We start from the raw sequence: 57,432 nt of genomic DNA, 5'->3' as shown, positions 1-57,432 counted from the left end.
AGATGAACAATTACGTTTTTTCCAAGGATAGGTAGTTCGCTAATCTCTCTTGGATAATAATCATGGATGTTTGTCTGTCTGCATTTACACTGCTGACACATTCCAGGAGAAATTGCTTCTAAATATAGATGAAGGTCTGAACCGACTTCCTCAAGCTGAGAAATTTTGAAGCCAAAGAAAAATCTTTTTTCTAAATATTCTTGTATACTATCTATCATGAGCGGAGCTTATATTTTGTTTCTGGACAAAACAATTTTATAAAACTCCGCTCTTTTTATTTGCGCTCTACTTTATGTATTTAGAACATGACCCCGAAATTTTATTTAGAGCCAAATTTATTGGATATGCACTGTGATATATCCCAAATAAAATTCACAAAAAGTTGTTTTAAGTGAAGGAAGATCGTAACCGATTATTAATGAGAATAAGATCCTGAAAGAAAAGAGCCATCTAAATGGCTCTATGGTGGCTGCTACTTTCTACTTGTAGAAATCTGAATGGCTTTTATATTTCTTTTTTACGAAGATGGAAAGAAACAGCAGCAGGGCAACCAGAGTTGATGCACCGAATATTATCAGGATCCAGAATGGCATACTCTGTCCTAAAAATTCCCAGTCAAGCTTATCTGAGCAGATGCCTACAGCTTTAAACATGAATGGAGCAATTTCATCTAATGGAAGGAAATCAGGAAATTCAGTCTTAAGCTTGCAGGTTGAACCGAAAATAGATGTCGAGTTATATGCCTGATAGTGTTCAAAGGTAACTAGAAGTCCGCCTATGGATGATGCTAAAAATCCAAGTGAACATAAGAATCTGACAACAAGGAAATTAGAGGCAATAGCACCCACAAAACCAGCAACTACGAAACCAAGAATGTAAGCTCTTTCATATACACAGTTTACACATGGACCTAGATGAAGATTATATTGAAAATATAGCCCACAACCCTCAAAAGCAATTCCGGCCACTAAAAGGAGAAACCAAAAAAATCTAGAGGCGCAGATCAGCTTAATTATCTGGAACACATAAACTCCTAAATTGTGTGGAAATTACCCAGTCACAAAATAATATCACTTTCTTCTACTTATAGATTAGAAGATCATTTTTTTATTACAAATTAAAGAGTTGTATATTTCAACAAAAACTTGATACAGATTACAAATTTTTGACAAAAAAAATCCCGCATTTACTATTTATATGCGGGATTTAAGGAAATTACTTGCCTAGAATCAGTTCTACTGTAGGCATATGTAACAATCCGTTTGAAACGAACCACTCTGATGCTATTGGCATTAAGAACCAGGTGGTTAGCAGACCTACTACAGTTAGTACGATAGTATATGGTAAAGCCATGTACATCATCTTAAAGTATGGCAGCTTGATTAAAGCAGCAATAGGTGAGGTCAGCAGGAACAGGAATGCAGCCTGACCGTTTGGAGTTGCAACTGAAGGCAGGTTGGTTCCTGCGTTGATGGCAATTGCTAATTCGTCAAAGTGCTCAGGGGTAATAACTCCGTCAACCAGAGCGTCTCTAACCTGCTCGATATAAATGGTTGCAACGAATACGTTATCTGAAACTGAAGAGATAATTCCGTTTGCAAGATAGAAGATTGGAATATGGAACTCTCTTGGAGCTGAGAATACCCGGTCGATGATTGGAGTGAATAATCCCTGCTCTGCAATAACTGTTACAACGGTGAAGAATACACATAATAGTGAACAGAATGGCATTGACTCTGTAAATGCCTTACCGATAGGACCTTCAGAGGTTACACCGCACAGTGAGGTTGCAAGTACGATAACACTTAAACCGATTAGACCTACAGATGCAAGGTGGAAGCCTAAAGCAAAGATCAGCCATACAACACATAAGCCCTGAATAATGAGGTTCAGCTTGTCACGCTTGGTCAGTTCTTTAGTCTGGTCTGTATCCTTCTTAACCATGATATCGTAAATCTGCTGTGGCATTACATGTCCATAGCCGAACAGTTTGAATTTCTCAAGCATTACACAAGTGGTAAGACCACAGGCTAGCACTGGTAGAGAAATTGAGCACATACGGAAGGCATAATCCATGAAGCTCCATTTGCAGACGCTACCGATAATCAGGTTCTGAGGCTCACCGACTAGGGTACATACACCACCCAGGGTGGTACCAACAGCAGCGTGCATTAAAAGACTTCTTAGGAATGCTCTGAATTCAGTCAGGTTCTGTTTGTGTTCCTCAGGAACAATATCATCATTGGTGCTTACAATTGAAAGAGCATTGTTGCTGGTAATGATCAGCATATATAACTGATATAGACCAACACAGGTTGAGATGATAATTGCAAGAACTGTTAGAGCATCAGCAAAAGCTGATAAAAAGGCACTCATGAAACAGAACATGAATGCCAGCTTGATATTTGATCTTACTTTTACCAGAAGTTTTGTGAAGAAGAATAAAAGGAAGTCACGGACGAAGTGAATACCTGCGACCATGAACATCAGAAGCATAATAACTTCAAGATTTGCTTCAATTTCATGAGTAACATTATGAACATCGCACATGCCGATAAAGCATGCCTCAATAACCAGAAGACCACCAGCTTCAAGAGGATAGCAGTCAAGGGCCATTGCAAGAGTGAAAATGAATTCCAGTACTAGGAGCCAACCTGCAACAAACATTGAATAATGAGCAACGATTGGATTTATTACCAGAAACGCTATAATCGCGTTCTTATACCAGGCAGGAGCGTTACCTAAAAAGTTAAGTATGCCGGCCTTAGCATAGCTTATTGAAGTGTTCATACAGCCTCATGTTTTTTCTAAATGTGTATTTTGATTGAACGTGAAAGCCTTTTATACCGAAAAAAATTAACATTTTTCTCTGATTTCTCTAAAAGTTAGCTTTTAAAGAATGAATATAAAAGATTATCAACAAGATTATATTACGAAATCATCGATTTTTTAATAGTTTAAAAAAGCATTTATAGTGCTTTTTGAAAATTTTTTTATTATTTGCAAACTGCAATTGTGTCTGTTCTGTTTTTGTGTTTCAGATTCCAATAGTTGAATGCTTTTGTGAATTATTGAGACGTTTTTATTCTTTTTTTTGATGTTATCTGATTGCACTCAAAAATGGCAGTAGAAGAGTTTTATTCTTGATGGATGCATCGTAGAAAATACGATGCATTAAATACTAGTCTTTGGTGTTATGGATACTTATGCTGTCATCGAAGCTAACTGATTTTAAACTCAGTAAGTTCAGTACGTAGTAAAGAATGTACAGAACGTAGATTCTGACAAATAAAAACACATATACAGGATTAAATGCATCATCCTTTTTCAGGATAACTGACTCAAGATACATAAGCTTGTAATGAGCAAAGCTGTTTTCAATAATCATTGCCAGTACATACAGAAGAACAAAAATCAGTATGTATACATGTAAATTTTTCAGAATTGCAAATAATGTTAACTTTATTGAACAGTGATTATTTGGAATTTCATTACAGTTCAATGCATTAATATGAGATACAGTTGCCATTACAATGACAAGAACAAAGAATATTGCTGCACTTATACCGAAAAGATAGGACATGTGTCTTGCATATTCAATCTGTTCAGGGGTTGCAATCTGCAGTACCTGATTATTTAAAGCCTTAGCTGTGTATTCATTCATATACTGCTCCGCTTTAAATGAGACCAGCCTGTAAAGGGCATATATCACTGCACTGTATAGAATCTGTATATACAGAAAGTTCTTTAAACTGAAGATTTCGCCTAGACTCTTTCTTTGCTCTGACTTCTGTTTAGAAAACTCCAGATAGTAAAGATTAGATGCAAGGTTAGGCAAAAGTATCGCTATAGGCAGTAGAGCAATTCCCAAAATAGGCTGCTTAACTGCTTTTAGTACCGCGGAAAAAATGCCGCCCACAGCGACTGCATGTGGGCGGATAGATTTGATATTCTCTGTCATACTAGATGAATGCAGATGAAATGATAATCAGCATTACCTGAGGAGATAAAATTCTCAGGAACATTACAAATGGATATACGGTTGCGTAACCAATTGATGATGCTTCTGCATCCTTGTACATACCATTTGCGTAAGCAAGTGCTGGAGGATCAGTGTAAGAACCTGCTAATACACCGCATAGAACAAGGTAGTTAACCTTGAATACCTTGGCACCGATGAATCCAACAATCAGTAGAGGAATGATTGAAATCAGGGTTGCCCATGCCATCCAGTGAAGACCTAAACCATTTGTTAGAGTCTCCCAGAAACCATTTGCACCAGCTCTGATACCAACGATTGTCAGGAACAGGGTAATACCGATTTCCTTGAAAGCAGACAATGCAGGAACAGGAAGTCTCCAGTGCATTACGTTCTTAGTCCAGACATCACCGAATCTTGCAAGCATAATTGCGCAAACAAGAGTACCACCGATAACACCCAGCTTCATAGGAGCAGGAACACCAGGAATTGGAATAGGTACAGAACCTAACAGCATACCTAGGAACAGACCGATGAAGATTGGCATCATTGGAACGTGGTTCATGGTTGTTGATGAATTACCTACAACCTTACCAGCCTTACGGATGTTCTCCATGGTACCAACAACGTTGATTTCGTCGCCAAGAGCAAGACGTAAATCAGGAGTTGGCATAAACTGAATACCAGATCTGAACACACGAGAAATAACTAAGCCGAACTGATTCTCAAGATCAAGCTCTGCAAGAGTTCTTCCCATTACATGGTTGTTAGTGATGATCAGATGACGTACAGAAATTGTTGAACCGTGAGTGGTCAGAACGTCCTTGGTCTCAGTACCGATTGCCTGAGAAGCCTTCTGAACATACTTAGCTCCACCTACTAAGTGAACGATATCACCCTGCTTTAGAATCAGATCTTTTGTAGGAACAGACAGTTCACCGTCTCTCTTGATACGAGAGCAGATTACAGTGCCGTCAGCAACACATGGAATGTCGTTGATGGTCTTACCGAAGTAATCTGAGTTTTCGATAGAAACGTTTGAAACGATTGGAGTATCAACACCACGACCTTTGCTCTCTGCATAAGCGCTTCCCTCACCCTCAATGCTGATGTGGAAAACTGCTCTTAGAAGAATCATGGTGATAAGAATTGAGCAAACACCAAAAGGATAAGCCACTGCATAAGCCTGTGGAACAGTCTTGGTGTCAAAGCCTAGAGCAATTGCATCTTGTCCTGAAGCCTGAATCTGTGCTGACAGATCATTAACCATCGCAATAGCTGCAGACAGAGCAGGAGTATTGGTAATACCACCTGAATACATACCTACCATTGCATCTGGAGTTACGATGCCGCAGTAGAACATGGTTAAAGAAATTACGCAACCTAAAACAATGATTGAAACAGCTAGAGAGATAAGCTTTAAACCACTTCCTCTTAAGGCTGCAAAGAAGCTTGGACCAACCTGAATACCGATTGCGTATACGAATAACATCAATCCGAATTCCTGAAGGAAGTGAAGAATGGTTTCTTCAGAGGTTGCTGCACCAGCAGCTGAAACTAGATCAAAACCGAAATAAGCATGTGCCATGTGTCCGACAAAAATACCAGAGAACAGCACACCGCCAATTCCGACACCGACACCTTTATATTTAAGCTGGCCAAGGCCAATACCTAAAACAGCGCCGACTGAAACGTAAATAATTAACAGGGCAAGAGATGACATTTATAAATCCTAATTGGATAAACTGACATACTATCACTTTGCTAGAAAGTGAAGCTTCTTGTTTAACGGATCTTTCGATCCTGTTCTATACAAGCTAACCCCGTGTGTCCCACGGTTTTAGTTTGCCTTAAACTAAGATAACCCGTCGAAATCTGACCTCTAATACATGTAATAAATCAGTAAGATAGCTTAAATTTCGAGAGTAAAAATAAAATTGACAATTATATTAGCCAATTTTATTCCGCGTGTATTGTATCACAGTCGATTTGAGAATTTTTAACTGATTCACATTTTTTCTAAAATGTATTTTTTTTGAGCTTTTCTGTGATCATTCAGCCTATATGAGATCGGTTGAGATATAGATGCAGTTTTCCTCTGGAGCGTAGTCAAGTAAAGGCTCGTCAAAGTTTTCGTAGCTCCAGTCATTGATTTCTTCAATAGCGGCATCAGAGGACATAAACTTAAGGCTTAGACATAGACCTTTAAACTCGTTTATATCTATAACCTCAGCTTCCATACTCTTTATTGCCTCAATTAGTTTTCTGGCATTTTCAGATGAGTATCTGATATCGCTATTCGGTGTATCAGAAATTTCAGTTTTTATTTCTTCTGGCTGCTCAGGTGCTTCCTTTTCAAGAGTTCCCTCATCTATGCGGATCTGGGTAATAACGTCCTGAATCTGTGCACTTTCTTTAAGCTTTGAATCAATCAGAGAAGAATCAAGATTCTTGGTATCAAAACTGTTGGCCTTAAAGAAACTGTGCTCTGAACTTCTGTACAGAGATGATGGCATTCCTTTTTGTACGCTTACGCTATTCTGATCTTCAGCTGCTCTCTCATTCTCTTGCTTAACTGCTTTAACTGATGATTTAACATTCATCAGGGCAAAAATCTGACTGAATTTCTCGGTCAGATAGTTCTTAAGAGGAGAAGTTCTGATTTCATCAAGAACGATTTTTTTCAGATAGCTTATGCACAGCTTGAAGTTTGGATTATTTTTCTGTTCAGCATAAAGATTACTGTAGTAGTTCTTCTCAAATGGTTTGGTACCATGCATCAGTAGTCTTAGGGTATTGAAGAACTTGATTGCATATACGTTCTGCTTTGGTGAAAGCTCCATATATCTGGACAGTCTGATTTCTACAGTATTAACTGGTACAACATAATTGAAGATGATAAACGCCATCTGTGCAGCACAGAGCTTATCCATAAAATCGTCTGTCATTTCGTCAGCAGGCAGAGAAGTGGTTATAATCTTATGCTGCTTGAGCTTTGCTCGTGCCTCCTTAGGCAGAGACATATCAATAGGAACTACCATAAGCCCTAGCTTTGGCAGATGATCCTCAATACATTCTGTTGCCAGGAAGGAGTATTCAATTTTGAAAATGTCACAGAGCTGAGAGTTCTTGGTAAAGATAATCTCATTGAGATTTCTCTTGATATTCTGTGCCTCTAGTCTTCCAAGTTCACCCAGTATAAGTTTTGCAAGAGTATGATCTGTCTGAGGTTTTACTGTTGAAAGGTATTTGATTAGATTATCTGCAACAGACAGTTCTTCCTCTATTTTTAAAAGCTCAGGGAGGTTCTCCTGACTCTTAAGGCCGGTAAGGTTATTTACTGTATTCTCTCCGGTTACAGGCGCTATAAGGTTTGCAAAAACAGGATGATGAATCAGAGTCTGAAGATTCTTATGAGCGTGAGTACTCATCTGTCTTAGTGATTCATCAAAGATAACATAGTTATTGAAATCTTCATCGTGCTTACTGTTGTATTCAACAGCTGTGCTGAATTTTTCCAGATTTAATCCTCTGAAAACACTATTTAAAAGGGAAGTGTTGATAAGCGGTCTTATCTTTCGGATTATTGCCTTTACAAAATAATCAGTGGTTCCCTTAAGGTCGCGTACCCACTTGAATCTGCTCTGATCGTTGCAGGTTACCAGATGATAGATGTAAAGCTCAAAAACTTCTTTATTTTTCTGATAGTAAGCATCAATACTTTTTTCTTTGTCTGAAGCTAAAAGAGAGAATAAGGCCAGTCTTGTAAGCTCAGGATAATAATACATTCCAAGCAGAAGCAGATTTTTATCGCTGATGCTCTCAAAGGTGTTATCAAATGACTCAAAGAATGCAAAATAAAGAGTCCTTATATACAGAAGCTCTATGAGCTGAATGTTATCAAACTCATCTTTCAGAGCTTCAAGTCCCTTCTGAGAATCCTCTTTATCAAAGGACAGGTACAGATTCTTTAAAATAAGACGTATAAAAAAGTTAAACAGAAGAATCTGAATATTTGTTTTATCTGAAGATAAGGTCTTATTACTCTTATCCTTAAATTCCACGGTGTTTTTTATAAATGCGGTGAATTCTTCAAAATTCTCACACTTTTCCGGTTCTCTAACCTTGTCCTGAGTGTAGTAAATGTTAGGGAAGACAATGGAGATCTGCTTGTCATCTGTTGTATATATAAAGTTAGCTGCTCTGTGATCAGGAATATCGATTTCCTGCAGACTTAGAGAACTCTCCAGAGGAATCAGCTTTTCAATATGTGGAGTAACATGACTGCTGATATATCTGTAGATATTTCTTACCAGCTCGTTTTTCAATACCGGAGAGCTTTTGCTGATAATCCCGCATAAATCGATGTGGGCTTTTTCATGTGCACTAAGTGAGTTTATATAGTTGTAGCAGTTGTTCTTTAAATCAAGGAACATTCTTTCTACGAAGCTTGTAGAAATTTCCTCTTTGACAAACTCTGCGTTGATTCTTTTTAACTGCTTAATCTGTAAGTCATTTTTCTCTGGCTTAGATGCAACAAGCTGTCTGTATGCATTCTCAAGATCATTAATATAAGGATAATCAAGATTGAATGGCTCCTTATAGCTTGATGATGCTGAGATTGCTGCTAGATACTGACTTACCTTAAGCTGATTGTCCTTATCAAGTGGTTTAAAGCAGAATGCTGGATTCTTATAATCACAGTGACGGTTTCTGTATTCACTTGAGTAGGTATAGCAGGTTCTTATGTAGGCAAGACCTTCCTTTGGAAGCTCCATCTTGCTTATGATGTTGTTCAAAGCGACTCTCTGATGAGGATCAAGCTTTGCAGAGCTAACCACAAAAAGACCTTCAAATACTCTCAGCATGATGTTGTAGTTTGATAGTTTTACATTCATCATGTTGATGTGCTTTAAGTCTTTTACAGTAGGAGTTTTCTTTGCTGCAACCAGTGCTTTTACGGCAGCGCAGTCCTCGTCATTGTTCAGATCTGGTCTGGTGGTAACAAAAATCTTGTCATAAAAGGATAGATCCACAGGTACTGAACATGGAACCAGTTTGAGGTTGATCTTTTCAAGATAGGAATTGATATCTATATAGATCTGCTGAGAGTTCTTGTCGAATTCTGTATGAGTATAATCAAGTTTGAGTGTACTGCACAGTTCTGAAAGTGACATGCAGATAAAGCGGTGAGATGATGCTTCTGTGTATAAATCTCGAATTGTCTCCAAGAGCTCGGAGGAAAGATCTCCGATTCTCTGTTTATAGTATGAAGCATCCTTTTTCATGAGCAGATTGTAAGAATTCCTGTTTTCGTGAAATCTCAGAGGTTAACCTTGTCTAGTTTACCACTTAATTTAGGATGTGAGGCAGGCAGGGTCAAATTTATATACACCTTTTAGAAAATCTATTACTTCCCTTGCTGCTGCATTCTTAAGTTTCTGACAGATTCCTAAAAGCTCATTCTTCTGTTTTTCGTTAAGAGCGTCTATACCCTCATCATTTAACAGATTCAGATACTCAATAAGCTTTGAATTATCTGATTTAAAAAGATTTTTTATCTGTTTCAGCCTGAAATCCCTTATCTCTTCAGCGTCTTTTTCCTGGTAGCATAAAGGCAGTGTCGAGAGGGCAATTCTTGTAAGATTTGCTTCCAGCATTGGATTAACTGCATGTGACAGGACGGTTCCATCAAGATTCTCTCTAGAGGAAAATTCTCTGGTGTAGATTTTCTTGCTGATGAACTTTCCATCGTTGACAGGATAGTTATCCCAGATGGTTACCTTTCTTTTGAATTTATCGTTGATGCTTTGAATATCACTCTTTGTGATTGATTTTGATAGAACCTTGTTGCCGGTCCAGAAGATTTCAATCTCCTCTGGAAGTCCCTTTATTATCTGTTCAAAATAATCTGAAGGTCGTTCTCCAAACACCTTGTCTAAAATAGGATCAAAACTGTAGTAGGTCGGGCAGAAAATAAGTCTGATTCCTGTTCCTTTAAGTCTTTTGTAGATGTCTAGAACAATCTGCTTCTGCTTTATCCCTTCATCAGGGGTATAAAGCTTTATATCATCAAACAGAATTGCAATGATATCTGTTTTCAGTTTACTGATTGCGGTATCAATTTTCTTATAAAGATAAGGAAGCTTTTTCTTTGGATCTTCTGTTATTGCAAGAGGTGAAATACCGATGCCGAATCTCATGTTTCGCTGATGACAGAATGCTGAGAAATCCTTTAGTTTTTCAATTTCGTATGCAGAAAAGTCTCTCATCCATTCACGTCTTAAGGAGCGATCATTTTTTGGAGCATAAATGTAATAGGAATAACTGTTTTTTGAGGCAAATGAACACAGAGATTCACGCTGTCTTTTTGTATAAAGTTTTCCATAAAAACCTTCAATTATTCCCAATGTGGTTTCCATAATAACTCCTTAACCTGTATTCTTTGATCTTACTAGCTTTTCCTTCAAAAATAATCCTTCTTGTTATTTTTGTGTATAACCTTTTGACCGTTGACACATTTGTACATTGATTAGATGGCTTTTCGCTAGTATAATAACGTGGTTTGTATAGACGCACGGCACAGTTATATACTCCGATGCGTCAATTTTGTATGTTAATTACTGCAACCCAAATAGAGGAAAAAAATGCAGGTTTCAACCGAGAAAAAAGAAGGTGTTCAGCATCTTCTAACTGTTACTGTGCCAGCAGAAGACGTAAAAAAGGCATATGACGCAAGTTTCCGCAAGTACGCTAAGAACGCAAAGGTAGATGGTTTCCGTAAGGGCCACATTCCAGCTAAGGTTCTAGAGTCACAGTTCGGCGGACAGATTTTTTCAGATGCTTATGATTCACTGATCAACAAGACCTTAGGCAAGGCTGTTGAAGAGTCAAAGCTAGAAGTAGTTGGCTATCCACGTGTTGAAGTAAAGAAAGCTTCATTCAAGAATGATGAAGAGTTCGTTTACGAGGCAACCGTTGAAGTTAACCCAGAGTTAGAACTAAAGCCTTTTGAAGAGTTAAAGCTAAAGAACATCAAGGCTGAAGTTACCGATGCTGACGTAGAGAAGATGATCGAGAACCTACGTAAGCAGCAGGGCAAGTGGCAGGTTAAAGATGGTGCTGTAGTTGCTAAGGGCACTCGTGCATCAATCGACTTCCTAGGCCGTTCAGAGGGTGTTGAGTTCGAAGGCGGTAAGGCTGAGAACTTCGCTCTAACTGTTGGTGAGACCCAGATGATTCCTGGTTTCACTGAGCAGATCGAAGGCCACAAGGCTGGTGACAAGTTCACCATCCAGGTTAAGTTCCCAGAGGAGTATCACGCTGAGAACCTAAAGGGCAAGGATGCTGAGTTCGACATCACTGTTAATTCAGTTTCAGAGCTAGTTCTACCTGAGCTTAACGAGGACTTCGTTAAGGTATTCGGTGTTAAGGATGGCTCAATCGATACCTTCAAGGCTGACCTACGTAAGAACATGGACCGCGAGTTAACTCGTTCTGTTTATGTAAAGACCCGTCAGAACCTATTCGATGCACTGATTGCTCAGTACGGTGAGTTCGCAGTTCCACAGGCTTACATCGACGCAGAGATCGAGCGTTTAGCTAAGAACTTCGAGAACCAGATGAGAGCTTACGGCATGACCAAGCTACCTGCAAGCTTCAAGAAGGAAGAGATGTTCAAGGATGAGTCAGTTAAAGCTGCTCGTTTAGGCATCATCGTTCGCAAGATCATTCTTGACTTAGGCTGCACCAAGCCATCAGACTCATATGTTGACGCTCAGTTAAACCAGATCGCTGGTGCATATGAGGATCCTGCAGAGGTTATCGCTCAGCTACGTAAGGATAAGGCTCAGTTCGAGAACATCCAGAATGCAGCTATTGAGGCTGAAGTTGTAGCTAAGGTAATGGAAAAGGCTGCAGACGGCGATGAGACTATGTCATTTGACGAACTAGTTCGTGCTCGTTAATAGACTATTATTATAATTATAAGGAGCTGTGCTACTAATGTTAAATTTTGAGAATCAGACAACAATGGCATCTTCACTGGTGCCTATGGTTATTGAACAGACTGCCAGAGGTGAAAGATCCTTTGATATATATTCACGTCTGTTAAAAGACCGAGTGATCTTTCTTACTGGTGAAGTAGAAGATCACATGGCTGATCTGATCGTGGCACAGCTTCTGTTTTTAGAATCAGAAGATCCTGACAAGGATATCTATCTGTACATCAATTCTCCTGGTGGCGTAGTTACAGCTGGTTTAGCTATATACGACACCATGCAGTACATCAAGCCTGATGTCTGCACTTTATGCATGGGACAGGCCTGTTCCATGGGATCATTTTTACTGGCCGGCGGAGCTCCTGGTAAAAGATTTGCTCTGCCTAATTCACGCATCATGATCCACCAGCCTTTAGGTGGATTCAAGGGTCAGGCAACTGATATCATGATTCATGCTCAGGAGACCCAGCGTATTAAGAATACCTTAAACGGAATTCTTGCAAAGCACACAGGCAAGAGCTTAGAGGAAGTTGTTCAGAATACTGAAAGAGACAACTTCATGACTTCTCAGGAAGCCCTGGATTTTGGTTTAATCGATAGAGTTATTACCAATCGTTCTGAAATTACTGCTTCAGATAAGGAAGATTAGTCATGTCTGATACCCCAAAAAGTACTTGTTTATTCTGTGGTCAGGGTTCATCAGAAACCAGAACTCTGATTAAAGCTCACGGAACCTGCATCTGTTCAGATTGTATTACTAAATGTTACAAGATGCTTGAACAGCGTGGCATGTCCAAGGGTTCTAAGGGAAGTTCAGGAATCGATCTTGATAACATCCCTACACCACGTGACATTGCTAAGCACCTTGATGAGTACGTTATTGGTCAGGAAGATGCTAAGAAGGTTCTGTCTGTTGCTGTTTACAATCATTACCAGAGATTACGTCACACCAATAATGATTCAGGTGTAGAGCTGGGTAAATCAAATATTCTTCTGGTTGGCCCAACCGGATCTGGTAAGACTCTTTTAGTTCAGACTTTAGCTAAGTTTCTGAACGTTCCATTTGCTATTTCTGATGCAACAACCTTAACCGAAGCCGGTTATGTTGGTGAAGACGTTGAGAATGTTATTGTTCGTCTTCTTCAGAACTGTGATTTTGATGTTGAAAAGGCTCAGAAGGGTATTATCTACATTGACGAGATCGATAAGATTGCCCGTAAGAGTGAGAATCCTTCAATTACCCGTGATGTTTCAGGTGAAGGTGTTCAGCAGGCACTTTTAAAGCTAGTTGAAGGTACTGTTGCTTCTGTTCCACCTAATGGCGGCAGAAAGCATCCTCAGGAAAAGAACATTGAGGTTGATACCTCACAGATTCTGTTTATCTGCGGTGGTGCCTTTGACGGTCTCGAGAAGGTTGTCGAGAAGAGAGTTTCCAAGAAATCAGGTATCGGTTTCGGTGCCGAGGTTTTAGGTGAGAACGAGAAGATGTCTCTTTCTGACAAATACAAGAAAGTAGAGCCTGATGATCTTGTTAAATTCGGTATTATTCCTGAGTTTGTAGGTAGAATGCCTGTTATTACCGCTTTATCGGAATTAAGCCGTGAAGAACTGATTCGTGTTCTAAGAGAACCTAAGAACGCTATCATCAGACAGTTCGAGGAAATGTTCAAGTTTGAGAATGTAAAACTTGAGTTTACCGAAGAAGCATTAAATGCAATTGCTGATACCGCTATCAAGCGTCATACAGGTGCTCGTGGTCTGCGTTCAGTTGTTGAAGGTCTTCTGTTGAATACCATGTTCGATATTCCTTCTGTAAAGGATGTTGAGAGAGTTGTGGTTGACAAGGATACTGTTGAAAAACAGGAAGAACCTATCGTTATCAAAAAGAATGATTTTGAAATCGCTTCTAATTCTTAATTCTAATTTGTAATGATAAAAGACCTCCTGTTGGAGGTCTTTTTCTATGTGCTATCTGAGCAATCTCTTGGAATTTTCAAATATCTCGTTAACTGTTGAGTCCTAATAATCTCGTCTTAATCTTTTGGATTAGCTGTGCTTTATTCTTCTCGGTGCTCTGTCGAATTTCTATAATTTCATCCATAGTTAATTTTGCAATCTTATTGATGGTTTCGTCATCCATTCCGTATTCCATCATGTTTTTAATTATAATGTATTTTTCCTCTACATAAGATTCGGCATACGTTTTGATATAACCATCAGCATAACCCTTGGCATAACAACGGGCATAGTATTCTCCATATGCCTCAGCATGAGCTTCAGAACTAGCTTTGGCATAAGCTTTAGCTTGAATTTTTTTATAAGCTTTTGCATAAGCTTCAGTATATTCTTGAGCAAATATATCTTTTTTGAAAAAGCCTTTGGGAATATATTTTGAGTCTTTGTCATCCATATTATATTTAATATTTTCCAGATGTTCTGAAATATCATTCATGGTGCTATCGGTCTCTTCTATGAGGTCTTTAATGCAGGAATTTTGCATATCTAACTCCTTTAACTATCAAATATATTTTTTGAGTATTGATAACTTATCTGAAATTTCTGTAATCAGTACTCGTTATTTTATTTTCTGGCGTATTTCTTTGATTTCTTCAAGTGATACGTTGGTTAATTTGTTAATGGTTTCGTCATCAGCTCCATTTAATATCATTGTTTTTAGCATCTCGAAATGTTCTTCAGCTTTACCATCCGCAAATCCATCTCTGTAATGCCCCTCGGTATCTGATTTGTAGTCCATCAGAGCCATTTCACGGTTCACGTAAGCTAAACGTTCAGATATATCATCCATGAATTTGTCTGAGGCATCTAATGCGTCTTTAATTTTTGAATCCAGCATGCCAAGCTCCTGTAATTCGCCTGCATTCAGTTTGTTTGAGAAGTATGCCATCCATCTTTCGATACGAGATAGCTCTGAAATAGATTATATACCGAGAACTTTTGTGAGGTATTGTCTAATCTTCAGCTTTTTTTTGAACAGATTAACTTGAAAATCTCTTTATTCGTTCACATATATAGGGGGTATCTCTCGGATTATTAGTTTTGTTTTTCTCTTTTTTTGAGCATTTTGAGCTGTTGTTTTCAATATATTATGCAATTTCATCTCAAAATGTGGACTGAGCCTACAAGCTTGTGTACAAAGATTTTTGCTCAAAGAAAAAATGATATAATTCTTCTAGTTTGAAGATATGTTAATCAATATTAAGATAATTTTCCGAGATTGACGCTTTTAGCTTAAGACAATAAGTATAAGGCGTTAACGTTAATAATCAGATTTGATATCTGGTAGTCAGAATCCTTCTATTGAACGGATGATGACTCTTATGCGAAGTAGTTAGCTATATAATGACTGAAACCAAAACTATAAAAAAATCCTCTACCAGAAAGAAGAAAGTAGAGAACAAAGAAATGATCCTGCCTCTTATCACCTTAAGAGCTCTGATCATTACACCTAATTCTAAGCTTCAGATTACAGCTGCTCGTGAGAGTTCAATTGCGGCTTTTGAATATGCAAAAGCTCAGGATGATGCGAATATTGCAGTCTTCTGTCAGTTGAATGAAGTTGATGAGAAACCTGATTTCAAGGAGCTGCATAAGACCGGTGTTCTATGTACTCTCCTGAACATGAAGAAAAAGGATTCTAATACCTATCAGTGTCTGATTTCCGGTTATACCAGAATCAAGCTTCTTGAGGTTATTGATGAGCCAGGTTCTTCATTTAGAAAGGCTCGTGTACTGGTTTTAGAAGAGCCTGAGCTTTCTCCTAAAGAGGTTAATGACACTCTAAGTGTTCTTAAATCATGTCTTGAGTATTCAATTGAAAGCTCAGACAAGACTTCACGTGCTCTAATTGAGGACAGTGTTCCTAAACACCTGGTTACAGCAATCTTAGAAGAGTCATCTCTTTCAAGACTTACAGATATGCTGACCCAGATTCTAAAGCTGGACAGTCAGACCAAGTTCATGCTGCTTTCAACTTTAAATCCTGTTGAGAGAGGCCGTATTATCATCAGTCTGTTAAATGGCTACTCATACAAGTCAGAGCTTGAGAACCATATTATTGATCTTGCTAAGCGTTCAATGGAAAAGAACCAGAAGGAATACTTCCTGTCAGAACAGCTTAAGGCAATCAAAAAGGAACTTGGTATTACTCTGTCAGAAGAGGATGATATTCAGAATCTGGTTACCCGTAATGAGAATCTGAATGCTCCAGAGTATGTTCACAAGAGAATTGAGCGAGAGATTAAGAAGCTTAATTCCATGAGCGTAAACTCATCTGAGTACTCAATTGTAAGAAACTATGTTGAGACTCTGTTAACTCTGCCTTGGAATTACGGTACTCCAATCAACGTTGATTTAAAGAAGGCTAAAGAGATTCTTGATAAGGAACACTATGGCCTGACCAAGGTTAAAGACAGAATTTTAGAGTATCTGGCAGTTCAGTCTCGTGCTGACAAGCTGCATGGACCAATCATCTGTCTGATGGGTCCTCCAGGTATCGGTAAAACCTCATTAGGTAAGTCAATTGCCAATGCAACCGGAAGAAAATACGTTCGTGTGGCTTTAGGCGGTGTGAATGATGAGGCTGAGATCCGTGGTCACAGAAGAACCTATATTGGTGCTCTTCCTGGTCGAATTATCTCCAACATGGTTAAGGTTGGTGTAAACAACCCATTATTCCTGTTAGATGAGATTGATAAGGTTTCAGCATCTGCTCACGGTGATCCTTCATCAGCTCTGCTTGAGGTTTTAGATCCTGAGCAGAACTCAACCTTTGAGGATAACTACATTGAGATTGACTATGATCTGTCCAATGTAATGTTTGTTACAACCGCTAACTCCTACAATATTCCAGGACCTCTTCTGGATAGAATGGAGATTATTGATCTTTCATCATACACAGAGGATGAGAAGTTCAATATTGCTAAAGAGCATCTTCTGCCAAAACAGTTAAGACTGGCTCATGTAACAGACAAGGAAATATCTATTGATGATAAGACTCTGCTACACCTGATCCGTTACTATACTCATGAGGCAGGTGTGCGTGAGCTTGAGAGAATTCTGACTGAGCTTATTCGTAAGACCATCAAGGATCTGATGATTTCACATCCTAAGGCAAAGAAGTTCAAGCATACCGCTATTAATGTGGATGATGTTCACCGTATGCTTGGTCCTGAGAGATATGACTTTACCTCCAAGCTCAATGACAACAAGGTCGGTATCGTAAACGGTCTGTCCTGGTCATCATTAGGCGGTGATATTCTTCAGCTTGAAGCTGTTGCCAACGAAGGTAAGGGCAAGCACCAGCTTACCGGTAAGCTTGGTGAGGTTATGAAGGAGTCTATTTCTACAGCTATTACTGTAGTAAGAACACTATCTAAGGATCTTCACCTGAATTCAGATTTCTTTGAGACCTGTGATCTTCATGTTCACGTTCCAGAGGGTGCTGTTCCTAAGGATGGTCCATCTGCTGGTGTCGGTATGGTTACCGCTGTTGTTTCAGCACTAACCGGCAATGCTGTAAGAGCAGATGTTGCCATGACCGGTGAGATTACTCTTCGTGGTGATGTTCTTCCAATCGGCGGTCTTAAGGAGAAGCTGCTGGCTGCAATGCGTGGCGGAATCAAGACTGTAATGATCCCTAAGGAAAATGAGAAGGATCTCTGGGATATTCCTCATGTGGTACAGGAAAAGATGACTATCAAACCTGTATCCCGTATTGAAGAGGTTTTAAAGACAGCGCTTGTATCTGATCCTTACAAGTTCAAGCCAACCACCATGTGGAAGCTTAAGGATAAGAAAGCTGCGACAACTTCAAAGAAGACCACCGCAGCTGCCAAGAAAAACGTTTAACTTTTAAATCTCCTCACAACGAGGAGATTTTCAGTATCAGGCAGGTGTGTTTTGTCTGATTACAGATTTATTTAGTATTAGTGGGGCTATTCGCTGAGTTATGAGTGATAATCAGTTAAATAACAAAGACGATTTTGTAAAGTTTGACGATGAAGTTGCAGACGACAAAAAGAAAAGCGGTATTGAGGATGAGATTACCAAGATCTTCAAGTCTGCAGATTCTCTGATTGAAATTCTTGAGAAGATTGCACCTCAGATCAATTCAGACAAGGTTGTTAATCCAGAGGCTTTCCTTAAGATTATCAAGCCATTATGCATCAGTGTAGAGAATACGCTGCCAATGCTGATGGAGTGCCAGGATAATCTTGAGTATCTGAAGGATGATAACTCTTTTGTTCTAAGACAGAAGATTGCTCACATTGAGGATGATCTTCTGCCTCCAATTATTGAGTACATCAGAGCACACGACAAGAAAGACTAGTTTTTCAGTCTGATTTCTTCGGTTCTGTTTATCTGTATATTGTTTTGAACAGAACAGTGCATAGCATCAGAAGAAATACTTCAGTATTGTGGCTGACCTCATCTAATTACCTGAATAAACTTGCTTTAACAGAGTAAGAGTGTCAAAATCAGGTGTTAATTTGTTCCAAAAGGGAAGCATAAGGTTGCGGAGATAATAAAAAAATGTTGACCGATAAACTGCGTGACGGTGCGCATGGAAAAGTTTTTAAGATAATTTTCTGGATTATTATTTTATCCTTCATTTTCGCTGGTGTTGGTAATTACCTGATTCCAAGACTGAATACCGATCCTGTTGAGATTGGTGATATCAAGATTTCTGCTAATCAGTGGAATTCAAGCTATCAGGATCAGGTTAGAGCAATGCAGAACCAGTATGGTCCATCAATTCACGATATGCTTGAGAATCCTGAGACCGTTAAGGTTCTAAGAATGCAGGTTCTAGAGCGTCTTGTTGACAATGCAGCTTTAGCTTCAGAAACCTATAAGCAGGGCATTCGTATCGGTGATGATCAGGTTAAGGATGCTATCCGCAGGGAAAAGGCTTTCTTCAAGGATGGCAAGTTCAATAACGATCTGTTCCTAGCAACTGTTAAGAACATGGGCTCATCTCCAGATTACTTTGCTCAGCAGATGAGAGCTTCTTTAGCTCAGGAAACCATTGCTGAGCCAATTCTAAGATCAGCTTCAACTGTTTATCCTTACGAAGTTGAGCTTCTGGCAAAGCTTTTTGCTCAGACCAGAGTTGTTGATTTATACAGCATCAATCTGAAGAATATCAGAGATACCATTACTCTGTCAGATGATGAAATCAAGAAGTTCTATGATGAGCACCATGACAGATTCATGGCTCCTGCAACTGTTAAGTTCAACTATGTTGTTCTTTCTGTAAATGATTTAAAGAAGCAGGTTAAGGTTGATGATGCAAAGCTTGAAGAGTACTTCAATCTGAACCAGACTGACTTTACCATTCCTCAGAAGCGTGAGTGCTCACAGATTCTGATTAAGGCTTCAACACCTGATTTTGAGAAGAAGGCTAATGAGGCTCTTGCAATGCTGAATGAGGGCAAGTCTTTCGAGGAAGTTGGTGCTAAATTCTCAGATGACGCTGACTTTAAGAAGACTCACGGTTCTCTTGGCAATCTTGAAAAGGGCAATCTGTCATCTCAGCTTGATATCGCTCTGTTCTCAATTGAGAAGGTTGGCGGATATTCAAAGGTTGTTGTTGATAATGCCGGTGCTCATATCATCCGTCTTGATGGAATCACCAAGGAGAGAATTCCTGCTTTAGCTGATGTTAAGGAGCAGGTAAAAGAGAAGTTTGTTGATGCTCAGGCTCTGGATTTATTCACTCAGAAGAGCTCAACCTTTACCGATCTTGCTTACGAGAATCCTGATTCACTTGACTTAGCTGCAGAGAAGGCTGAGGTTAAGGTTCAGCAGTCTGGTGCAGTAGCATTTGGTGACGAGTCACTTCCATGGCCTTTAAATACCCGTGAGGTTCAGAAGGTTGCATTTGATGAGAATGTTCGTACCTCAAATCAGAACAGTAACATCATCCAGCTAGGTAATGATGCATGTGCATTTATCAATGTTACCGACTACAAGGATGCAAGCTTAAAGAAGTTTGAGGATGTTGCAGCAGAGGTTAAGACTGTTGCTGCTGAGGCAATCGCTTTTGACAAGGCTCAGGAAAAGCTTGAGGCAATCAAGGCTGCTGTAGCCAAGAATGAGAAGGCTGCAACTGACGGTGTTGTTAAGTTAAATGCTAATCAGACCATCGCAAGAGGCGATAATGCATATGATCCTAAGTTTATCTACGACGTATTCTCTGTAGTAAACAAGGAAAACAGCGGTGTGATTTCATCAAACAAGGGCAATCCAACTCTGATTGTTCTGAAGTCTGTTAAGACTGAAAGTGATGCTGATATTGAGAAGTACTCACAGTTCATCCGTGCTCAGCTTGTTCAGTTCAAGGTTGACAAGGCTAACTCAATGATTCACATGGGCGCAAGAGAGCTTAGCGATATCAAGTATAACGAGGATGCAATCAAGCTGGTTAACAGCCAGAACGCTTCAGCTGAATAACAGCATTCTGTTTTAAAGTTATAAGATGACCTCTGGATTGTATAATTCAGAGGTCTTTTTTTTAATCTGCTTATATTTTTATTATTTTTTTATAAAAAATATTTACTATTTGTTTTAGAATGGGATTAACTCTTGGATTTATGTCTAATTTTTTTATATCAGTAATCTAATTGTAGGAAGATATATTAGGTAAGTAGATCTTACTGTTAGAGAATGTCTGTTATAAGGACATCGGTTATTCAGGAATTTTAATGTAGGGAGCATGGCTTGTTTATGAAGAAAGGCTTATTGGCAGGATTACTAGGATTATTTGTTTGTTCAGCTGTTAGTGCTGATGTGATGATTGAAGTTAGAAACGATACTTCAGATGACTGTTCACTGGCAATCAATGCAAGAGCTGACAAGACCAAATGGATCACTCAGGGATGGTATGTTTTCGCATCAGGAGAGGAAGCACCTATCATCCTTAAGAACGTTAATGATATTCATAACGTATATGTTTACAACGACTGCCGTAAGGGCACTTCAGTAGAGAATTCAGAAACCAAGAAGGCATGGGTTAAGACCAGCTACAAGTTCAATGATGAGAATCCAAAAGATCATGAGCCTGGCTATGAGGAAGTAACCTTCGAACGTCTTCAGTCTGAGAAATATCAGATTCAGAACTAATCTGGCATCATTTCTGCATAATTATCTGTACCTGTAGTTATACGGCAAGATTTGCCGGCGCGGAGGTACAGATGTCTACTTTAACACTTACTCAACATGTAAACAGGCCTACGCCTAATGTCCAACAGAATGGTTTAAGATTAAATCATTCTCTGGATGGTGTTGATCATAGAAAAAACAAGAACGAATTTTCTGAAGCTCTTGCCATTCTATCTGGAGCTGCTTCATCTGAGGCTTTAGATGAACTTAAAAGAGAAGAAAAAGAGGTCTCTTTAATTGATGACTATTCTGTTCTTTTGAATTCAGATAAATTTGCCAACAAGTCTTCAGATGAAAACAACGAAAATTCAAGACTGAATACAATTAAGGAAAAATTTGCCGTTCTTCAGGAAGATCCTGTATCTAAGGACTGGGAAGTTTTAAATAATCAGACTAAGCCTGATGACTTCTCGATTCTGGATAAATTAGGAGATGGACTGCTTGCCGCGGCAAAATTTGCTACAGGTCTTTATTTGGGTAAGATTTTCTAGAATTTTCAGAAAATGGGGGATGTGTTATGGCGCATCCCTTATTGATTTTAACCCAGGCTTACGTCCAGGAACATCATCAGAATAAAACCAATCAGAACAGCAATTGTTCCTTTGTCTGAGTTTCCAAGATTATGAGACTGAGGAATAAGCTCTTCAATAACCACATACATCATGGCTCCGGCTGCAAAGGACAGAAACCAAGGCAGAAGAGGGGCAACCAGATCTGCCAGAAGAACAACCAGAATTGCCGCTATAGGTTCTACAGCACCTGACAGACTTCCAAGAAGAAATGATTTTAATCGGGACATGCCATCTGCAAAGTAAGGCATGGATACAGCTGCACCTTCAGGAATGTTCTGTATTCCGATACCTAAAGCCAGAATGACAGTTGAGCTTGTAAGAGTAAAATCCATTGCCGTTGCAGCAGAAACACCAACAGCCATACCCTCAGGAATATTGTGAATGGTGATTGCCAGAAACAGCAGGGTGTGTTTACTTAAGGATGATTTTGGTCCCTCAGGAGATTTTGCCAGCACATGCAGATGAGGCAGTGACTTATCTATGGCAATAAGAAACAGGATTCCAAGTACTAAGCCACCAATTACAGGTACCATTTTATAGGAACCGTCGTAAGGAGAGCTCTCAATTGCAGGCAGTATCAGAGAAAAAATAGATGCTGCGAGCATAATACCTGCACTGAAGCCTAAAGATAGCTGAGTATAGATTCTATCCTTGTGTTTAAGCAGGATAAAAACAAAGGCTGAACCTATGGTTGTACACAGAAATATGAAGAGACCGCTGTAGCAGGCCAGTTTAAATGTATAAGAAAAATCTACAGTCATTTAATTGTTCCAGATAATATTTTACTGTTTTCTCTTATAAAGATTAGGTGACAAGTGTAATTATAACCATTTGATTTTAAATTTTTAATTAAATGAGAAATATAGTTAACTTAAGCTAACTCTGATTGTCTATTATTTATTTAATAGCTGAACGGGGATTCGCGTATAAATTGGACTGAATCGAACGGGGATTTGCGTATAAAATGGACTGAATTGAATGGGGATTTGCGTATTTAGATTGATTTGAACGTAGATTCACCTATAATAAGTGTAATTAAACGGGGATTTGCGTATAAATTAGACAGAATTGAATGGGGATTTGCGTATAATTTTGACTGATTTGAACGGGGATTTGCGTATATCTGTTTTAAAAAGGCGGATTATATAATGAAAACTACAGTGTTTAAAAGAAAAATATATGAAGAGATACTTGAATGGAAAGAGTCTCACAGTGATAAATATGCTCTTCTCATAAAAGGGGCCAGACGAGTTGGTAAATCTACTATAGCTGAAGAGTTTGCTAAAAACGAGTTTAAGTCATATATCTTACTGGATTTTGCTCATGCCAATAAAGAGATAATAGAATTATTCGACGATACATATAATCTGGATTTTTTCTTTCTACAGCTTCAGCAGTTAACTGGGACGAGACTTTATGAAGGAGAATCAGTAATTATCTTTGATGAGGTCCAGTTACTTCCCAAAGCAAGACAGGCAATTAAGTACCTAGTGGCCGATGGAAGATATAAATATATTGAAACAGGTTCTTTAATTTCAATAAAGAAAAATACAAAAGATATTTTAATTCCAAGCGAAGAACATAAGATTACAATGTACCCTATGGATTTTGAGGAGTTCTTGTGGGCGATTGGGGATGAAGTCACAGCTGAAACAATTAAAATTCTTTTAAAAAATAAGAAGGCAGCAGGAAATGCCATGCATAGGAATCTGATGAGAATATTCAGATTATATATGCTTATCGGTGGTATGCCTCAGGCAATTGAGACATATTTGGAGACGAATAATCTTCAAGCGGTCGATGTGGCTAAAAGAGAAATAGTAGATCTTTATGAAGAAGATTTTACGAAAATCGATAGTTCTGGTCTGGCAGGAGATATATATGACGCTATACCAGCAAATCTAACTGGAAATGCATCCAGATATGTATTAAATTCTGCAAGAGATGGTACAAGGTCTAATCATGTTGTTGATTTGCTACCTGACATGTTGAGCTCATACACTGTTAATATTGCTTATCATGCGAATAATCCTAGCGTGGGGTTAGCTTTGGAAAAAGACATTGGAAGATACAAGCTTTTTACTTCTGATGTAGGTCTGTTTGTAACACTTGCATTTAAAGATAAGAATTACACCGAAAATGTTATATACAACAAGTTACTTTCAGATAAGCTGGATGCTAATTTGGGGTATGTTTATGAAAATGCGGTTGCCCAAATTTTAAAGATTAAAGGCAATAACCTGTTTTACTATACAATGGATAGTAAAACATCAAACCATTTATATGAAATTGATTTTCTTATATCTGTTGGGGACAAATTATGCCCGATAGAAGTTAAATCCGGTAATTATAGAACTCATAAATCGTTAGATGTCTTTTGCGATAAGTTTAGCAGACGCGTAAAAGACAAATATGTAGTTCATACAAAGGACTATAAATGGGAGAACGGTATAAACTATATTCCAGTGTATATGTTGCCATTTCTTTAGAAAAACAATGTTTTTATATGCTGGTTTTCAGCTTTTCTATTATAAAATAGCGGTATTAATATTTGATTAAGAAAAAAATATGACTGAAGACTCTTACCTTGTTCCGAATTTAAAAAGCAATGAAATACATCGTACTGAAATTACAGTAAAAAAGAGTCGTTTTATTACCTCTATCGGCAGAACCCATGGTGTTGATGAGGCAAAGGCCTTTATAGACAGGATCTGCAAAGAGTTTCCTGATGCCAGACATAACTGTTTTGCCTATAATGCAGATAAGCCTGGCTCCTCAGGCTATGCCGGGTGCTCTGATGATGGTGAGCCTCACGGTACTGCAGGTCAGCCAATGCTGAATGTTGTTCTGCATTGTGATGTCGGTGAGCTTACCGTCGTTGTAACCCGTTATTTTGGCGGTATACTTTTAGGTACAGGCGGTCTTGTAAAGGCCTATCAGGATAGCGTAAAAGCAGCTCTGGAAACTCTCCCAACCACACCTATGGTGATTGTTAAGAAATGCAGTTTCACAATTGAGCATTCAGAAGTTAATCTGGTACAGCGTCTTTTTGCAAGACTTGGAATAAATATCGTTAATCAGTCCTATACTGATAAAGTCGATTATCTTGTAGAAATTCCTGAAAAATCAGTAGATAATTTCAGTGCTGAGATTACTAAAATAACCTCTGGTCAATGCGTTCTAAAGTTTGATGATTAGTGAACGCTTTGGAGATTTAGATGCAACTTTTTAGATGTATGTATATTTGCGGAATGTTGCTGGTGCCTTTTGGTTCTATGGCTATTACTATGCCTGCTCCTCCTCCAGAGCTATCTGATACCTTAACCAAGTTCCGTACCAAGGAACAGATTAACGAAAGTGTCAGTCTTGGCAATGGCAGCTCTGCTGCTGTTGAGGAAGTTGAAATCGAATCTGCTCCATTTGTTCCTGGCGACATTGATGCCGGAATCATGCGTATTGCCGAGAACTACAGTCCGCTTATGACCATCGGGGTACCAGGCTATGGCTCAAGCATTATCAGATTCTACGATTTAAACGGTATTCCATGGGATATTGCATCTGTTGAGTGTGAAAATCAGGGCTATTTAACCGAGATTACCGCATCTCCATCTGAGCTTTTAATCAAGCAGAATGTCGGTGCCACCACTACTAAGCTTAAGGTTACATTATCAAGATACTCAAGTCCTCTTATCTTCAACCTGTCTCCTGTAAGACTGGAAAGAGACGGTGTTGCTGTATCAACTGTTGTAAACACCGTTAAGATTAAGAGTGCAACCAATTCCTATGGTTATGTGTATCCATCTGTAAGACCTGTTCCTCAGCCAAATCCAGCAGCCGGCTCTGTAAAGTTTGACAGTACTGATCTTCATAAAATTGAGGTTACACTTCTGGATGCTGTAAGAGCTCTGAACCATGAATAAGATTAAACTATTTTCTTTTTTACTTGCAGGTCTTCTGGTTTTATCCCAGTCATCAGATGCAGCTCAGATGCAGTGTCATGGTAAGGCTGCTCACTGGAGAGATATTGCCTACAGCACAGGTGTTATGAACAAATACAAGGATGTTCGTAACTGCATAGCCTGGACTGCCTATCAGTTTGATTTACCTGAAGAGCTTTTATATGCCATGCTTGACGTGGAAAGAGGCCCTATCAACGGCAAATGCCGTACCAATAAGAACGGAACCCAGGACTGTGGTCCTGCTCAGATTAACGATGTACGCCTAAAAGAGCTTAAGGAATTTAATCTGACAAAATCTGATATCAAGAGTAAGCCTTGTCATAATGTATGGGCTATGGGCTACCTTTTAAGACGTGAGATTGAAAGGGCAGACGGAAAAATCTGGAGAGGTGTTGGTAATTATCACTACAACTATTCTGCCAATCCGGAAATTCATAATAGATACATCAGGAAAGTTAAGTCATCCTGGAGAAAACTCAATAAAAAGATTGAAAGCTACTGTAATCAGTAGGTTATTTGAAACTTTTTTTTATGTTTTTCTTTGCTGCCTGAGGTTCTTGTAATTTCTTACAAGTCTTTGTTCTCATTTGTTGAATATTAAATTACAAAAAAAAGTAGTATCCAATTGTATGAGTATGCAGAATGGGAAGACGATATAGGATATGATGGTTCTAAAATACATAGAGCCATCTGGAACATGGCTCTATAGTAAAATAAAATTTAATTAGGGATTAGATATGAAACCTTAATTATTTTGGGGATTCTAGTTTTACTGTTATGGTCAGCACCGATATGGAAAAACGTAATCACTCATGAGGTATGAATGACACTCTTACCTCTCAGCCAATTATAATTCCTTTCTATTTTTTTCCAAATATTATTTCTATATTCTTTTTCTTTTGTCTATTTTTTACTGTTTAAAGAAAAAATTGTAATCCTACATAAGTTTTTTTGTCTGTGCCAATGCGTTATAATCAGATTTGTTAATAAAACTCATTCAGATCCTTGTTAGCTAAGGGGATAACCTTTGAACTTTTTTCATAATATTCTGGCTGTTATTGAATATAAACAGGTTAGACAGCCTGCACTGGAAAGAGCTTTAGCTTTATATCAGTATGCCAAGGCTCATAAGAAGAATGCTGATATCAAGATTACAGCTGTACTTCCTGTTGCTCAGGAGAACTGGAATATTACCTCTATTCTAGCAGTGGACAAGGAAGAGTATGAGAAAAGCTACAAAGAAAAGCTTTCAAAATGGCTTAATGCCTACCTTGCTATCAATGCCATGGGTGTAAATATTGAACGTAAGGTTTTATTCTCAAAGGAAGTAGGCAAGGAGATCGTTTCTTTAGCTAAAGATCTCTGTGCAGATATTCTGATTAAAACAGCTGATATCCATGGTGTACTGGATAATGTTATTTCTACACCGTTAGACTGGCAGATGCTGCGTCATGCACCTATACCTGTGTATATCGCAAAAGATCAGATTTTCACACCAAAAGGGAAGATTGCTGTTGCAATTGATCTGAGTGAACCCGATGATGAGCTATCGGAGCTTACAAATCTGAGACTGCTTCGTGAGGCTCAGTATCTATCTACATTTACAGGCTGCAAGATTGTACTAATCAATGCAGTTCCTCCAATTATTCCGCCTATTGCCGTAGATATGCCTGGATTTACTCCAGACAGTCTGTATGATGAGTCCTTAAAGGACAGCTGTCATAAGGCTTTAGAGTTTGCAAACAGACATAAAATCAAACCAGAAGACTGTTTCATTGCCGAAGGTGCAATTGACGAAGTCATTTTAAGCAAGTGCGAGGAGATAAAGCCTACTGCACTATTTATTGGAACCTCTGCAAGACGTGGTATTGCCAGTGCAATTTTAGGCAATATCTGCGAGAGAGTTGCAGACAGTATTGACTGTGATGTCTTTGTTGTAACTCCTAAGGCTGTTGTCAGAGCTGTTCCTACAACCACTCCATCAAAAAGTTTCTAAAATGCAGAACGACAAGAATCTACCAGAGCAGGCTGATGCTTACGCCCGTAATGTCAGCCCATATTTTAATATTGAAGATAAGCAGGAAAAATACAAGGCAGATAAGCTCTTTAAGAGACTTCGCCGTAAGGTTGGTCATGCTATTGGTGATTACGGCATGATTGAAGAGGGCGATAAGATCTTAGTCTGTATGTCCGGCGGTAAGGACAGCTATGTTCTTCTGGATATGATGCTGTCTCTAAAGCGTTCCGCTCCTATAGACTTTACTCTTATCCCTGTACATATTGATTCAGGCTTTCCAAACGCACCAGAGCATCTTTTAGAGGACCATTTAAAGAAGGTCGGTCTTGAGTATCACATGCTGAAAAGACCTGTATACGAGATCTGCAAGGAAAAGCTTGAAGATGGTGTTCCTTACTGCTCCTTATGCTCAAGACTTCGTCGCGGTTTTCTGTACTCATTTGCAAGAGAGATTGGTGCCAACAAGGTTGCTTTAGGTCATCACAAGGATGACTGCTTATCAACCTTCTTCCTGAATCTGTTTTACTCAGGCATGATGAAGGCAATGCCTCCGGTTTTAAGAAATGACAAAGACGATCTTACTGTGATTCGTCCTTTAATCTACTGCCGTGAAAGAGATCTGATTGCTCTGTCAAAGCTAAAGGAATATCCGCTGCTGCCTAAGGGGCTTTGCGGCTGGGGAGAGGATCAGCAGCGAGCCAACATGAATAGGATGATTAAGCAGTGGGATAAAGAATATCCAAAGCGTGCTGATATTGTCTTCAAGTCTTTAAAGAATGTTGCTCCATCTCATCTTCTAGATAGGGAACTTTTTGATTTTACAAAAATTTCCAATGGTCCTAAGGTGAAGTAAGACCTGTCTTTAAATCTATTTATTGTCGCTGAATCGCTTTTGTCAGTTCTATCTGAAGGGGCGATTCTATATGACAAACTCAATTACCTCTATTCTCTTTTTTCTCCTGTCTTAAGTGACGATATTATTTTTCTGTTGGATATTGCTTTCTTGTGACCCGATATTGCTATTTTTTTTGACCAACAAAATAGATTGAACTTTTTAAAGTTGCATTTGCGTTTTTATATTTTTTAACTCACGGAAAAATCACAGAAACATAGCGAGGCTCTAATACCGTAAATAACCGCTTGTGATACAATTAGTTCCGATATAGTGGAGAATGAGGCTCTTATGAAGGATGTAAAATTTAATACTGGCAGTGAAGATTTTGAAGAAATTATCAACGGTGGGGCATATTACGTTGATAAGACTGCTTATTTAAAAACTCTTTTTATGAGCTCCTCAGATGATAAGAATTCACTCTTTATCCGTCCTCGCAGATTTGGTAAAACTCTTAACCTGAGCATGATCAAAGAGTTCTGCAAGTTAAACTATCAGAATCCTCAGGATAAATCCTATCAGCAGAAACTATTTGTTGATAATGGCAGAAGTCTGGCTGTTGCAGGTGATGATTACAGAGAACTTCGAGAGAAAGTCATGGGTGAGTTTCCTGTAATCAGCATCTCTTTTAAAACAGTTGAAGGCACCTGTTTTCAACAGGCTGTAGCGCAACTTGTTTATAAAATTGGAATGCTGTATGGCGAGTTTGATTTTCTTACCAGAAGTTCAATACAAAGTTCCGATGATATTGAAAAATACATAGACAATAAAAAGTTCTGTATTCTACAGAAAGATGAACTGTATGAACCTCAAAATCTAAGTAAAGCAATTTCAATTTTAGGAACTGCAATTCCTCAAATTGGAGCTATGCTGTATAAGGAGTTTGGTCGTAAGGTTATTGTAATTATAGATGAATATGATGTTCCTCTGCAGAAGGCTGTTACTGCAAAAAATCCTTACTACGATGATATGCTTGGAATAATCAGGACCATTAGTGGCAATACCTTTAAAAAGGATAATCTGACATGGCTTTATAAAGGAATTGTTTCAGGTTGTCTGAGAATTGCACATCAGAGTGTTTTTACTGATGCCAATAACTTTACTACTTACGGCATGAGTGATGAACCATTCACCCAATTCTTCGGCTTTACCAAGGATGAAACCAGAAAACTTCTTGATGACTGCGAGCTCTCCGATAAGGAATCTGATGTAAAAGAGTGGTATGACGGTTATCGATTTGGTAAAAATCATATCTTCTGCCCTTGGAGCTTAATCTGCTACTGCAATAAGGCACTTCATGGGGATAATAACAAGCCTCAGCCATTCTGGGTTAACACAAGTGGTAATGATTTAATTAACCTGTTTATCCAGAATAATATGGAATCACATGACGCTGAAAATCTGTCCAGACTGCAGCAGATTCTAGATGGTGAAACAGTAAACATCACCTTACAGGAATTTACAACTTATCCTGATATTCGTGACAGAGTAAGCTTTGATGTCTTTATGACGCTTATGCTGCATACTGGATACGTTACTTACGCAGAGAACTCTGATTATGCCGGAGAGGTTGCAATCAGGATTCCAAATCAGGAAGTTCTCTCCTGCTTTAGAGCAAAACAGAAGTTTTTATATGGAGAAAATAATCCTTATTGGTTCAATCAGGCAATGACTCTTGTAGATTTGCTTTTAGAGAATAGATCTCTGGAAGCTCAGGAACTTATAACATCCATGCTTATGAGTTTCTTAAGTGTAAGAAATACTAGAAGTGAATTCTACTATCATGGTTTTTTAGCAGGTGTACTTGGATTTGCCTGTGCCGCAAAAGGAGTTGAGTTTCTTGAGGAGATTGAAAAAGGTTCTGGCTTCCCTGATATTGTACTTAAAAGGGATTCAACTGACACAGTAACTGTTCTGGAATTAAAAAAGGGTAACAATGATCGTTTATCCCGTATAGACAGTGCTAATAATGCAGTTGATCAAATCATTAAACAGAAATATGCTGAGCCATATATAAAAGAGCAATACAGCAAAGTTTATGGATTAGGAATTGGCTTTGGCGGTAAGGATTGCGTGGTTAAATCTCTTGGTAATATGGCTGAGAAGAGATAATCTAGGCCTAGGTAATTAGTAGTTTTATCTTTGCCGCGGAATCCCCCTACTGTGGGGCCAACGTGAGGAACTTAGTATTTTTATAAGAAGACAAAAGTATAAATATAGGCTAGATTTGGGAAGTTTGCTTAAATTTTGAGAGAAATACGACATTCGATTCCGGTACGTATATTACAGAAGGGCGAATTCCCCAACCAACTCCCAGTTGACAGTTCCCCGGTAATTGTCTCAAAACACAATCCCTAGAACCATTTACATATTTAAGTCTATAACATCATCATTCCGTATTTTGATATCTCATAAAAAATCATAAAGGCAGTTTTATCTAATCGGATATCAGTTTTCGGAACGATAATCCTTCATAATAAGGGGAATAGTTTTTATCTAGTTTGAGGTTTCATTTTGACTGTATCTAAAGAGATTCTTAATTCACCAGAATATGACTTTTTAAAGAGCAATGAGCATTTAGGAGATAACATCATACTGCTTGGACTTACAGGCAGCCACGGCTATGGTACTGCCAATGAGAACAGTGATGTTGATCTTAGAGGTGTTGCGCTTCCATCTAAAAGAGATTTACTTGGCTTTGGTGATTTTGAACAGTTTACTGAAGTGGAGACTGATACCGTAATTTACAGCCTAAAAAGGATTGTACAGCTGCTACAGCGCTGCAATCCAAACACCATTGAGCTTCTTGGACTTAAGCCTGAACATTACTTTATTCTTAAGCCACAGGGAAGGGCTCTTCTTGATAATCACAGAATGTTTCTATCCAAAAGAGCGATAAATGCCTTTGGAGATTATGCCAATGATCAGCTAAGACGCCTGCAGAATGCCTTGGCTCGTGACCACCTTTCTCAGAGTGATAAAGAAGATCATATCTTCAATTCTCTGCAGAAGAGTTTAAGAAATCTTAAAGATAAATATACCTACTTTGATAACGGCAGCATTGTCTTGAGCAAAGGACAGGCTATAAATCCTGAACTGGATTCTGAAATCTTTATTGATGTTAATCTTGAGCATTACCCAATAAGAGATTACAAGAACATTCTCTCAGAGCTCGAATATGTTGTCAGAAACTATGACAAGCTGCAGCATCGAAACCGCAAGAAGGATGATCTTCACCTGAACAAGCATTCTATGCATCTGGTAAGACTTTTCCTGATGGGAATAGATTTACTAGAGACAGAGAAAATTATTACCTGCAGAGAACAGGATCACGATCTTCTGATGCAGATTAGAAATGGTTATTTCCAGAATGAAGATGGCTCTTATAAAAGTGAATTCTTCGATCTTGTAAATGATCTTGAGTCTAGATTCCAGTATGCGGCAGAACATACATCTCTTCCCGATGAACCAGACAGAAATCGGATTGAAGAATTCGTAATCTCTCTTAATGAGGAGATTGTTCTCAATGGAAAACAGTAAATCATCATTTGAAGAGATTCAGTGCCATCTTGTTGAAATTGAACGTAAGCATGATGTCAGGATTCTTTTTGCAATTGAATCCGGAAGCAGAGCCTGGGGCTTTGCCTCACCTGACAGTGATTATGATGTTCGTTTTATATATGTGAAACAACCAGAGGCTTATTTTAACCTCGGTAAAGCTGAAGATACTCTTGAGTATTATCCTACAGCTGAAATGGATATGGTCGGATGGGACTTAGGTAAATACTTAAAGCTTATATACAAATCCAACAGTGTTGCCTTTGAGTGGGCAAACTCTCCGATAGTCTACAGAAATACTGACGAATGGGAACAGATAGCAGGGCATATCAAGGTTTATTTCAATCCTAAGGCCAGTATCTACCATTACTACGGTGAAGGTGCGCATATATTCAAAGCAAATGAAAGCAACAGCACCATAAGTTATAAAAGCTATCTGTACATATTAAGGGTAATCCTTGCGGCAAAGTTTATTAAAGGGCATGGTAAGGTGCCTCCTATGACTTTTAGTGATCTTGTTGAAGATAATCTCCCTTCTGAACTTAAGTCCACTGTAAAGGAGATATTAGAGATCAAGTCCAGAATCAAAGAGAAAGATGAGGAGAAGCGCTATGCAGATCTGGATTCCTTTATCAGAGAAGAACTTCCTGGATTAAAGGTTTATGCTGAGTCTTTAAAGCAGGACAGTCCAAAGGACATTACGCCATTAAATAGGCTATTCTATTCAACGGTGATTGCTTAGAAACTCTTCATTAAGATTTAGAACACCGCAAATAAGCTCCTATATTAGATTAAAACTAATGCTTAGGATTATGAGCAATGATAAAAAATCAACTTTATAAATAAAATCTTCTAGTTCAAAGTCTGTGCTTTGAAACAGAGCAGTTTTTGTTCCTGATGTTTTTTTCTTTTCTTCATATCTATCAAGATCTGGAATGAACCTCTTTTATCCTATTAAAAAAAAGAGTGGAGGTTCTTCATGGACTTTATAAGGTACGTTAATTCAAAAGACATTAGACATTATCTTTACGATATTGATTACAAACTTAGTCCTGATCAGAAAATTTTTATTGTCTTAGCCTGCTCGTTTATTGGCGTTGATGAGAAGGTAAAGGCTTTAGAATCGTATCTTCAATCCTCAGATGATCTTCCTTTAACCTCAATTACTGATGAGATTAATTATTCTGAACTCGTTGGTATTACATCCCATGAATTTATAAGAAGATACATCAGTGATGTAAAAGCAATGACTGCTTTTATGAAAGATTATTCCCAAGGTTACTTCTATCAGGCAAAAATTGAGTATGAAAGTAATTCAGATTCGGATCTTTTAGGATATTTTAAATCCTTTCAGAGCTGCTTTGATGCAGTTCAAAAATACTCAAAAGAAAATCAAATGGGAGACAACGAACGTTTTCGCATTGAGAAAATCTTGTTTGATGATGCGTATTACTGTGGAGATAATTATCTTTCAGGCTCTAGCTACTGTTTTTATTCAAATAATCTTCAGTTGATGGATATCTATGTCTATGACAATAACTGCAAAACTTACGGCGTTGGTATTGACGGAATGTATATAGGCATTCCTATGCCTTTTAAACGAGGTGATATCGTAACTTTGGGTCGTAATCATAGCAGTGTATATCTTGGATATCATCCGGAAAAACCTGAGGATTACAAACAAGGACGCTCCTTTGGAGATATTCTTTACTATGGTATTTATCCTTTTGCAACCGGTTTTAGAAGTGGTTGGGGGATTCCTTTTAGCTATGAACTTGAATATGCAAATCTATCTTTGCTTCATGGCAATGAACTTAAGCTTATTCCCCTTAGCAAATATTTAAAAGGCGAAATTGAAGTTGATGAGTTTTATAAAACAGTTAGATATCAGGAGATTAAAACTGAAGAAGCTCTTGAGAAGGAGTATCTATCAACTTTTTTTGATTCTTTAGAAAAAGTGGGCATTAACTTATAGTTCTTATAGGTTATTCATAAGAGTATAAGGCAAGGTTTGGAATGGACTGCATCAAATACGTTAATTCAAAGGATATCAGAAAATATCTTTATGACATTGACTACAAGCTCAATGTGGAACAGCAGTTTTTCTTGATTGTTATGTGCAACTTCATAACTCTAAAAGAAAAAATATCTGCTCTTGAAGAGCTATGTGATTTCACTGAAGACAGTTCTATGCACTCGATTACCAATCCTGTTTTCTCTGAGTCTTTGGGACTTAGTGTTCATGAATTTATAAGACGGTACATATGTGATACATATGCCAAGTTTAAGTTTATAAAAGATTTTTCAACAGATTTTGTATACGAAGCAGAGCTCATGGATAGCAGTTCAGATGATTTTCAGCATATAGGCTATTACCGTAACTACGATAACTGTCTTGGAGCAATCAGAGATTATGCCGAGGATGAGTATTATGGGAAGCAAAATGATTTCTATCGAATCAGAAAGTATATATTCTCTGAAAGTGCTGAAACATCAGATGATTGTAAAGAAGAAGTTGCAACCTGTATCCTTTCAAAAGAGGCAGAAGTGCTTAAGGTTGACTGTGGCTCTGTTAGCGGTCTGAAGTTATATGGAGTAGACGTATCGGCAATGCTGATAAGTATTCCTATGCCCTTTAAACGTGGAGATATCGTGAAAAGATTAGGAATTCCATATTACTCAATGGATAGAAAAAATCATCATAATTACAGTGTATTTCTATCTTATACCCCTTCGGAGATCGGTCAATTCGATGATTCTCCTGTACATGATGGCTCCGACATTCTGTACTGGGGGCTGTTTCCTGATGAAAATGGGTTTTATAAAGAGCACACCTCTTTTTATTATGATCTTGAATATGCAGATAAGGCTGAACTTGAAGCCATAAATCGCAAGCTGATTCCTTTAGGCGAAATGGAAAAGGGAAAGCTTGCCCCTGATTTGTTTTTCTCTGCAGTAAGTGCAATAGAGCTAAATTGTCAGCTGCAAGTGCTAGATGCGATTGACAGATTGATAATAAGGATAAAGGAGTTGATGAAGAAATAATGGACTATATAAGATTCGTAAATTCCCGAGACATTCGTGAATACCTTTATGAGATAGACTATAAACTCTCTGGAGAGCAGAAGCTTTTTCTTGTAGATAAATGTTATCGTATTCCTCTTGAGGAAAAGCTTGAGGCCATGAAATTACTTCTGGATGCCCCTGATGAGGATGTAACCATTAGACATCCAAGCTTTTTTAAAAAACAGCCTAAGGATGGAGATAAGAATGAGTTTGAGAGTCTTCATGAGCTGACCAAAGGCATTATTGAGAATTACAGCGTTCTTATAGAGCTTCTGAAAGCCAAGGAGCCCGAGTGCTATTATGAGGTAAGAATTCTAGAAAAAGATCGAACTGAGTTCTACTCTTTTGCAAGTTTTCCTTCCTTTGAAGATGCTTTAAATGGTTATCTAGAGGAATACTCATCTGAAGATAGAGAATATGTTTCTGTTGTTCAGTTTTCTAAAAATTACCTATTGGGTTTTCAGAAAAAAAACAGACGCAGAAAATCTGATGGTAAATATATCAGAGCTTTCTTTGATTCTGATTTAAAGCTGATGCAAATCTATGACAACGAGTGTCTTCCTCAGGAACGCTTTTACTATACAACTGACAAGCTGTTTATTTATCTTCCAATGCCTTTTAAAGCAGGAGATATTCTTGTTAACTCAAAAGACTGCGTGTATGCAGGAGTTACTCATGGATTCAACTGTGATTACGAACTTGGATCTCCCTTTGTAGTCGAGTCCTTTAATCCAGATGAGCGTTTGTTAAAAGGCATTGACTGCTCTGACATCAGTTGTTACTGCTTCTATTTTGACAACTTAAATCAGTATCATCTGGTCTCCGAGGTTAATGTCCATAACTATGATCTGGAGTATTACAGAAAGCCTCTTAAAGACAAAGAACGTTTCCTACGTATTTTCTCCCTTAGGCTGAAAGATAAATTTTCTGTTTCGGATGAAGAAATGCTTATAGCATTTGAATACTGTAAGAATCTTGAGATACAGAAGCATCTGAAAAAACAGCTGCAGTGGGTTAACTCCAGTATGTCTTATTATTTAGCTGATGGTTACTGGAAAAATGAAGAAGATTATTTTCGTAGATTAGACAAAGAAAAACGTAAAGCCTTAACTGATAGTGTGAAAATCTGGCTGGATGATGAAAGAGATGCCCCTGATGGATATGAGCATTGTCATAGTGTTAATGAGGCTATAAGCAAAATCAAGTTTTACGAGAAACACTCCGTTGCTATTGAGGAGCTGAATCTTGATCATGATCTTGGTGATTATGCAAAGGAAGGAGGAGACGCTATTAAGCTTATAGACTGGCTATGTATGAGGGAAACCTTTTATAAGATAGATCTGCATACAGCTAATCCAGTGGGCAGGGCTAATATGCAGCGAACCATAGACAGATACTGGCCTCACGATGAAGAGGATGAATAATAAAGGGCTAATTGCTTCAGAATATTTAATATTTCTCCAGTGTCTTTAAAAGTCTGTCTTTTATTTCTTCTGCAAGATCTAAAGGCTCGAGCAGTCGTGCCTTGAAATCAAAACTCATAACAAAGGATATAAGTTCACTTCTGCTCAGGGCTGTCATCTCAAGAATGATGCCTCCGTCTTCCTGAGGGGTGATCTTCTGATCATCACTCCAGATTCGATCACTGATATAAGTCATCACTTCCTTTGAGAACCAGATCTTTGCTTTAAAAGGCTCATCTCTTAAAAATCCAAAATCTGAAATCTCTTCCATATCTTTCATAGGTAGTTCTGCTGAAGACCTATTCTGTAAGGTTACTTCTGTGATTCTGTGAACTGAAAATTTTGCTGGACGTTCCTTTAGTATTCTGACAGGACCAATCTCAGTTACTATCCAGCCGAATACGTAGAGCGAATCATGAAAGGTCAGCAGCATCTGTGGTGCGTAGGCGTAGTTTTTTATTTCTCCGTTTAGGTCTTTCTGATAGGAGAGAGAACAGCATTTATGATTTAATATGCACTTCTCAATCTCTGCAAGCTGACGTTGCTTGGATTGATAGTCAATGTGTCCTCGGGTCAGACGGGTACCGACATTTGCATCCTGATAGCTGCTGTAGTCGGCGCGTGGAAGATTTGTTTTTGCCTGCTGCACTGACATATTGACCAGCTCCCAGTCCTCCTTTGGAAGAAGCCCTTTTACCAGATCACGGCATAAGGCAAGCTGTCGAAGACCTGCAGGATCAATAGCTGTTCTAAATGACATTGCTGGCCTTTGCAGATGATAGTATTTCTGACGACTGGATTTTCTTTCTAAAAGATGGCAGGGATAGTTTTCATCAATGCGTCTTAAAAGCCTTGCCACAGTTTGTTTAGAGCAGTTTATTGTTTCGGCAAGATAGGTTAGAGAGAATTCTTTATCGTTGAATAACAGCAACATGAAAAGCTTTAGTAGTTTTTCATCTGGTCTTGCATCCTGATCGTATTTTTCCGGCATATCTCAACCCCTAAGAAATCATTGCCATTCCAATCATTAGAATGGCAGTTTCCGAGGAGCTTCATCACTCAGCCTTAGGAACTGAACTGAAGTCTCCCTCTAACACTTTGTTCTTATCAATTATAGTTATGTTTGAGGCAGGTAGGGCACGTTTAAATTTTGCAGATGAGATATACTCTCCAATTACGTATACTTTTAGTCCTCTTGCAAGAGCTTTTTCCATGGAGTCGATGGTTCCGTTTCCATAGTCTGAGCTGACCACCACATCAGAACTTTCAATGACCATAGTATTACGCTGCAGATATCCAACTTCGGTTTGGATAATATCACACAGAGGATTGTTCTTGAGATCATCACACAGTCTGCTGTTATGGTAGTTTGCAGGACGGAATACCTTGAGTTTTAGTTTTCTGGTTACGGCATACTTCATGGCCTCTGTATCCATGCCGAAGGCACCACCGGTAACAATTGTAACGGGAGAATCTCCGTTTAGCTCCATATATTTATCCAGCCAGAGTCTAACTGCTTTGATTGATGATTTTGTAGGATTTCGGCTTCCTATTACAGCAATGCTTGTCATAGCTTTGTAAGCTCCTTTTTTTATTCTGTATACAGTTTTAATTGATTTTTTAGTTTTAGATAATCTGGGATAGGCAGATCATAGGGCAGAGGCCCGTCTTTTCTGTTCTGATAGTCTGAATATCTGAGCTTTAGAGTTTCATCAGGATCAACATAATATTTTTCAATATTCATTCTTAGAATGGCATTTTTAAATACTGTACATTCTGAAGTAAGGTTTGAAAAAAAACAGTTAGTTTTTTTACGGATAAAGCTGTTGAAATAGTCAATTTCTTCATCGTTTAGAATCCATTGCGGATTTACAAAATTACTGTTTTTCTCTGCATAGGCTGGACAGTCCATTCTGATCCTTGCAATCGGAGTTTCAACATTGAACCTAATTGCTTTCATCATCCAGATGACGTTAAGCTCAGGACTCTCCAAAGGACAGACCATGAATCTTATATCCCGCTGCTTATCAAAGGCAAAAGTTGCAGATACATTTAAAAGCTCATACAACAGCTGTTCTTTATCGATTTTTTTCATATATAAAGTCCCTCTGTCCACCCTTACTTTTTTACTGTTAATGTCTGGTAGTAAAAATTAACTGTACTTTGTACCGCTGTACTTTGTTGACCAAAACACTAAACCAAAGGGCGTTGGTCACACGCACTGCGGTGTTTTATACCTTTACAGGCTGACATTCACCCAGTAAAAACGCTACTCCAAAATTCTTTAGTTATCCTTCGATGAGCTCTGTATTCCAGTTTGCTCTCTGAAGCTTTACCTCAAGCTCGCGCAGTTCTTTTGAAAGAGTATCAAGCCTCTTTTGCAATTCCTTAACTTCAATGCATGGTCTGATTTTTATTTCAGAGCCGCGAGCTCTGTCTGTTGAGCGTCTGGAGGTCTCAGTAAAGTCTTTGTAGGAACTGATTTCCAGCATTAGACAGTCACGTCTTGCAATGAGATCGGTAAGACTCTCTCCATCAATTAGAGTAATGCAGTTGGTTCTGTTAATCTGACTTATAAGAACTCTAAGTCTCTGTATGGATGATGACAGTTCTGGAAGAAGTTCCTTAGGATCTTCACCTGGAGCCTCGTTATCCTGAACCAGGATGTTGTCTTCAATACGCTCTGATACTGCTGAGATTTTTGCCTTTAGCTCTGCTCTTTCCATTAATGCTTCTGCTAGAGTCATTTTTTTTACCTCTCATTAAGTTCACAATAAGTGTAAGAAATGATCGTTCCAGAATCTGAAAACAGTCATTCTTTTTTGTGAGCATCACTCATCTGGATTCATCTTTTTCTCCATGGGTACTAGAGCTCCATTTCTTTAATTTCAAAATTCAATTCGCATTTGAATTTTGTTGCATAAATGACTTCATGAATCGAATAGTTCAGATGATCGCTCAGATTATGCATAGCATAGCCGATATTCCTGAGAGTCTGAATTTCAGGAAGCAGGTAATAACAGCCGCATTCTCCTGAGAGTAGATGACTCCAATCATCCTCATAGTCACTTAAGTACAGAAAACTGTTTAAAGAGGGGATGTTTTCTTTATCGTAAATAGATAGTTTTGCAATTGAGAATTCCCCTCGATTATTAAGTTCAGGATTGCTCATGTATTTCCAGAGCTTCTTCATCCTATTGCTCTGATCTTGAAAATCCTCAGGTAGTTCCTCATCAAAGTCCAAGGTTGCCTCAAGGTTAAAGTATCTTCCTTTTAAATAAGGCTTAACTGCAAAGAAAACTTCTATTGCTCGGTTATATAAATCTTTTTGTTTTGCCATTAGAAGGGCATTAAGTCTTTCTACAAGATCAAGCCTGAGTTTGCAGTTAAGAGGATGATGATCGGTGTTAATCAGATTTTTTCTTAGTTTAAAGAGCTGATTCAGAACTATGAGCAATGTATCGTAAGCCTCATATCCGTCCTGGGTTTTAATTTTATTAAAGATCGGCTCATAGAGAATTGCATACTCATCTTCTTCATTCTCATACACACCTGCAAGCATCAGGATTGCATCCTCAACGCCCTTTAAAGAAAAAAGATCTGTATCGTCAGGCAGGTACTCACTGTATTCTTCAAGCTCCTCTGCAGCACATAGCGAGAACCAGTTTTTCCATAGACTGATGAACGCCTGCTTTAATTCTTCTGTATTGGATTCTGAGATCTGAAAACGGATTTTCTCTATTAGAGCATCAATCTTATTTTTATCCCTGGAAATTAATGCTTCCTTTATCTTTGGAAGATAGCCTTCAATCTTAAAATCTGATTTATCCATCTGTAAATTCTCCTAGTATTTATATGCTCTCGAAGCTGCGAGGACCATATAAGATATTTGTCAGTCAAGCCAGATGGAACCTCTTACGAACATATAGGAAATTTTCTGCATTTCACTTTTTCCTATTACCTCTGAGGAGTCTTCGTCGGTATAATGCAGGAATTTGCTGCAGTTGCGGGCCAGATCGTAGTTATTGATTTTAAGTCTGGAGAACTCGGACTTTTCTTTAAACCAGGCAAACAGGTCTTCTTTGAGCTTCTTGTTGAATCTTCCCTTAAACTCGATATCTTCAAGCTTTTCAGGAAAAACATTCTTTAGCTCAACCTTGCCTATACTCCTGAACTCTGTATCGTAGACAAACAGATATTCGACATAATTGTCTGGTAGACGATGCTGTCTTCTTTTTGATCCTTTAATTACACAGATAAAAGGGAGACCTGCGTCTTTAACGCTTACAGCAACATTTAAGTTCAGCATAGTAATGCTCCTTTATTGAATTTTGTTTATGGTGCTGAAGGGGGATTTTTCTACATTTTTCTTTCCTCTAAAGGTGCTGTGTTTCTGTGCCGTCTTTTGATTCTTTTTTCTTATTTCTGACTGAAGTATAAAAAGTCAACATTCCATATTCTGATAAGTATTGAATCTTTTTTATTAATTTTTTTACTCAAAAAAGATTTCAAACTTATTAAATTCTGGAAGGGTTAATCCTTAAATTAAGGATGTAAATATGAAAAGAAGGCCTCAATCGGACTGATGTCGTTGACACCTATATCTGTAGCTATCAGAAGATCTGATGCATTAGGCGAATATTTCCACTTATTGAGGACCTGCAAGTACAAACTGCTTTATTAGGACAATTTGAGGGAATAAGACTCTTTGTAAAGATAAGGCTTTTAGAAGTTCTAGTTTCGAGGCAATCAATCATGTCAATAAAAAAAGAGATAAAGACTATACGTAAAGAGATTTTTTCAAACGAAAAATCAGATAAGGTAGCAGAGGAAATGGCTAAGCGTGTAGACTGGCTTAAGTCTGAAAATCCTGAGGAAAAAGAACTTAGATTTAGAGTCTTCATGGGGGCTGCTCTTTACGATACTATGCGAGGCTGTAATACAAAAGGAGCTTTCTTCAATGAGAATTCGTGGAGTGAAAAGACATTAAATACTCTCAGAGAGAAAGCTAAAAAATACGAGGAAATAGCTTTAAAAACAGAAGAGGCTCCTGCCTACTATTATTGTGGAAGACCTCTTGTTAAGAGCATTTCTCAAAGTGTTCAGAAAGCTAAGCGAGAGAAGCTTATTTTTTCTAAAAACAAAGAAGCTTTAAAGCTTCGCTTTAATATTATTCTTGCCTGCGAGTATTACAGTTTTTTCTCTGATAGAGATTCTAATCTTGAGGCCGGTTTTGATTATCAGTACGAAACTGAAAAGTTAATGGCAAACGATCCTGATTTTATTAACAATCTTGTAGCCAGAGCTCATGCGCTTGAAAAGAGAATTGATGAGAATGGCCTGGCTGCAATACCAGAATCTTTCTTCTTTATAAAGCCAGTTACGGTTCATAAGCTTAATAAAATTAGGAAGAATTATCTGACCAAAGTGAAGTCTCTTCCTTCCGATACTCTACTGAAATTAGCTGAATCCTATAAAAATACCGTAATTGAGTTCTTAAAAAAGATTGGTGAAGAAGATAAAGCTGACAGTGTTAAGTATGAACTCATTGAAGGGGATCCTGAAAACTACATAAGCCTTAAATGGATCGCCATTATAAGAGGAATTGGGGCTGAAATAGAGGATGAAGTATTCATCTGTTCAAAAGGATTTACTTTCTCTACAGGAGAACCTTTTGAAAAAATCTATAGAAAGAGAAACTGGTGGATGAAAGTTGAGCAATTTGATGAGTGGATGATTGCTAGTGACTGATGGATGGTAATTTTTGGGACTATTTTCTGAAGTCAGAAACCTCAGAGTTTCTCTTTTCAAATTCGTCCCATTCCTTGATCATCTTCTTGGCTTCTATGATTTCTTTGCCTGTAAAACCACATAGATTGCCGACTCTGAAAAAGCTTACCGGTAATAAAGAGGTCGCATATCCTGCAGTCTGAACCACGAATACATTGAGCTTTGGATTAAGCCTGAGGTAGCTTTTTATGACATCTTCACATGAATAATAAGAACTGTCCTGCGCATCGGTATAGATGAAGACATTGTCATATACAACCTCAGAATCAAAAAGAGCTATATACAGAGATTTCTCAATCTGAGTTGATCGAAACATAGATGGATCTTTTCTGATAAGACCATCAAGCTCAACCATCTGAGATAGTATATCCTTTGTCTTTGATACCTCATAGCCAAATGTATCTACAGAGAAAGGATAGATTTTGGCATAATCTGATTTTACCGCAGTAATCAGGGCCGACAGATTGTTAATCTCTCTGCATGTAATCTGCGACTTGCCTGTAACACACTCTGTATGGGTAGAGTTAGAGTTGTCGGATAATACCAGAGTATTTCCCTCAAGACCTCCTATGTCACTTAAGGAACTATCTAATAGCGATGCTATACAGTTGAGTATCTTGTCTTTAAATGGAGAATCTTCACTTCTTACTGTCTCATACGCTATATAGTAGCGATAAGGCTGAAGCTTTGATTCTGATGCCTTTAGAGTTGCTATCACCTTATCAATGAGAGCAGGATCTTTAACTGATCTGATGATTCCTCTAAGATTTCTTAGAAGAGCAAGATAAGGAATCTCTATTGTATTTAAAATCTCACACCAGCTTTTGCCTGAGGAGTGAAGCTCCTCCCAGGTAGCTTCACTTTCGCTGAGTTTAAGACATCCGTTTTTTAGCAGCTCGTCAATATCAGAATTATGGGCATGGCAGATCTTGATGATATCAAAGAGATTTGCCTTATTTTTGTATTTCTGAAGCTGATATCTGGATAAGCCTTCGATTCTTTTCTTCCATAATCTTTTAAGAAAAGACGGAAGTTTATTCTTGCTTTCGTAAAAAAAAAGATAGAGGTCAAACTGTTTTTTTATGTCCATGGGACTTTTCGTTATTCTTTTGAATCCTTCTCTGATTTCATCTCTCCATTCTCTATATGGATGAAGCATATACATCAGAAGAAAGATAGGATTGAGCCTCATTTCATAGTCTTCGTAGAGCTCAACTGCAACCTTAACAACTTCAGCTGGATCACTCTCTAAAGCATCCTGAATAACTTTTTTTGAGTACTCACTTGAGTCCTCATCATATCTAAGATAGAACTTGGTTTCGTTATAAACTCCTGATGCAAAATGCTGTTTTAGCGCAGTTGCAGGAGAGAGCCTGCAGTTCCATCCACCAGCATATGAAGGTATATAGTTAGGCTTACGCAGTCTACTTATTTTTTTTCTATATTCAAATGATTCATATAGGTTAGGAAATATAGACATCTCTACACCTCTTTTTAAGGCGGTCTTAGTATTTGATTGGCTAGGGCTGAAAGGCGAGGGTAAAGCACTCTGAGAAATTAAGGACCGCAAGCATAGAATTGGAAAAGTAAGCGATCCCACAATACAGCGTCAGCCGGCGTCGGCATAAAGAATAAGGCGCTGCACCGTTTTTACGCTTCAGAGTGCTTTACTCTTAGCTCTCATTTCTATTTAAAGAATAACTGCATATCATTCCAGATCTTGAATACTTTGTATAAATTCTTAAGTTTTTCTGCTTAAATATTTTTTATGACAGATTTCTGATTCTGGAACATTGATTCTTTACTCTTTAGATAAATGAAGTCTGACAGTGCTTATGTAACCTGATAAAACGGATAAAGGCTTTTTTCTGCTCTTTAGCAAAGTGCAAAGAGGATAAACTATGACTTTCCATTCTAATAAAAAGGTTATTGTAACCTTGGAATTCAATGGAGATATTTCCTGATGGAATATCAAAAGAGCTACCAATATGTCGCATATGTTTTACGGGGCATATTTCAATAATGATCTGTCTGCGTGGAATGTATCCTCAGTATTAAAACCAAAGTATTTTTTCTCTGATAATGTCGGCTTTGAAATTGAAACTAAATGGTGACGCTTTCCCAAAAATAATAGTACTTATAAAAATAAATGTATGTCTATAAACGGAGATTTTATTGAGTTTGAGATTGGAGGTTCCTGTAATGGATGAAATAAAAACAGCAGATTTCGAGGTTGAAATTACAGACCTTGATTTTGAAAGTGATATAGAGATTCCCGAGTATATGTATATGAGGTACGTAAATATTTCGTGGTCTGCAATTGGTAAGGATGAGAAAGGGGAGTTTAAATTATTTCAGATCTACAATGGTCATTGGTACTTTGATGCTTACCCATACGATCAGGATGAGGATAGAACCTTGTGTGCCACAATTCTTAGAGCTTTACTTAAGTCTAAGCTGTCAAATCGTATTTATAACAGATTAAATATCAAAAATAGTTTTGAAAATATTTTTAACTCATTGAGACTTGCTGATGATGATTTTTATGATAGTTTTGATTAATGATCTTATCTGTTATAAGCTGTTCGCAGACACACCTGTGTACTTAATAACAGTTAAGGTGATGTACATTAAGCTCTGCTGATTCGTAAAAGCTGTTACGCCAGCTGTTTTGCGCAAATGCGCTATATATAACCTTTGAACTTCACGCAAATCGTTCTATTTAAAGTAAGAATGTCTTTGATCTAATCTTAATCATCATTAAAAAACACAGCTCTATACTGTAAATCTGCAATGAGCTTTTTAAATGGACTGTAATCCTTTATTTGATGATTGCAATCTGTTATAAGGATTTCCGCAGCTCCTCTGAAGAAAGCTTCTGCTTCTTTATAGTCGAGCACTTCATCATTTCTCCCAAGAACAATCGCACGATCAATAAGAGGCTTTTTCAGGTTTCCACAAAAGTTATAGCTATCTATAATCTCCTGAGTCATCTCGTATTTTATTCCTGTTGCAAAATTAGTATTGGTCCCTTTGAATTTTTGTAATGTTCTCTTTGGATAAACAACAGGATTTAATAGGGCACAAGGATAATCTTTTATTGCAGATAACACTGCTGCATAGTAACCTCCCATTGAGCTTCCTATCATGACGAACCTCTCCCATACAGGACTTTCGAATAAAGGTATATCAACAGGATTTTCTTCTTCTATATTTTCACATTGAGCAATCAGATAGGCGATATTTTCATCAAAAGGTCGGTCACACTCCCAGGTCAGATTGAAAACTTTTTGTCCAAGACACTCGGTAAGATTTTTTCTAGAGCGTTCTCCATCTGAATTTAGACCGTGAATATACGCAAACATTGATTTCGATGCCTCAAAAAAAAATTAACTTCAGTTTAATTATAAAATCTGTATATTCCAAAAATAATCATTGCTCTTAATTATGAGAAAAAAGGAGCTCATTCGACGTTGTCCTGTACTCAGATTTCTTAATCAGTTTTATTGTTTTTATGCATCAGATCCCATAGATGCTCATCTATCCCGCAATGTTCTCCTAATTGCCAACGGCTTAAATCTCCATCAAAAGGACAGTTGTCAAACATTGAAAAGCTCTCTTGTACAGATGACACATCCCAGTCACTTATATCCTGATTAAACATCGAGTCCTCGAATATCCAGCTCATTTCACAAACATTAGATACATTCCATTTTGATATATCCCGATTGAACTTGGATCCACTGAACATTCCGCTCATCAGTTTTACATTGGAGACGTTCCAACGGCTTATATCCCCATTGAATTCTGATTCACAGAACATGTACTCCATGTTTTCTGCGGCGCTGACCAGCCAGTTAGAAATATCACCCGTAAATTTTGAATTATCAAAACAATAGGCAAAATTCTTACAGCAGCCTACTTTCCATTTACTGATATCCTGATTGAAAATTGATTCTTTAAAGGTTCCTTCAAGGTACTTTACGGAAATTAGGTTCCACTCCGAAATATCACCGTTGAATACGGATTCGCAGAACATATAGCTCATATCAGTAACATTAGTTGTTTTCCATTTACTGATGTCTCCGGTAAATTTTGAGGACTCAAACATGGATGACATATTTCTGCAGTTGATTACATCCCATTTAGAGATATCTCCATTAAAAGAGCTTCCTTTAAACATTTTCTTCATGTTATGAACACGAAAGACATTCCAATTTGAGATATCTGAATTCAAGTCTGTATTCATGAACATACCTTCAAGGCTGGTTCCTGCATTAGGGAACCTCCAGGCAAAGATATTTCCGTCAAACTTCAGATTGGACAGCGCATAGGAAAGATCAGTCAGAAGCGAAACATCAAGAACATTCAGATTGGCGCTGCTGCCGTATTCTCTTATAAGCTGCCTGATAACAAGTCTGAGCTCATCATTGGTTCTAACCTTGATTCTGCCTCCTTTTTTCAAAATATCCTCATGCCATCTGTCCATTATAAAAAAGTCAAACAGCTCAAAAGGATTATCTTCAAAAGGAGTATTCTTAAAGGCGGTTTCAATTGTTTTCCATGCTCTTATAATGTTCCAGGAGGAGATGTCCTTTGAAAACTTAGAACCACTGAACATGTAGGACATATCCTCAACGTTGAATACATCCCACTCTGAAATATCCCCATTAAAATCTGAGTTCAAAAAGAGCTCGCTCATATCGGTTATGTTGGAAACATCCAGATCGTTTAATGAACATTCAGGTCCAAAGGCACTGATTCTGTTCTCAATAATCTGCACAAGCTCCTTTTTGGAGGTAACAATTATCTTTTGCTCGTATATAGAACTCATACTAGCCTCTCTTAGAATATTTCATGTCTTTCGCTTTGAAGTGTAAGAGAGCTTCGTTCCAGAATCTGATGAGTTTGTTAATTTATATGAGAGGTTTTATGTTCAGAAATATAGTTTTGATGGGAAATAGATTGATTAGATTCCAATACGCTGATTGTATTGTCATCAGTAAAATTTTTTTATCTTCTTTATATCTATAATTTTTCTTTTTTTTCAGAGTGATATCTATTTATTGCATGCGAATATAAATAAACTATAAAATAATTATTATACTTATCTAAATTTGGAACATTGCTAAATTATCATTTAAACAGAAACAGTCGGAAATGGCATTATTATCCTGACTGGAGATGTTTATCTTTTCACTTTTTTTCAATAAAAAATACAGAGAGTCATGTCATGAACTGATGATTAGATAAAAAAGCACTTCACCTGAATCTTCATAAATCAGATATATATTTGAGGACATTATCATGGCTTTTATTAACTCTGAACTAGCTAAGGCTGATAGCCTTTTTACCAAAGAATTCCTAAGAAAGTTCCTTCTTCGTGCCTGTGAGCTTGATGCAGAGTTCTTTTTTAAGATGAATGACTATGATGATCTCGCAGAGTGTATCTCATATGTCATTGACGATTATGATGTTTTTGTTAAAAATCTCTGGGATCATTTTTCTTCATACAGAAAGCCAGCATTTGTAGTATATAGGGAAAGGTCTATGTCTTTTTGCCAATTGGCAAGCTTTATCGAAAATGAGCTCTCTTCATCAGAAGGAAAGGGGGGCTGGGTATTTATCAAAAAGCAGATTACATCTGTTCTAAAGTCTCAGGGCGAAGTAACAGTACCTCGTAACAACAGTTTCAATAATGCTGAGAGAAAGATTTCTAAATACCTTGGAATCGATCATCTGTATCTTGATTTTCTAACAGCTTATGCGATTATTGCCCGTAAAAGAGCCATTTATGACATTCTCTCCTATATGAATATTGATAAGGCAGAGAAGATTGAAGAGTATGCCTACTGTCTTGGTTTTAGTGCAGAGAAGTTCAGAAAGATTGGCAATGAACTGTTTAGAATGGGCTTTCTAGAGAATTTAGCGGATGATTTTGATCATCGACTCTCTGACAAAATCCTTGAAACCTATGATCCTTTCATAAAGAGTGATCCTTCAAAATGGTTTGATAATCTTGACTGTAACGAATCTTTAAAGCTTGAGGACTTTCAGATTGAAGACAAGTATATAAATATGATTAAAACCCTTTTATCTGGTGCAATGGGTAAGAATTCAAATATTCTTCTCTACGGTGAACCTGGTACAGGTAAAACCTCTCTTGTAAAGACTCTAGCAAAAGAGCTTAATCTAACCGTATTCTCAGTTTCAAGCGGTGAGGATGATGACGACAGAGACCGTCGATTATCTCTTGCTGCCTGTGTAAATTTTGCCAAGCGATATAAGAATAGACCTCTGGTGCTTGTAGATGAGGCTGAACGCCTTTTATCAACCAATATCGGCTATGACAGATGGTCAAAGGATAAGGCCTGGCTAAACTCCTTTTTAGAGAAGGGGGAGGTCAGCATCATCTGGATTACAAATCAGATAGACCATGTTGATCCTGCTGTAAGACGCAGATTCGATTTCAGTCTCTATTTTCCTAAGCTAAATAAGAAACAGCAGCTTAAGATCTGGGAGTTTGTCTTAAATAAGTATGAGATAAGAAGGTTTATCTCATCAAAGGCTTTAAATACTCTTAATGACGATTTTGAAGCTCCAGTATCTGTAATTGATAAGAGTGTATTCTGTGCCAAGACTCTGTGTGGAGATAGTAAAAAGGAGTTTGCATCCATCCTCAGAACTCAGCTTGAGTCTTATGTATCGCTCAGTGCGAATGGTATCGCAACTGATGAGCTTAAGAAGACCATCAAAAAGAAGAAGTGTGAATCTCCAAAGATGGATGATTACTCAACTGATGCAGTTAATTTCAACTGTGATATCAACAGATTCATTGATGGCTTTAAGAAACTTCATGAAACAGTTAAAGGCTCAAAAAGACCTGAGAAGGGCATTGGAACAATTCTTTTCTACGGTCCTCCTGGAACAGGTAAGACTGAGCTTGGTCATTACCTTGCAAAAATAACCAAAAGAAAGGCTGTAATTAAAAAGGCCAGTGATCTGCTCAACTGCTATGTGGGTATGAGTGAAAAGCTGGTGGCAGAAACTTTCAATAATCTTGACCTTAAAAAGGAGATCCTGATTATCGATGAGGTTGACAGTTTCCTTTATGACAGAGCGGGTGCAGACCATTCCTGGGAGAAGACTCTTGTTAACGAGTTTTTAACTCAGTTGCAGGAATTCAGAGGAATCCTTATCTGTACAACCAATCTTGTAAAAGGATTAGATCCTGCTGTGATGAGACGCTTTACTACCAAGCTCGAGTTTAAGTACTCAGAAGGCAGACAGCTTGATACTCTGTATGAGAATCTACTAAAGCCTTTAAGTAAGACTGATTTAAGTGACAAGGAAACTCAAAGACTTCATAAGATTAAGACTCTGACTCCTGGTGATTTCCATGTGGTCAAAGGTAAGTTCAGCTCAATCTTCAGCGAGAAGGATAATCCTTCAAATGATGATCTTATAAAGGCCTTAGAGCAGGAGATTGGCTTTAAGGATAATAAGTCTGAGAGTGGGTATAGGAGGATTGGTTTTATTTAACTTTTGTTCGCTTGTCATTTTAAGCTCCATTGGGATTTGTTTTCAATGGAGCTTTTTTGAAGTGAATGGTATAGGATGTTATCCGGTTATCTTCTTAATCTTTTCTTAAGAGCATTAAATAATGTTATTTTATAAGCCTAATCCGTAATGTAATTACGAATATGAATAACACTTAGAATTTTGACAATGTATTTTGTACACCTTTTTTTAGAATCACGAGAATTTCTATGATTTGTTTATAAACTGAATTCAACTGATTATCATCATCGTAATTAACTTCGTTTATTTCATAACCGACACAAATCTGTTTCTGATTTAATTGAGGATCATCCCAAGTTAAATTGATTCCCAACTCATTTTCAATCTCATTTTTTTTTCTGATAGAGTTTTTTATAGAAAGGCTTTTTGACGTAATATACAATTAAACATTTTTTTGCTCTTCTGTTCTGTCTAACTGCAATAAGTACTTTTGAAGAGCCTGTAGCAAAGCCAATCCATGTGTCATCTTTAAAATTTACAAATTTAACTCCGGATTCTTTGAAATGATCTGATTTTAAACCTTCATTTTTTAAGTTACACCTGAATTTGTATATCGCTAATTCTGTTTCGTTGAAATTATTTACATCTACAGTTGCAGTTGAATTAATATCTTCAGTAGCTGTTGTAGCTGATATTTTGAGTAATTCATTAAGTAGATTGTATTTTTCATTATATTGGTCAATGAGATTCTGCTGTTCCTCTGTATACTCAGATTTTTCGTCAAGCATAAAAGTAAGATATTGAGGTTCAATATTGATGATTTCAAGAAATTCTTCAAGAAATGGAACGAAACTTATTCTGTCTTCTTCAAGAATATCTGTACGATAAGTTTTATTGATTCTTTTTGCAATCTCTTGATTGCATGCATACAACATTGAAATAAGTTTTAGTGCTTCATGTGCGTTATCAGTGACACCTTTATTTACTTTAACGATAAGGTTATAGATATTCTCTCTGTACTGTTGCATACAGAGTAATCCAAAGAGGAGCAACTGCTGTTTTGAGGTATCCTCTTCTGCATGAATAGGTCTTCGTACCTTATTAAGAAGTAAAAATGCATTTAACAGTCATTTTAAACCTCTAGGATTTGTTCCTAAAGATAAAGCACATAGTTTTTGGTATTTCGGCATATCTTCATTGTTTGGATTTATGTCGATTTTTTGAAGGACTTCTACCAAGTATGACTTAATGTCATATTCAACTACTGGGACTTTAAATGGAACCTGAATTATCTTATCGAAGAATGCTCTTCCTTTTTCTGCTTCTTTCTGTCCGTGAGAACTGTGGTCATTTAAATTAAATCCATATTTTTCTGCAGCACCTCTTATAACCACATCATAATCAATAGTAAAAACGAAGACACAATGTGTACAGTCAAAGAATAGCTTCAGAACTTCCAGTAATTCCATTGCTTTACTTGGCACAAGACGGTCTAGATCATCTATAAAAACAACGATACGATCTTTTCCTGCATTATTGCAGCATTCCTCAGCTGCAAATTGTAGAGAAGAGTGAAGATCTTCTAGAGCTTCTGTAAAGTCAACATATTCTTGAGGGTGATCTTTATCAAATGGACCTTCCAATAATCCTCCTGAAATACTTCTTGTAGCGGCATTTAGAAGAATCTTGATTCCTTTCTTTCCTAATTTTAGTAATTTTTGGGATAGAGCATCTATTTTTCCATTGGATATTTTGTTCAAAAAGACCTTTAGCATGGAAATAGGAAGGTTGTTACCTAAATCAAGCTGTGAAAACTGCCAGGTATTGAAGAATACAGGAATAACTTTATCGTTAATTCTGTTCTGCACCATGTTCATGATACTGGTTTTTCCACTTCCCCATGCTCCCTGTATAGATATTGTCATAGGGGGATCACATTGAAGTATAAAGTCACTTAACCCTAATATAGCTTTCGATTCCGAAAGAATCTTGAGTCGCAGGTGAATCTGTTAATCCTATTTTTTTTATTTCTGACATTACAACCTCTGCAGAAGCTTCCAAGTAGGAATACATATAAAAAGTATAATCTAGAGAAGCAGAAATTCCTTTTTGGGATGTGACATTGCAGTGATGGCCAAATTATTTTTTCGATAGCTATGAAGGGCAGTCAGCTACTGTTTGCAGAAACATTAAAAAATCATGATATAAATAAAGATTCTTTTTATAGATTAGGGGCATTTTTATGGGAGGGGGAAGGAAAATCTTTCATATATTGGTTGTTATTTGCGTTCAAATAAAACAGTTTTGTTTTTATGTATGACACAAATCTCATCAGAACAAGATAACAGCCTCATTTTTTACTAAACTTATAATAAATATGCAATTAATCTACTGCAGTATTTATGAAATGGGGAACGTATGAGTAAATTTTCTATTGTTGAGTTTTATAAAGAATACTTTTCTGAACCAAACAAGGAATGGTATGACGACTATAAAGAAATAATAAATGAAATAAAAAAAATAAGAATTTATTTAAATAATAATAATGAAATTAACTCAGAATATTTAGACAAGATTTTTGATATATATATAAGTAAGAATAATGGACTCGCAGGTGTTGGTCCTGCATTAAGTGGAATGCATACAAGCAGACAAAAGATAAAAGATATATTTGATAATAACGAATTTCTTCAAAAATGTTTTCTGTCGATTATAAAAAATGGCTCTAGTAATCCTGAGGATGTAGTCTCTTTTAATAAAAATACAAAAAAAATATATTCTGAAAATGATATTGGTGAAGCAATACAAATCAATAGACGTTTTGTTGCATGCTGTTCCTTAGATTATCCAACAGCTGTTTCTAGCTCTTACATTCGCCCTATGAATAGATTCCTTAACTTGTTAGGCTATGATGGCGAAATAAATGACTGGTATTTACTATCTTCAACTCTATTAAAAGAAATTGATAAAGCTTTTACTAAAGATCTAAAACTTTCAATGGATTTGCTAAGTTTAAATAAGACCAATAATCTTGAATTTTCAAATAGATATACAGAGGAGGTAAGCGAAAAATTAAAACTAAAATTCGATTTTTTATTAAGAAATATGATTCCTTATTTTTTTTGTGAATATTATTCTTATGAAAACAAAATTGGAACAACAAAGAATGGTTCTGAGCAACATATTGATGATAAGTCAATTATTACTTCTCGTAATATCATCCTTTATGGACCACCTGGAACAGGTAAAACTTTTAATACTATGGCTTATGCATTATCAATTTTGCTGCCAGACAAGACACTTGAAGAATGGAAAGAAGAAATAAAGATAAACTATAAAATTTGTAGAGATATTTATTATGACTATATAAATAAAGGTCGTATTGCATTTACAACATTTCATCAGTCATACAGCTATGAGGATTTTATTGAAGGAATAAAACCAGATATAGAACAACATGAACAAGATGGTAATGAAATTAAATCTGTAATTTATGATGTTGAACCTGGAATTTTTAAAGCACTTTGTGAAAGAGCTACTGGAAATATAGATGATTCACATGGCTTTGAGAAAGAATGGAATAACCTTCTAAACGAATTGCAAGAAAAAAAGTTTATTGAGATTCCATTACTGTCAGATAACAATAAAAAATTTAAAATAGAACTAAATGTCTTTGAAAACGGTTTAACATCAAGAAAATATGAGAATGAAAAATGGATCCAAGGTCAATCTAAATTCTTCTCTAAATCTCAGATGTATAACATATATAAAGGGCTGCCAGGTATACCTAGTGGAGGACATGATAATTATCGTAAAGCAATCCTAAACTATATGATAAAAAAAGGGCTTATTCCATACGAAACAAGCAAAGAAAATAAGAAAAAGCAACCTTTTATAATGATTATTGATGAAATTAATAGAGGAAACATCTCAAAGATTTTTGGTGAGCTTATAACTTTGATTGAGGACTCTAAAAGAGATGGAGCAAAGGAGAAATGCGAGGTTATTCTTCCTTACTCAAAATTACCTTTTTCTGTTCCTGATAACGTTTACATTATTGGAACCATGAATACAGCAGACCGATCGATTGCTTTTATGGATACAGCATTACGCAGAAGATTTAATTTTATCGAAATGTCTCCGAATGCAGAGCTTTTAACAACTGTAACAATAGATGGACGCAAATTAAATCTTGTTGAAATGCTTAATGCGATGAATAGGAGAATAGAATTTTTATATGATAGAGAGCATAAACTCGGACATGCCTTCTTTATGCAACTAATAGATAATCCATCCATAGAGTTACTAACCAATATCTTCAAGCAAAAAATTATTCCTCTATTACAAGAGTACTTCTATGATAATTATGAGAATATTAGATTGATTTTAGGGGATGATGGAAAAAAGGAAGAATATCAATTTATACGGTCAGAATCTTTTGACGCAAAATCAAAGCTTTTTAGAACAAAGGAAATAAACGATTTTGATTTAAATCTAAATAGATACTCTGTCAACAATGAAGCCTTTAATAAAATAGAAAGCTATATAGAAATATATGATTTTCTAAACAATGACATCTCATTGAATCATGAAAACAGCTAATAATATAACAGTGAGTGAATTCGATATTATTCACTGTAATGAAAATATAGATTCTTGCGATTCACGACTAAAAAAAATTGATGAGCCCGTTTTTAACGAACTCGTCAGTTTTATCAATGAATATAATTCTTCTTGTGAATTTGTTTCTCCTGATTTATTTCTAAAAATAGAACGAAGGCTAAACATTGGTAATGTAATAACTGTCAAGGGATATGTTGGCGTTATTTCTCTTAAGAGTGGAATTCAGATTGAAATTTTGCCAAAAATAGATCTTTCGAATAATGGTGATTACTGTAAAACAAGAAGAATCCTTGTTGCTATGCTGCAAACTCTGCGTGGTTTTAACAACAGATTTTATAAGCAAGCATCTTTAAATGTAAGAAAAATGAATATCTTTGAGATATTTATAAGTATGTATCTTAACAGGTTGAGTTTTCTCACTAAACAAGGATTAAAGTCAGGATACATAACAGAGGAAGATAATCTAAAGTTCTTTAGAGGTCGTTTACTGGTGTCTGAACATCTAAAGACGAACCTTACACACAAGGAAAAGTTTTATCTTGCTTATGATGAGTTCAGTGTAAATTGTGCAGAAAATCGCTTGATTAAATCGACACTTTTAAGACTAAAGTCTATATCCAGAAGCAGTTCAAATCTTCAGGAAATAATTAGACAACTTGTTTATTTTGAGAATATAGATGAGTCCCATAACCTTGATAAAGATTTTAATCACTGCTCTTCCAACGACAGAAATTATCCGGAATACAATTCAATAATCGAATGGTCTAAAATTTTTTTACAAAATAAAGGTTTTACCTCATTTACAGGTGGTAATTCTGCGACAGCTCTTCTATTTGAAATGAATAAAATTTTTGAAGGATACGTTACCCGCATTCTGAAAAAAGAATTTGAAAATTATTATGATGACATTAAGCTTGTAGCTCAGGACACTGCTATTTCATTATTTGATATTCCCAGACCAATATTCAAGTTAAAACCAGATATTGTAATTAAGAAAAGAAGCAATAATTTACCAATTCTTGTCATGGATACAAAGTGGAAAACAGTTAGCTCTGACGTGAGAAATAATTATGGCCTTTCTCAAGCCGATATGTATCAGATGTATGCATATGGAAAAAAATATAACGTTAGAGAAGTGTGGTTAATATATCCAACTACAAACATTTCGAATGATTTAAAAGACCTTTATTTTGAATCTAATGATAATTTTATAATTAGAATAAAGTTCTTTGACTTAAGTTCATCAATATATAAAGAAAAAATAAAAGTAATAAAAAAAGATTTTATTGAAGATAACGAATTATTAAAAGAAATAATGCGAGATAATTACAATTGATTTGGGAAATATGTGTGTGGTATAAGTAAACTTAGAGTAAACAGAATTAATTGATGCCACCAAAACTGCTCCATACAACTCATACCGCTCTTCTTTATTATGGGCGAAGGTAATTTTAAGTCCGCCTATAAGGTCTTTATATTTGACTGATAAGGCAATGTCATAGGGAAAAGCCCCTTCTTTATTTTCTGGCAAGTGCTACGCTTTTCAGATTCTACCGAATAACCGAGAATCATCTTTTGGACAAAATTTTATTAGGGAAAAGATATTTTTTGAGCTGAAACGATCTGACCATTTAACTAGGAATTTCAGCAGTTCCAATCAATAAAAATGGCTAGATAATCATTTAAAGACTCTGCTTTTTTTGAATTTTGCAAAGAGTTGCTTGTATTCCATTAAATCGACAATATATGGCAGAAGGTCAATAATTTGTATTTTCTTTTCTATTAGGGGCTCTTACAGAAAAATATAAATTTTTTCGAAAATCAGAATGATCCATTAGTTCATCAAATATTTCCGGTTCAAGCATACTCTTTATATTGTCATAAATTGAAGTCATATCATCAACAGAATAGCACAGTACAACTGCAGATCTTAAATATGAGCTTGATAGAAGTTTTGCCAATATATCGCTATCTGCAACTCCGCATGAATGCCCCATAATTACAAGATCAAATTCCTTGTTATCTATAACGTTATTTATATTTACGTAATCTGTATTTTTGATAACGCGTCTAGCCTTTTTTTCAAAAGTGAATAAATCTCTTGGAACCTCAATGTTCTTATGATTTGAATAACCTACAACAATGTTATTATCAATTTCTTTAACTTTTATAGCATCTTGTATATCAATAGCTCCATTTATGTGCCTTATAAAGCTAGCATGATTGTTAGTTTTATCCAGTTTTTTTCTAAGTTTCTTAAAGAGATTCTCTGCTGTGTTTGTGTAGTTATAGTTTATTATGCAATCTGCCTGCTCGATTGTTACTTGGCTTATTCTTTGATGAGATCGCTTATACAAAGAATCAGAATAATCTTTTGTTATATCATGGAAAAAACTTTTTGAAGACTTTGTCGTATTTCTTTCTTCTTTTTTCAAATACTCTGATAAAAGATTTTCAAACAAATCCAAATCTTTCAAGTAATATTCTGTAGGAGTCTTCTCTAAATCTTTTTTACTATAATCGTATTTATTTAATAACGAATCTTGTTTTAGCACCAACATTTCAATAACATTTTCAACATCTAACCAAAGAGCAATGTTAGTTTTATTTCTTTCAACTTCATGTTTCAGTAAGAAATCAAAGGTTTCTATTCCCTTATTAGTGACTTCCTTTTGCAAGCAATTAAATAATTGGTATGATGTAATTGAAGGTTGATTTGGAGAAAGTCCGTATGCAAACTTTTTGGGATCTGGTTCTTGTGGACGTAAATTAGGAATTTTCACAGGAATTGAGATTATAATTTTGCTGT

Annotated in this window: 48 protein-coding genes (1 of these 48 cut by a window edge); 26 read left to right on the top strand and 22 right to left on the bottom strand. The window is 37.0% G+C overall.

Translation table 11 applies throughout. The annotated features are described in order from the left end of the window. From B5D46_RS12005 to B5D46_RS01770, 7 genes are all read right to left on the bottom strand, one after another. The coding region (locus B5D46_RS12005; protein WP_143675582.1) for a transposase family protein at positions 1 to 218 on the bottom strand (218 nt) is incomplete at its 3' end. 261 nt (positions 219 to 479) lie between these two features. Continuing rightward, positions 480 to 1,025, bottom strand: a complete 546-nt coding sequence (locus tag B5D46_RS01795; RefSeq protein ID WP_078927969.1) for a disulfide bond formation protein B — start codon at positions 1,023 to 1,025, stop codon at positions 480 to 482. Positions 1,026 to 1,215: 190 nt separating this feature from the next. Then, positions 1,216 to 2,790, bottom strand: a complete 1,575-nt coding sequence (gene nhaB, locus B5D46_RS01790) for a sodium/proton antiporter NhaB (RefSeq protein WP_143675581.1) — start codon at positions 2,788 to 2,790, stop codon at positions 1,216 to 1,218. Between the two features lie 391 nt (positions 2,791 to 3,181). Then, entirely contained in the window at positions 3,182 to 3,961 is a 780-nt protein-coding gene (locus B5D46_RS01785; protein ID WP_078927968.1) for a hypothetical protein, read from the bottom strand. A 1-nt stretch (position 3,962) separates the two neighbouring features. After that, positions 3,963 to 5,702 carry a putative transporter gene (locus B5D46_RS01780; protein WP_078927967.1) on the bottom strand — a complete coding sequence of 580 codons (1,740 nt, stop codon included), beginning with the start codon at positions 5,700 to 5,702 and terminating at the stop codon, positions 3,963 to 3,965. 337 nt (positions 5,703 to 6,039) lie between these two features. After that, positions 6,040 to 9,267, bottom strand: coding sequence for a tellurite resistance TerB C-terminal domain-containing protein (locus B5D46_RS01775; RefSeq protein ID WP_078927966.1), 3,228 nt, complete (start codon positions 9,265 to 9,267; stop codon positions 6,040 to 6,042). Positions 9,268 to 9,336: 69 nt separating this feature from the next. Next, on the bottom strand, positions 9,337 to 10,401 hold the full coding sequence (locus B5D46_RS01770; RefSeq protein WP_078927965.1) for a beta-N-acetylglucosaminidase domain-containing protein: 1,065 nt from the start codon (positions 10,399 to 10,401) through the stop codon (positions 9,337 to 9,339). A gap of 225 nt (positions 10,402 to 10,626) precedes the next feature. On the opposite strand from B5D46_RS01770, the gene tig reads away from it, so the two are divergent. Genes tig through clpX form a run of 3 tightly spaced genes read left to right on the top strand, consistent with a single transcriptional unit; the run spans position 10,627 to position 13,896 of the window. Beyond that, the gene (gene tig / locus B5D46_RS01765; RefSeq protein ID WP_078927964.1) at positions 10,627 to 11,946 is read left to right on the top strand and encodes a trigger factor; all 1,320 of its coding nucleotides are present in this window, start codon (positions 10,627 to 10,629) and stop codon (positions 11,944 to 11,946) included. A gap of 37 nt (positions 11,947 to 11,983) precedes the next feature. After that, entirely contained in the window at positions 11,984 to 12,628 is a 645-nt protein-coding gene (clpP, locus tag B5D46_RS01760) for an ATP-dependent Clp endopeptidase proteolytic subunit ClpP (protein ID WP_031492796.1), read from the top strand. Positions 12,629 to 12,630: 2 nt separating this feature from the next. Beyond that, positions 12,631 to 13,896 carry an ATP-dependent Clp protease ATP-binding subunit ClpX gene (gene clpX, locus B5D46_RS01755; protein WP_078927963.1) on the top strand — a complete coding sequence of 422 codons (1,266 nt, stop codon included), beginning with the start codon at positions 12,631 to 12,633 and terminating at the stop codon, positions 13,894 to 13,896. Between the two features lie 88 nt (positions 13,897 to 13,984). On the opposite strand, the gene B5D46_RS01750 is transcribed toward clpX, so the two are convergent. Continuing rightward, positions 13,985 to 14,479 (bottom strand): hypothetical protein, encoded by a 495-nt coding sequence (locus B5D46_RS01750; RefSeq protein WP_078927962.1) that lies wholly within the window; start codon positions 14,477 to 14,479, stop codon positions 13,985 to 13,987. 75 nt (positions 14,480 to 14,554) lie between these two features. Next, entirely contained in the window at positions 14,555 to 14,884 is a 330-nt protein-coding gene (locus B5D46_RS01745) for a hypothetical protein (RefSeq protein ID WP_078927961.1), read from the bottom strand. Positions 14,885 to 15,339: 455 nt separating this feature from the next. Between B5D46_RS01745 and lon the strand changes: the two genes are divergently transcribed. The 5 genes from lon (at position 15,340) to B5D46_RS01720 (ending at position 21,653) form a co-directional block, all read left to right on the top strand. Then, positions 15,340 to 17,847: an endopeptidase La gene (gene lon, locus B5D46_RS01740; protein WP_051639676.1), complete on the top strand. Its 2,508-nt coding sequence runs from the start codon at positions 15,340 to 15,342 to the stop codon at positions 17,845 to 17,847. A gap of 100 nt (positions 17,848 to 17,947) precedes the next feature. Then, positions 17,948 to 18,328 (top strand): hypothetical protein, encoded by a 381-nt coding sequence (locus B5D46_RS01735; RefSeq protein WP_031492802.1) that lies wholly within the window; start codon positions 17,948 to 17,950, stop codon positions 18,326 to 18,328. A gap of 203 nt (positions 18,329 to 18,531) precedes the next feature. After that, a complete protein-coding gene (locus tag B5D46_RS01730) occupies positions 18,532 to 20,454 on the top strand; it encodes a SurA N-terminal domain-containing protein (RefSeq protein ID WP_078927960.1) in 1,923 nt (640 codons plus the stop codon). 273 nt (positions 20,455 to 20,727) lie between these two features. Further along, the gene (locus B5D46_RS01725; RefSeq protein WP_031492804.1) at positions 20,728 to 21,123 is read left to right on the top strand and encodes a DUF1036 domain-containing protein; all 396 of its coding nucleotides are present in this window, start codon (positions 20,728 to 20,730) and stop codon (positions 21,121 to 21,123) included. A 71-nt stretch (positions 21,124 to 21,194) separates the two neighbouring features. Continuing rightward, positions 21,195 to 21,653, top strand: coding sequence for a hypothetical protein (locus tag B5D46_RS01720; protein ID WP_031492805.1), 459 nt, complete (start codon positions 21,195 to 21,197; stop codon positions 21,651 to 21,653). A 47-nt stretch (positions 21,654 to 21,700) separates the two neighbouring features. On the opposite strand, the gene B5D46_RS01715 is transcribed toward B5D46_RS01720, so the two are convergent. Further along, positions 21,701 to 22,495, bottom strand: coding sequence for a ZIP family metal transporter (locus tag B5D46_RS01715; protein WP_078927959.1), 795 nt, complete (start codon positions 22,493 to 22,495; stop codon positions 21,701 to 21,703). Between the two features lie 387 nt (positions 22,496 to 22,882). Here B5D46_RS01715 and B5D46_RS01710 point away from each other — a divergent pair, with 387 nt between their 5' ends. The 12 genes from B5D46_RS01710 (at position 22,883) to B5D46_RS01655 (ending at position 36,650) form a co-directional block, all read left to right on the top strand. Then, positions 22,883 to 24,223: an ATP-binding protein gene (locus tag B5D46_RS01710; RefSeq protein WP_031492809.1), complete on the top strand. Its 1,341-nt coding sequence runs from the start codon at positions 22,883 to 22,885 to the stop codon at positions 24,221 to 24,223. 79 nt (positions 24,224 to 24,302) lie between these two features. Continuing rightward, the gene (locus B5D46_RS01705) at positions 24,303 to 24,932 is read left to right on the top strand and encodes a YigZ family protein (protein ID WP_078927958.1); all 630 of its coding nucleotides are present in this window, start codon (positions 24,303 to 24,305) and stop codon (positions 24,930 to 24,932) included. Between the two features lie 20 nt (positions 24,933 to 24,952). Beyond that, positions 24,953 to 25,654 carry a DotH/IcmK family type IV secretion protein gene (locus tag B5D46_RS01700; protein WP_143675580.1) on the top strand — a complete coding sequence of 234 codons (702 nt, stop codon included), beginning with the start codon at positions 24,953 to 24,955 and terminating at the stop codon, positions 25,652 to 25,654. Continuing rightward, positions 25,647 to 26,204: a lytic transglycosylase domain-containing protein gene (locus tag B5D46_RS01695; protein WP_078927956.1), complete on the top strand. Its 558-nt coding sequence runs from the start codon at positions 25,647 to 25,649 to the stop codon at positions 26,202 to 26,204. The genes B5D46_RS01700 and B5D46_RS01695 overlap by 8 nt, the downstream gene beginning before the upstream one ends. 516 nt (positions 26,205 to 26,720) lie before the next feature. After that, positions 26,721 to 27,689, top strand: a complete 969-nt coding sequence (locus tag B5D46_RS01690; protein WP_078927955.1) for a universal stress protein — start codon at positions 26,721 to 26,723, stop codon at positions 27,687 to 27,689. A 1-nt stretch (position 27,690) separates the two neighbouring features. Then, the gene (gene ttcA / locus B5D46_RS01685) at positions 27,691 to 28,563 is read left to right on the top strand and encodes a tRNA 2-thiocytidine(32) synthetase TtcA (RefSeq protein WP_078927954.1); all 873 of its coding nucleotides are present in this window, start codon (positions 27,691 to 27,693) and stop codon (positions 28,561 to 28,563) included. Between the two features lie 330 nt (positions 28,564 to 28,893). After that, entirely contained in the window at positions 28,894 to 30,714 is a 1,821-nt protein-coding gene (locus tag B5D46_RS01680; protein WP_078927953.1) for an AAA family ATPase, read from the top strand. Between the two features lie 402 nt (positions 30,715 to 31,116). Beyond that, the gene (locus B5D46_RS01675) at positions 31,117 to 32,142 is read left to right on the top strand and encodes a DNA polymerase beta superfamily protein (RefSeq protein ID WP_078927952.1); all 1,026 of its coding nucleotides are present in this window, start codon (positions 31,117 to 31,119) and stop codon (positions 32,140 to 32,142) included. Then, positions 32,129 to 32,902 (top strand): nucleotidyltransferase domain-containing protein, encoded by a 774-nt coding sequence (locus B5D46_RS01670; RefSeq protein ID WP_159442992.1) that lies wholly within the window; start codon positions 32,129 to 32,131, stop codon positions 32,900 to 32,902. Before B5D46_RS01675 ends, B5D46_RS01670 begins: the two co-directional genes overlap by 14 nt. 237 nt (positions 32,903 to 33,139) lie before the next feature. Beyond that, positions 33,140 to 34,135 (top strand): hypothetical protein, encoded by a 996-nt coding sequence (locus B5D46_RS01665; RefSeq protein WP_078927950.1) that lies wholly within the window; start codon positions 33,140 to 33,142, stop codon positions 34,133 to 34,135. A 41-nt stretch (positions 34,136 to 34,176) separates the two neighbouring features. Beyond that, a complete protein-coding gene (locus tag B5D46_RS01660; protein WP_078927949.1) occupies positions 34,177 to 35,205 on the top strand; it encodes a hypothetical protein in 1,029 nt (342 codons plus the stop codon). Next, a complete protein-coding gene (locus B5D46_RS01655; RefSeq protein WP_078927948.1) occupies positions 35,205 to 36,650 on the top strand; it encodes a cyclic-phosphate processing receiver domain-containing protein in 1,446 nt (481 codons plus the stop codon). Before B5D46_RS01660 ends, B5D46_RS01655 begins: the two co-directional genes overlap by 1 nt. Positions 36,651 to 36,675: 25 nt before the next feature. On the opposite strand, the gene B5D46_RS01650 is transcribed toward B5D46_RS01655, so the two are convergent. The 6 genes from B5D46_RS01650 to B5D46_RS01625 form a co-directional block, all read right to left on the bottom strand. After that, on the bottom strand, positions 36,676 to 37,680 hold the full coding sequence (locus B5D46_RS01650; RefSeq protein ID WP_078927947.1) for a helix-turn-helix transcriptional regulator: 1,005 nt from the start codon (positions 37,678 to 37,680) through the stop codon (positions 36,676 to 36,678). Positions 37,681 to 37,744: 64 nt separating this feature from the next. Continuing rightward, on the bottom strand, positions 37,745 to 38,284 hold the full coding sequence (locus B5D46_RS01645; RefSeq protein WP_327192100.1) for a DNA-processing protein DprA: 540 nt from the start codon (positions 38,282 to 38,284) through the stop codon (positions 37,745 to 37,747). Next, entirely contained in the window at positions 38,281 to 38,784 is a 504-nt protein-coding gene (locus B5D46_RS01640) for a hypothetical protein (protein ID WP_078927945.1), read from the bottom strand. The genes B5D46_RS01645 and B5D46_RS01640 overlap by 4 nt, the downstream gene beginning before the upstream one ends. Before the next feature lie 193 nt (positions 38,785 to 38,977). Beyond that, the gene (locus tag B5D46_RS01635) at positions 38,978 to 39,436 is read right to left on the bottom strand and encodes a DIP1984 family protein (RefSeq protein WP_078927944.1); all 459 of its coding nucleotides are present in this window, start codon (positions 39,434 to 39,436) and stop codon (positions 38,978 to 38,980) included. Positions 39,437 to 39,555: 119 nt separating this feature from the next. Continuing rightward, positions 39,556 to 40,521 carry a hypothetical protein gene (locus B5D46_RS01630; RefSeq protein WP_078927943.1) on the bottom strand — a complete coding sequence of 322 codons (966 nt, stop codon included), beginning with the start codon at positions 40,519 to 40,521 and terminating at the stop codon, positions 39,556 to 39,558. Between the two features lie 60 nt (positions 40,522 to 40,581). Beyond that, the gene (locus tag B5D46_RS01625) at positions 40,582 to 40,998 is read right to left on the bottom strand and encodes a hypothetical protein (protein WP_078927942.1); all 417 of its coding nucleotides are present in this window, start codon (positions 40,996 to 40,998) and stop codon (positions 40,582 to 40,584) included. A 446-nt stretch (positions 40,999 to 41,444) separates the two neighbouring features. On the opposite strand from B5D46_RS01625, the gene B5D46_RS01620 reads away from it, so the two are divergent. Further along, entirely contained in the window at positions 41,445 to 42,440 is a 996-nt protein-coding gene (locus tag B5D46_RS01620; RefSeq protein ID WP_078927941.1) for a hypothetical protein, read from the top strand. Positions 42,441 to 42,459: 19 nt separating this feature from the next. Here the strand turns inward: B5D46_RS01620 and B5D46_RS01615 are convergent, their stop codons facing one another. Then, complete coding sequence (locus B5D46_RS01615; protein ID WP_078927940.1) at positions 42,460 to 43,959, bottom strand: hypothetical protein; 1,500 nt, start codon at positions 43,957 to 43,959, stop codon at positions 42,460 to 42,462. Between the two features lie 490 nt (positions 43,960 to 44,449). On the opposite strand from B5D46_RS01615, the gene B5D46_RS12455 reads away from it, so the two are divergent. Together B5D46_RS12455 and B5D46_RS01605 are read left to right on the top strand one after the other, a co-directional pair. Continuing rightward, positions 44,450 to 44,593, top strand: a complete 144-nt coding sequence (locus B5D46_RS12455) for a BspA family leucine-rich repeat surface protein (RefSeq protein ID WP_412556287.1) — start codon at positions 44,450 to 44,452, stop codon at positions 44,591 to 44,593. A 61-nt stretch (positions 44,594 to 44,654) separates the two neighbouring features. Beyond that, complete coding sequence (locus tag B5D46_RS01605; protein ID WP_143675579.1) at positions 44,655 to 45,041, top strand: hypothetical protein; 387 nt, start codon at positions 44,655 to 44,657, stop codon at positions 45,039 to 45,041. Between the two features lie 188 nt (positions 45,042 to 45,229). On the opposite strand, the gene B5D46_RS01600 is transcribed toward B5D46_RS01605, so the two are convergent. Then, positions 45,230 to 45,844: a YqiA/YcfP family alpha/beta fold hydrolase gene (locus B5D46_RS01600; protein ID WP_078927938.1), complete on the bottom strand. Its 615-nt coding sequence runs from the start codon at positions 45,842 to 45,844 to the stop codon at positions 45,230 to 45,232. A gap of 128 nt (positions 45,845 to 45,972) precedes the next feature. Next, positions 45,973 to 47,313 carry a BspA family leucine-rich repeat surface protein gene (locus B5D46_RS12085; protein ID WP_078927937.1) on the bottom strand — a complete coding sequence of 447 codons (1,341 nt, stop codon included), beginning with the start codon at positions 47,311 to 47,313 and terminating at the stop codon, positions 45,973 to 45,975. Positions 47,314 to 47,786: 473 nt separating this feature from the next. Between B5D46_RS12085 and B5D46_RS01590 the strand changes: the two genes are divergently transcribed. After that, on the top strand, positions 47,787 to 50,021 hold the full coding sequence (locus B5D46_RS01590; protein ID WP_078927936.1) for an ATP-binding protein: 2,235 nt from the start codon (positions 47,787 to 47,789) through the stop codon (positions 50,019 to 50,021). Between the two features lie 365 nt (positions 50,022 to 50,386). On the opposite strand, the gene B5D46_RS01585 is transcribed toward B5D46_RS01590, so the two are convergent. Then, a complete protein-coding gene (locus tag B5D46_RS01585; RefSeq protein WP_078927935.1) occupies positions 50,387 to 51,028 on the bottom strand; it encodes a hypothetical protein in 642 nt (213 codons plus the stop codon). A gap of 99 nt (positions 51,029 to 51,127) precedes the next feature. After that, positions 51,128 to 51,946, bottom strand: a complete 819-nt coding sequence (locus tag B5D46_RS01580) for a KAP family P-loop NTPase fold protein (RefSeq protein ID WP_268844392.1) — start codon at positions 51,944 to 51,946, stop codon at positions 51,128 to 51,130. Between the two features lie 472 nt (positions 51,947 to 52,418). Between B5D46_RS01580 and B5D46_RS01575 the strand changes: the two genes are divergently transcribed. Both B5D46_RS01575 and B5D46_RS01570 read left to right on the top strand, forming a co-directional pair. Next, positions 52,419 to 54,602 carry an McrB family protein gene (locus B5D46_RS01575; protein WP_078927933.1) on the top strand — a complete coding sequence of 728 codons (2,184 nt, stop codon included), beginning with the start codon at positions 52,419 to 52,421 and terminating at the stop codon, positions 54,600 to 54,602. Beyond that, entirely contained in the window at positions 54,589 to 55,959 is a 1,371-nt protein-coding gene (locus B5D46_RS01570; protein WP_078927932.1) for an McrC family protein, read from the top strand. Before B5D46_RS01575 ends, B5D46_RS01570 begins: the two co-directional genes overlap by 14 nt. A gap of 421 nt (positions 55,960 to 56,380) precedes the next feature. Here B5D46_RS01570 and B5D46_RS01565 read toward each other — a convergent pair whose 3' ends face one another. Next, positions 56,381 to 57,432, bottom strand: the 3' portion of a protein-coding gene (locus tag B5D46_RS01565; protein WP_159442991.1) for an AbiH family protein. It continues 484 nt past the right edge of the window; only the last 1,052 of its 1,536 coding nucleotides appear in the window; its start codon lies beyond the right edge, outside the window — the gene reads right to left on this strand; its stop codon occupies positions 56,381 to 56,383.

Source organism: Succinivibrio dextrinosolvens DSM 3072 (assembly GCF_900167015.1).
Taxonomy (GTDB): Bacteria; Pseudomonadota; Gammaproteobacteria; order Enterobacterales; family Succinivibrionaceae; genus Succinivibrio; species Succinivibrio dextrinosolvens.
Note: the sequence above shows the minus strand (reverse complement) of the source record. Positions and strands in the feature narration are given on the sequence as shown.

Bases quoted from the DNA above. Each gene is read 5' to 3' on its own strand.
- nhaB (WP_143675581.1), bottom strand. From the start codon at position 2,790: ATGAACACTTCAATAAGCTATGCTAAGGCCGGCATACTTAACTTTTTA.
- B5D46_RS01785 (WP_078927968.1), bottom strand. From the start codon at position 3,961: ATGACAGAGAATATCAAATCTATCCGCCCACATGCAGTCGCTGTGGGC.
- B5D46_RS01780 (WP_078927967.1), bottom strand. From the start codon at position 5,702: ATGTCATCTCTTGCCCTGTTAATTATTTACGTTTCAGTCGGCGCTGTT.
- B5D46_RS01775 (WP_078927966.1), bottom strand. From the start codon at position 9,267: ATGAAAAAGGATGCTTCATACTATAAACAGAGAATCGGAGATCTTTCC.
- B5D46_RS01770 (WP_078927965.1), bottom strand. From the start codon at position 10,401: ATGGAAACCACATTGGGAATAATTGAAGGTTTTTATGGAAAACTTTAT.
- tig (WP_078927964.1), top strand. From the start codon at position 10,627: ATGCAGGTTTCAACCGAGAAAAAAGAAGGTGTTCAGCATCTTCTAACT.
- clpP (WP_031492796.1), top strand. From the start codon at position 11,984: ATGTTAAATTTTGAGAATCAGACAACAATGGCATCTTCACTGGTGCCT.
- clpX (WP_078927963.1), top strand. From the start codon at position 12,631: ATGTCTGATACCCCAAAAAGTACTTGTTTATTCTGTGGTCAGGGTTCA.
- B5D46_RS01750 (WP_078927962.1), bottom strand. From the start codon at position 14,479: ATGCAAAATTCCTGCATTAAAGACCTCATAGAAGAGACCGATAGCACC.
- B5D46_RS01745 (WP_078927961.1), bottom strand. From the start codon at position 14,884: ATGGCATACTTCTCAAACAAACTGAATGCAGGCGAATTACAGGAGCTT.
- lon (WP_051639676.1), top strand. From the start codon at position 15,340: ATGACTGAAACCAAAACTATAAAAAAATCCTCTACCAGAAAGAAGAAA.
- B5D46_RS01735 (WP_031492802.1), top strand. From the start codon at position 17,948: ATGAGTGATAATCAGTTAAATAACAAAGACGATTTTGTAAAGTTTGAC.
- B5D46_RS01730 (WP_078927960.1), top strand. From the start codon at position 18,532: ATGTTGACCGATAAACTGCGTGACGGTGCGCATGGAAAAGTTTTTAAG.
- B5D46_RS01725 (WP_031492804.1), top strand. From the start codon at position 20,728: ATGAAGAAAGGCTTATTGGCAGGATTACTAGGATTATTTGTTTGTTCA.
- B5D46_RS01720 (WP_031492805.1), top strand. From the start codon at position 21,195: ATGTCTACTTTAACACTTACTCAACATGTAAACAGGCCTACGCCTAAT.
- B5D46_RS01715 (WP_078927959.1), bottom strand. From the start codon at position 22,495: ATGACTGTAGATTTTTCTTATACATTTAAACTGGCCTGCTACAGCGGT.
- B5D46_RS01710 (WP_031492809.1), top strand. From the start codon at position 22,883: ATGAAAACTACAGTGTTTAAAAGAAAAATATATGAAGAGATACTTGAA.
- B5D46_RS01705 (WP_078927958.1), top strand. From the start codon at position 24,303: ATGACTGAAGACTCTTACCTTGTTCCGAATTTAAAAAGCAATGAAATA.
- B5D46_RS01700 (WP_143675580.1), top strand. From the start codon at position 24,953: ATGCAACTTTTTAGATGTATGTATATTTGCGGAATGTTGCTGGTGCCT.
- B5D46_RS01695 (WP_078927956.1), top strand. From the start codon at position 25,647: ATGAATAAGATTAAACTATTTTCTTTTTTACTTGCAGGTCTTCTGGTT.
- ttcA (WP_078927954.1), top strand. From the start codon at position 27,691: ATGCAGAACGACAAGAATCTACCAGAGCAGGCTGATGCTTACGCCCGT.
- B5D46_RS01680 (WP_078927953.1), top strand. From the start codon at position 28,894: ATGAAGGATGTAAAATTTAATACTGGCAGTGAAGATTTTGAAGAAATT.
- B5D46_RS01670 (WP_159442992.1), top strand. From the start codon at position 32,129: ATGGAAAACAGTAAATCATCATTTGAAGAGATTCAGTGCCATCTTGTT.
- B5D46_RS01665 (WP_078927950.1), top strand. From the start codon at position 33,140: ATGGACTTTATAAGGTACGTTAATTCAAAAGACATTAGACATTATCTT.
- B5D46_RS01660 (WP_078927949.1), top strand. From the start codon at position 34,177: ATGGACTGCATCAAATACGTTAATTCAAAGGATATCAGAAAATATCTT.
- B5D46_RS01655 (WP_078927948.1), top strand. From the start codon at position 35,205: ATGGACTATATAAGATTCGTAAATTCCCGAGACATTCGTGAATACCTT.
- B5D46_RS01650 (WP_078927947.1), bottom strand. From the start codon at position 37,680: ATGCCGGAAAAATACGATCAGGATGCAAGACCAGATGAAAAACTACTA.
- B5D46_RS01640 (WP_078927945.1), bottom strand. From the start codon at position 38,784: ATGAAAAAAATCGATAAAGAACAGCTGTTGTATGAGCTTTTAAATGTA.
- B5D46_RS01635 (WP_078927944.1), bottom strand. From the start codon at position 39,436: ATGACTCTAGCAGAAGCATTAATGGAAAGAGCAGAGCTAAAGGCAAAA.
- B5D46_RS01630 (WP_078927943.1), bottom strand. From the start codon at position 40,521: ATGGATAAATCAGATTTTAAGATTGAAGGCTATCTTCCAAAGATAAAG.
- B5D46_RS01625 (WP_078927942.1), bottom strand. From the start codon at position 40,998: ATGCTGAACTTAAATGTTGCTGTAAGCGTTAAAGACGCAGGTCTCCCT.
- B5D46_RS01620 (WP_078927941.1), top strand. From the start codon at position 41,445: ATGTCAATAAAAAAAGAGATAAAGACTATACGTAAAGAGATTTTTTCA.
- B5D46_RS01615 (WP_078927940.1), bottom strand. From the start codon at position 43,959: ATGTCTATATTTCCTAACCTATATGAATCATTTGAATATAGAAAAAAA.
- B5D46_RS01600 (WP_078927938.1), bottom strand. From the start codon at position 45,844: ATGTTTGCGTATATTCACGGTCTAAATTCAGATGGAGAACGCTCTAGA.
- B5D46_RS12085 (WP_078927937.1), bottom strand. From the start codon at position 47,313: ATGAGTTCTATATACGAGCAAAAGATAATTGTTACCTCCAAAAAGGAG.
- B5D46_RS01590 (WP_078927936.1), top strand. From the start codon at position 47,787: ATGGCTTTTATTAACTCTGAACTAGCTAAGGCTGATAGCCTTTTTACC.
- B5D46_RS01585 (WP_078927935.1), bottom strand. From the start codon at position 51,028: ATGCAACAGTACAGAGAGAATATCTATAACCTTATCGTTAAAGTAAAT.
- B5D46_RS01575 (WP_078927933.1), top strand. From the start codon at position 52,419: ATGAGTAAATTTTCTATTGTTGAGTTTTATAAAGAATACTTTTCTGAA.
- B5D46_RS01570 (WP_078927932.1), top strand. From the start codon at position 54,589: ATGAAAACAGCTAATAATATAACAGTGAGTGAATTCGATATTATTCAC.